This window comes from Streptomyces sp. NPDC050658 (genome assembly GCF_044457025.1).
Lineage (GTDB): Bacteria > Actinomycetota > Actinomycetes > Streptomycetales > Streptomycetaceae > Streptomyces.
Genome location: NZ_JBITGM010000018.1, coordinates 1 through 54,670 on the forward strand (window position 1 = coordinate 1; position 54,670 = coordinate 54,670).

The 54,670-nt window shown below is 69.7% G+C and carries 56 protein-coding genes and 1 pseudogene (1 of these 57 cut by a window edge); 39 read left to right on the plus strand and 18 right to left on the minus strand.

Features of this window, described 5'->3' with window-relative positions:
• Positions 1 to 107 precede the first annotated feature (107 nt).
• The 8 genes from ACIBKX_RS38970 (at position 108) to ACIBKX_RS39005 (ending at position 7,231) form a co-directional block, all read left to right on the plus strand.
• Positions 108 to 752: an HAD family hydrolase gene (locus ACIBKX_RS38970; RefSeq protein WP_363277758.1), complete on the plus strand. Its 645-nt coding sequence runs from the start codon at positions 108 to 110 to the stop codon at positions 750 to 752.
• A 141-nt stretch (positions 753 to 893) separates the two neighbouring features.
• The gene (locus tag ACIBKX_RS38975) at positions 894 to 2,117 is read left to right on the plus strand and encodes an MFS transporter (protein ID WP_363277757.1); all 1,224 of its coding nucleotides are present in this window, start codon (positions 894 to 896) and stop codon (positions 2,115 to 2,117) included.
• Positions 2,068 to 3,240: an acetoin utilization protein AcuC gene (locus ACIBKX_RS38980; RefSeq protein ID WP_363277756.1), complete on the plus strand. Its 1,173-nt coding sequence runs from the start codon at positions 2,068 to 2,070 to the stop codon at positions 3,238 to 3,240. Before ACIBKX_RS38975 ends, ACIBKX_RS38980 begins: the two co-directional genes overlap by 50 nt.
• Positions 3,241 to 3,388: 148 nt before the next feature.
• Positions 3,389 to 4,204 (plus strand): phosphatase, encoded by an 816-nt coding sequence (locus ACIBKX_RS38985; protein ID WP_363277755.1) that lies wholly within the window; start codon positions 3,389 to 3,391, stop codon positions 4,202 to 4,204.
• A gap of 132 nt (positions 4,205 to 4,336) precedes the next feature.
• Positions 4,337 to 4,546, plus strand: coding sequence for a helix-turn-helix domain-containing protein (locus ACIBKX_RS38990; RefSeq protein ID WP_266863634.1), 210 nt, complete (start codon positions 4,337 to 4,339; stop codon positions 4,544 to 4,546).
• A 147-nt stretch (positions 4,547 to 4,693) separates the two neighbouring features.
• Complete coding sequence (locus ACIBKX_RS38995) at positions 4,694 to 4,792, plus strand: 30S ribosomal protein bS22 (protein WP_003948845.1); 99 nt, start codon at positions 4,694 to 4,696, stop codon at positions 4,790 to 4,792.
• Positions 4,793 to 5,108: 316 nt separating this feature from the next.
• Positions 5,109 to 6,155, plus strand: coding sequence for an NAD-dependent epimerase/dehydratase family protein (locus ACIBKX_RS39000; RefSeq protein ID WP_363277754.1), 1,047 nt, complete (start codon positions 5,109 to 5,111; stop codon positions 6,153 to 6,155).
• Between the two features lie 14 nt (positions 6,156 to 6,169).
• Complete coding sequence (locus tag ACIBKX_RS39005) at positions 6,170 to 7,231, plus strand: lysophospholipid acyltransferase family protein (RefSeq protein ID WP_363277753.1); 1,062 nt, start codon at positions 6,170 to 6,172, stop codon at positions 7,229 to 7,231.
• A gap of 86 nt (positions 7,232 to 7,317) precedes the next feature.
• Here ACIBKX_RS39005 and ACIBKX_RS39010 read toward each other — a convergent pair whose 3' ends face one another.
• The 3 genes from ACIBKX_RS39010 to ACIBKX_RS39020 all read right to left on the minus strand — a co-directional run bounded on the left by ACIBKX_RS39010 (position 7,318) and on the right by ACIBKX_RS39020 (position 10,886).
• Complete coding sequence (locus ACIBKX_RS39010) at positions 7,318 to 8,547, minus strand: DUF5667 domain-containing protein (RefSeq protein WP_363277752.1); 1,230 nt, start codon at positions 8,545 to 8,547, stop codon at positions 7,318 to 7,320.
• A 278-nt stretch (positions 8,548 to 8,825) separates the two neighbouring features.
• Positions 8,826 to 9,614 (minus strand): ECF subfamily RNA polymerase sigma factor, BldN family, encoded by a 789-nt coding sequence (locus ACIBKX_RS39015; protein ID WP_363277751.1) that lies wholly within the window; start codon positions 9,612 to 9,614, stop codon positions 8,826 to 8,828.
• 330 nt (positions 9,615 to 9,944) lie between these two features.
• The gene (locus ACIBKX_RS39020) at positions 9,945 to 10,886 is read right to left on the minus strand and encodes an HAD-IB family hydrolase (protein ID WP_363277750.1); all 942 of its coding nucleotides are present in this window, start codon (positions 10,884 to 10,886) and stop codon (positions 9,945 to 9,947) included.
• A 125-nt stretch (positions 10,887 to 11,011) separates the two neighbouring features.
• Between ACIBKX_RS39020 and ACIBKX_RS39025 the strand changes: the two genes are divergently transcribed.
• From ACIBKX_RS39025 to ACIBKX_RS39060, 8 genes are all read left to right on the plus strand, one after another.
• Positions 11,012 to 11,290 carry a glutaredoxin family protein gene (locus ACIBKX_RS39025; RefSeq protein ID WP_363277749.1) on the plus strand — a complete coding sequence of 93 codons (279 nt, stop codon included), beginning with the start codon at positions 11,012 to 11,014 and terminating at the stop codon, positions 11,288 to 11,290.
• A gap of 315 nt (positions 11,291 to 11,605) precedes the next feature.
• Entirely contained in the window at positions 11,606 to 12,361 is a 756-nt protein-coding gene (locus tag ACIBKX_RS39030; protein ID WP_363277748.1) for a redox-sensing transcriptional repressor Rex, read from the plus strand.
• Positions 12,358 to 14,175, plus strand: a complete 1,818-nt coding sequence (locus tag ACIBKX_RS39035; protein ID WP_363277747.1) for a glutamyl-tRNA reductase — start codon at positions 12,358 to 12,360, stop codon at positions 14,173 to 14,175. Before ACIBKX_RS39030 ends, ACIBKX_RS39035 begins: the two co-directional genes overlap by 4 nt.
• Entirely contained in the window at positions 14,172 to 15,131 is a 960-nt protein-coding gene (gene hemC, locus ACIBKX_RS39040; protein WP_363277746.1) for a hydroxymethylbilane synthase, read from the plus strand. Before ACIBKX_RS39035 ends, hemC begins: the two co-directional genes overlap by 4 nt.
• Positions 15,128 to 16,786 carry a bifunctional uroporphyrinogen-III C-methyltransferase/uroporphyrinogen-III synthase gene (locus tag ACIBKX_RS39045; RefSeq protein WP_363277745.1) on the plus strand — a complete coding sequence of 553 codons (1,659 nt, stop codon included), beginning with the start codon at positions 15,128 to 15,130 and terminating at the stop codon, positions 16,784 to 16,786. Before hemC ends, ACIBKX_RS39045 begins: the two co-directional genes overlap by 4 nt.
• 150 nt (positions 16,787 to 16,936) lie before the next feature.
• Positions 16,937 to 17,926: a porphobilinogen synthase gene (hemB, locus tag ACIBKX_RS39050; RefSeq protein ID WP_363277744.1), complete on the plus strand. Its 990-nt coding sequence runs from the start codon at positions 16,937 to 16,939 to the stop codon at positions 17,924 to 17,926.
• A 112-nt stretch (positions 17,927 to 18,038) separates the two neighbouring features.
• A complete protein-coding gene (locus ACIBKX_RS39055; protein WP_363277743.1) occupies positions 18,039 to 19,016 on the plus strand; it encodes a zinc-binding dehydrogenase in 978 nt (325 codons plus the stop codon).
• A 40-nt stretch (positions 19,017 to 19,056) separates the two neighbouring features.
• The gene (locus ACIBKX_RS39060) at positions 19,057 to 19,719 is read left to right on the plus strand and encodes an ATP-dependent endonuclease (protein ID WP_363277742.1); all 663 of its coding nucleotides are present in this window, start codon (positions 19,057 to 19,059) and stop codon (positions 19,717 to 19,719) included.
• A 7-nt stretch (positions 19,720 to 19,726) separates the two neighbouring features.
• Here the strand turns inward: ACIBKX_RS39060 and ACIBKX_RS39065 are convergent, their stop codons facing one another.
• From ACIBKX_RS39065 to ACIBKX_RS39075, 3 genes are all read right to left on the minus strand, one after another.
• Complete coding sequence (locus tag ACIBKX_RS39065) at positions 19,727 to 20,611, minus strand: NAD(P)-binding domain-containing protein (RefSeq protein WP_363277741.1); 885 nt, start codon at positions 20,609 to 20,611, stop codon at positions 19,727 to 19,729.
• A gap of 103 nt (positions 20,612 to 20,714) precedes the next feature.
• Positions 20,715 to 20,957 carry a DUF397 domain-containing protein gene (locus ACIBKX_RS39070; protein WP_363277740.1) on the minus strand — a complete coding sequence of 81 codons (243 nt, stop codon included), beginning with the start codon at positions 20,955 to 20,957 and terminating at the stop codon, positions 20,715 to 20,717.
• On the minus strand, positions 20,954 to 21,739 hold the full coding sequence (locus tag ACIBKX_RS39075) for a helix-turn-helix transcriptional regulator (RefSeq protein ID WP_363277739.1): 786 nt from the start codon (positions 21,737 to 21,739) through the stop codon (positions 20,954 to 20,956). Before ACIBKX_RS39075 ends, ACIBKX_RS39070 begins: the two co-directional genes overlap by 4 nt.
• A 151-nt stretch (positions 21,740 to 21,890) precedes the next feature.
• Here ACIBKX_RS39075 and ACIBKX_RS39080 point away from each other — a divergent pair, with 151 nt between their 5' ends.
• The gene (locus tag ACIBKX_RS39080; protein WP_363277738.1) at positions 21,891 to 22,277 is read left to right on the plus strand and encodes an ATP-binding protein; all 387 of its coding nucleotides are present in this window, start codon (positions 21,891 to 21,893) and stop codon (positions 22,275 to 22,277) included.
• 99 nt (positions 22,278 to 22,376) lie between these two features.
• Positions 22,377 to 22,850 carry a carboxymuconolactone decarboxylase family protein gene (locus ACIBKX_RS39085; protein ID WP_363277737.1) on the plus strand — a complete coding sequence of 158 codons (474 nt, stop codon included), beginning with the start codon at positions 22,377 to 22,379 and terminating at the stop codon, positions 22,848 to 22,850.
• An 11-nt stretch (positions 22,851 to 22,861) separates the two neighbouring features.
• Here ACIBKX_RS39085 and ACIBKX_RS39090 read toward each other — a convergent pair whose 3' ends face one another.
• Both ACIBKX_RS39090 and ACIBKX_RS39095 read right to left on the minus strand, forming a co-directional pair.
• Positions 22,862 to 23,488 (minus strand): hypothetical protein, encoded by a 627-nt coding sequence (locus tag ACIBKX_RS39090; RefSeq protein ID WP_363277736.1) that lies wholly within the window; start codon positions 23,486 to 23,488, stop codon positions 22,862 to 22,864.
• A gap of 189 nt (positions 23,489 to 23,677) precedes the next feature.
• The gene (locus ACIBKX_RS39095) at positions 23,678 to 24,655 is read right to left on the minus strand and encodes a WYL domain-containing protein (protein WP_363277735.1); all 978 of its coding nucleotides are present in this window, start codon (positions 24,653 to 24,655) and stop codon (positions 23,678 to 23,680) included.
• Between the two features lie 97 nt (positions 24,656 to 24,752).
• On the opposite strand from ACIBKX_RS39095, the gene ACIBKX_RS39100 reads away from it, so the two are divergent.
• The 4 genes from ACIBKX_RS39100 to ACIBKX_RS39115 all read left to right on the plus strand — a co-directional run bounded on the left by ACIBKX_RS39100 (position 24,753) and on the right by ACIBKX_RS39115 (position 28,897).
• Positions 24,753 to 25,148 (plus strand): RidA family protein, encoded by a 396-nt coding sequence (locus ACIBKX_RS39100; RefSeq protein WP_363277759.1) that lies wholly within the window; start codon positions 24,753 to 24,755, stop codon positions 25,146 to 25,148.
• A gap of 144 nt (positions 25,149 to 25,292) precedes the next feature.
• The gene (locus ACIBKX_RS39105) at positions 25,293 to 26,009 is read left to right on the plus strand and encodes a TetR-like C-terminal domain-containing protein (RefSeq protein ID WP_363277734.1); all 717 of its coding nucleotides are present in this window, start codon (positions 25,293 to 25,295) and stop codon (positions 26,007 to 26,009) included.
• 205 nt (positions 26,010 to 26,214) lie between these two features.
• A complete protein-coding gene (locus ACIBKX_RS39110) occupies positions 26,215 to 27,507 on the plus strand; it encodes a helix-turn-helix domain-containing protein (protein WP_399377222.1) in 1,293 nt (430 codons plus the stop codon).
• A gap of 181 nt (positions 27,508 to 27,688) precedes the next feature.
• Positions 27,689 to 28,897 carry a PLP-dependent aminotransferase family protein gene (locus ACIBKX_RS39115; protein WP_363277732.1) on the plus strand — a complete coding sequence of 403 codons (1,209 nt, stop codon included), beginning with the start codon at positions 27,689 to 27,691 and terminating at the stop codon, positions 28,895 to 28,897.
• A 105-nt stretch (positions 28,898 to 29,002) separates the two neighbouring features.
• Here the strand turns inward: ACIBKX_RS39115 and argS are convergent, their stop codons facing one another.
• A complete protein-coding gene (gene argS / locus ACIBKX_RS39120; protein ID WP_363277731.1) occupies positions 29,003 to 30,766 on the minus strand; it encodes an arginine--tRNA ligase in 1,764 nt (587 codons plus the stop codon).
• Positions 30,767 to 30,901: 135 nt separating this feature from the next.
• Here argS and lysS point away from each other — a divergent pair, with 135 nt between their 5' ends.
• Entirely contained in the window at positions 30,902 to 32,644 is a 1,743-nt protein-coding gene (gene lysS / locus ACIBKX_RS39125) for a lysine--tRNA ligase (protein WP_363277730.1), read from the plus strand.
• Positions 32,645 to 32,782: 138 nt separating this feature from the next.
• The gene (locus tag ACIBKX_RS39130) at positions 32,783 to 32,992 is read left to right on the plus strand and encodes a hypothetical protein (RefSeq protein WP_363277729.1); all 210 of its coding nucleotides are present in this window, start codon (positions 32,783 to 32,785) and stop codon (positions 32,990 to 32,992) included.
• 7 nt (positions 32,993 to 32,999) lie between these two features.
• On the opposite strand, the gene ACIBKX_RS39135 is transcribed toward ACIBKX_RS39130, so the two are convergent.
• From ACIBKX_RS39135 to ACIBKX_RS39145, 3 genes are all read right to left on the minus strand, one after another.
• Positions 33,000 to 34,391, minus strand: coding sequence for a DUF2637 domain-containing protein (locus ACIBKX_RS39135; protein ID WP_399377225.1), 1,392 nt, complete (start codon positions 34,389 to 34,391; stop codon positions 33,000 to 33,002).
• Between the two features lie 160 nt (positions 34,392 to 34,551).
• Complete coding sequence (locus tag ACIBKX_RS39140; RefSeq protein WP_363277965.1) at positions 34,552 to 35,442, minus strand: DUF3558 domain-containing protein; 891 nt, start codon at positions 35,440 to 35,442, stop codon at positions 34,552 to 34,554.
• A gap of 116 nt (positions 35,443 to 35,558) precedes the next feature.
• Complete coding sequence (locus ACIBKX_RS39145) at positions 35,559 to 36,479, minus strand: DUF3558 domain-containing protein (RefSeq protein WP_363277966.1); 921 nt, start codon at positions 36,477 to 36,479, stop codon at positions 35,559 to 35,561.
• A 175-nt stretch (positions 36,480 to 36,654) separates the two neighbouring features.
• Between ACIBKX_RS39145 and ACIBKX_RS39150 the strand changes: the two genes are divergently transcribed.
• The gene (locus ACIBKX_RS39150; protein ID WP_363277967.1) at positions 36,655 to 37,848 is read left to right on the plus strand and encodes an RtcB family protein; all 1,194 of its coding nucleotides are present in this window, start codon (positions 36,655 to 36,657) and stop codon (positions 37,846 to 37,848) included.
• Between the two features lie 52 nt (positions 37,849 to 37,900).
• Here the strand turns inward: ACIBKX_RS39150 and ACIBKX_RS39155 are convergent.
• From ACIBKX_RS39155 to ACIBKX_RS39165, 3 genes and pseudogenes are all read right to left on the minus strand, one after another.
• Positions 37,901 to 38,344 (minus strand): annotated as a pseudogene (locus ACIBKX_RS39155) (hypothetical protein); the annotation flags it as partial.
• A gap of 116 nt (positions 38,345 to 38,460) precedes the next feature.
• Positions 38,461 to 38,613 (minus strand): hypothetical protein, encoded by a 153-nt coding sequence (locus tag ACIBKX_RS39160; RefSeq protein WP_363277969.1) that lies wholly within the window; start codon positions 38,611 to 38,613, stop codon positions 38,461 to 38,463.
• Positions 38,613 to 39,392 (minus strand): SDR family oxidoreductase, encoded by a 780-nt coding sequence (locus ACIBKX_RS39165; protein ID WP_363277970.1) that lies wholly within the window; start codon positions 39,390 to 39,392, stop codon positions 38,613 to 38,615. Before ACIBKX_RS39165 ends, ACIBKX_RS39160 begins: the two co-directional genes overlap by 1 nt.
• 228 nt (positions 39,393 to 39,620) lie before the next feature.
• Here ACIBKX_RS39165 and ACIBKX_RS39170 point away from each other — a divergent pair, with 228 nt between their 5' ends.
• From ACIBKX_RS39170 to ACIBKX_RS39185, 4 genes are all read left to right on the plus strand, one after another.
• On the plus strand, positions 39,621 to 40,076 hold the full coding sequence (locus ACIBKX_RS39170; protein WP_363277976.1) for a MarR family transcriptional regulator: 456 nt from the start codon (positions 39,621 to 39,623) through the stop codon (positions 40,074 to 40,076).
• Between the two features lie 47 nt (positions 40,077 to 40,123).
• Positions 40,124 to 40,744: a TIGR03086 family metal-binding protein gene (locus tag ACIBKX_RS39175; protein ID WP_363277971.1), complete on the plus strand. Its 621-nt coding sequence runs from the start codon at positions 40,124 to 40,126 to the stop codon at positions 40,742 to 40,744.
• A 116-nt stretch (positions 40,745 to 40,860) separates the two neighbouring features.
• Positions 40,861 to 41,958, plus strand: coding sequence for an LLM class flavin-dependent oxidoreductase (locus ACIBKX_RS39180; RefSeq protein ID WP_363277977.1), 1,098 nt, complete (start codon positions 40,861 to 40,863; stop codon positions 41,956 to 41,958).
• Positions 41,955 to 42,536 carry an FMN reductase gene (locus tag ACIBKX_RS39185; RefSeq protein WP_363277972.1) on the plus strand — a complete coding sequence of 194 codons (582 nt, stop codon included), beginning with the start codon at positions 41,955 to 41,957 and terminating at the stop codon, positions 42,534 to 42,536. The genes ACIBKX_RS39180 and ACIBKX_RS39185 overlap by 4 nt, the downstream gene beginning before the upstream one ends.
• Before the next feature lie 27 nt (positions 42,537 to 42,563).
• Here ACIBKX_RS39185 and ACIBKX_RS39190 read toward each other — a convergent pair whose 3' ends face one another.
• Positions 42,564 to 43,172, minus strand: a complete 609-nt coding sequence (locus ACIBKX_RS39190) for a hypothetical protein (protein ID WP_363277973.1) — start codon at positions 43,170 to 43,172, stop codon at positions 42,564 to 42,566.
• Positions 43,173 to 43,335: 163 nt separating this feature from the next.
• Here ACIBKX_RS39190 and hemL point away from each other — a divergent pair, with 163 nt between their 5' ends.
• From hemL to ACIBKX_RS39240, 10 genes are all read left to right on the plus strand, one after another.
• On the plus strand, positions 43,336 to 44,661 hold the full coding sequence (gene hemL, locus ACIBKX_RS39195; RefSeq protein ID WP_363277974.1) for a glutamate-1-semialdehyde 2,1-aminomutase: 1,326 nt from the start codon (positions 43,336 to 43,338) through the stop codon (positions 44,659 to 44,661).
• Positions 44,658 to 45,350 (plus strand): histidine phosphatase family protein, encoded by a 693-nt coding sequence (locus ACIBKX_RS39200; RefSeq protein ID WP_363277975.1) that lies wholly within the window; start codon positions 44,658 to 44,660, stop codon positions 45,348 to 45,350. The genes hemL and ACIBKX_RS39200 overlap by 4 nt, the downstream gene beginning before the upstream one ends.
• A 208-nt stretch (positions 45,351 to 45,558) precedes the next feature.
• A complete protein-coding gene (locus ACIBKX_RS39205; RefSeq protein ID WP_399377231.1) occupies positions 45,559 to 46,791 on the plus strand; it encodes a hypothetical protein in 1,233 nt (410 codons plus the stop codon).
• 66 nt (positions 46,792 to 46,857) lie between these two features.
• Positions 46,858 to 47,493 carry a TlpA disulfide reductase family protein gene (locus ACIBKX_RS39210; protein WP_363277832.1) on the plus strand — a complete coding sequence of 212 codons (636 nt, stop codon included), beginning with the start codon at positions 46,858 to 46,860 and terminating at the stop codon, positions 47,491 to 47,493.
• Between the two features lie 19 nt (positions 47,494 to 47,512).
• Entirely contained in the window at positions 47,513 to 48,277 is a 765-nt protein-coding gene (locus ACIBKX_RS39215) for a cytochrome c biogenesis protein CcdA (RefSeq protein WP_363277857.1), read from the plus strand.
• Between the two features lie 3 nt (positions 48,278 to 48,280).
• Positions 48,281 to 50,104: a cytochrome c biogenesis protein ResB gene (locus tag ACIBKX_RS39220; protein WP_363277833.1), complete on the plus strand. Its 1,824-nt coding sequence runs from the start codon at positions 48,281 to 48,283 to the stop codon at positions 50,102 to 50,104.
• Complete coding sequence (gene ccsB / locus ACIBKX_RS39225) at positions 50,101 to 51,210, plus strand: c-type cytochrome biogenesis protein CcsB (protein ID WP_363277834.1); 1,110 nt, start codon at positions 50,101 to 50,103, stop codon at positions 51,208 to 51,210. The genes ACIBKX_RS39220 and ccsB overlap by 4 nt, the downstream gene beginning before the upstream one ends.
• 97 nt (positions 51,211 to 51,307) lie before the next feature.
• The gene (locus tag ACIBKX_RS39230; RefSeq protein ID WP_363277835.1) at positions 51,308 to 51,937 is read left to right on the plus strand and encodes an RNA polymerase sigma factor; all 630 of its coding nucleotides are present in this window, start codon (positions 51,308 to 51,310) and stop codon (positions 51,935 to 51,937) included.
• Complete coding sequence (locus tag ACIBKX_RS39235) at positions 51,934 to 52,878, plus strand: CU044_5270 family protein (protein WP_363277836.1); 945 nt, start codon at positions 51,934 to 51,936, stop codon at positions 52,876 to 52,878. The genes ACIBKX_RS39230 and ACIBKX_RS39235 overlap by 4 nt, the downstream gene beginning before the upstream one ends.
• Before the next feature lie 74 nt (positions 52,879 to 52,952).
• Entirely contained in the window at positions 52,953 to 53,474 is a 522-nt protein-coding gene (locus ACIBKX_RS39240) for an SRPBCC domain-containing protein (RefSeq protein WP_363277837.1), read from the plus strand.
• On the opposite strand, the gene ACIBKX_RS39245 is transcribed toward ACIBKX_RS39240, so the two are convergent.
• Both ACIBKX_RS39245 and ACIBKX_RS39250 read right to left on the minus strand, forming a co-directional pair.
• Positions 53,475 to 54,482, minus strand: coding sequence for a phospholipase (locus tag ACIBKX_RS39245; protein WP_363277838.1), 1,008 nt, complete (start codon positions 54,480 to 54,482; stop codon positions 53,475 to 53,477). It lies immediately after the preceding gene.
• Between the two features lie 147 nt (positions 54,483 to 54,629).
• On the minus strand, positions 54,630 to 54,670 hold the final stretch of the coding sequence (locus ACIBKX_RS39250) for a nucleoside deaminase (protein WP_363277839.1). The gene runs 409 nt beyond the window's last position; the window shows 41 of its 450 coding nt (coding positions 410-450); its start codon lies beyond the right edge, outside the window — the gene reads right to left on this strand; it ends in the stop codon at positions 54,630 to 54,632.

Consider the following 54,670-nt stretch of genomic DNA (forward strand, 5'->3'; position numbering starts at 1 on the left):
CTGCAGGGGGGACCCTGTGGGAGAGTAGGACGCCGCCGAACTATTTTTGAATGGAGACCCCCGCACCGGGATACGGTGCGGGGGTTTTCTGCGTTTAGGGTCGCCATATGCGATACGAACTGGTCATCTTTGACAATGACGGCGTCCTCGTGGACAGCGAGCCGGTCTCCAACACCATCCTTGCCGCCTATCTGACCGAGCTCGGCCATCCCACCACGTACGAAGACTCCTTGCGCGATTACATGGGGGCCGCCGTCCATCGCGTACACGACCTTGTTCTTGAGCGGAGTGGGCAGCGGTTGCCCGAGGATTTTGACTCCGTCTTCCACTCTCGGGTCTTTGCCGCCTTTGAGCGGGATCTTGAGCCCGTCGCGGGAGCCTTCGGGGTGTTGGAGAAGTTGGAAGCCGATGGGGTGCCCTTCTGTCTTGCCTCGTCCGGGAGTCATGAGCGGATTCGGGTCGGGCATCGGCGTACCGGGCTCGACCGGTGGTTCGACGACGAGCGGATCTTCAGTTCCGAGGATGTGGGGCGGGGGAAGCCGGCGCCCGACCTCTTTCTGTATGCCGCCGAGCGGATGGGTGTCGCGCCCGAGAAGTGTGTGGTGGTCGAGGACAGTCCCCTGGGGGTGCGGGCCGCTGTCGCGGCGGGGATGGACGTGTACGGGTTCACCGCGATGACGCCCGCCGAGCGGCTATCCGGGGCGACCGAACTCTTCGGGGACATGGGGGAGTTGGCTGACCTGCTCGTATGACGTCCGTCAGTCCCGCTGGGAGTCGCTGAAGCCGCTGGTGCTGCACGCGGACCGTGGGGCGGCGGGTGAGGCTGGCCGTCGGGCAATTGGTTGGGTGATCTATCTACCCACCGGTAGTCAGGGGTCCTACGCTCTGCAGCCATGACGGACGAGCTGCGGCGCGGTAGGGCCTCTTTGGCGTTGAGCTTCCTGGTGCAGGGGGTCACCTTCGCGTTGCTGGTGACGCGGATTCCCGCCATTCAGGATCGGTACGGGATATCCGACGGCCTCCTTCCGGTCTTTCTCGCCGCGGTGCCGATCCTGGCGGGCGTCGGCAGCGTGGGCACGGAGTGGCTGGTCAAGCGGGTGCGGCCGAGCCGGGTACTGCGGTGGTCGCAACCGGTCGTGCTGCTTGCGCTGCTCGGGGTCGGTGCGGGGGACGCCCTGTGGCAAGTCGCCCTGGCGCTGGGGGCGTTCGGGCTCGCGGTGGGGGCGCTCGACGCGGCCATGAACATGCTCGGGGTGAGCCTGCAACGCGCGTACGGGCGCAGCATCATGTTGGGGTTTCATGCCGCGTACAGCCTGGGCGGGATCGCGGGGGCGTCGATCGCGTGGGCGGGGGCGCACTGGGATCTCTCGCTCTTCGTGTCGTATCTGCCGGTGGTCGTGGTGCTGTTGCCGGCCGCGTTGGTGGGGAGTCGTTGGTACGTCGATGCCGGGGGCACCGGTGTTGCAGAAGGGGCGCAGGGGGCTGCCGGTGAGGGCGGGACCGTCGTCTTCAAGCTGCTTTTCCCGCTCTGCCTGGTGATGACCTTCGCGTACATCGGGGACTCCACCGTCTCCAACTGGAGCGCCAAGTATCTGCAGGACGTGCTGGGGAGCTCTGAGGAGGTCTCCACCGTCCCGTACAACGTCTATATGGTCATGACCCTGTTGGGGCGGGGGCTCGGGGATCTGGGGGTGCGGCGGTTCGGGGCCGTGGCGGTGGTGCGGGTGGGGTCGGTGGTGGCCGCGCTCGGGTTCGCGGTCGTGGCGGCGGCGCCCGGGGCGTGGACCGGGATTCTGGGGTTCACCGTGCTGGGGCTCGGCTTGTGCGTGATCGTTCCCCAGACCTTCGCCGCTGCCGGGAGGCTCTTCCCTGGGGCCTCGGATGCCGCTGTGGCGCGGCTCAACGTCTTCAACTATGTGGGGTTCCTGATCGGTTCGCCGTTGGTGGGGGCGCTCGGGGACGCGTGGAACTATCGCGGGGCGATGCTCGTTCCGATGGTGTTGGTGCTCGTGACCTTGTTGTACGCCCGGTCCTTCGCCCCCGGAGCGGACCGATACGGTGACGGGCATGAGCGGCCGCGCACAGTTGATGTGGGACGAGGCAGTAACGGGCTATGACTTCGGTCCTGAGCACCCGATGGACCCGGTCCGGCTCGCGCTGACGAGAAGCCTGGTCGGTGCCTTCGGGCTCGACCGCGAGCTGGACGTGGTCGCGGCCAAGCCGGCCGGTGACTCCACGCTGCGGCTCGTGCATCGCGAGGACTATGTGGAGGCGGTCAAGGCCGCGTCCGCCGATCCGGCCTCGGCGGACGGGAGCCATGGGCTGGGGACGCCCGATGACCCCGCCTTCGCGGGGATGCATGAGGTGTCCGCGCTGATCGCCGGGCAGTCCGTGGGGGCTGCCGAGGCGGTGTGGCGTGGGGAAGCGCTGCATGCGGTGAACTTCGCGGGCGGGCTGCACCATGCGATGCCGGGGGCCGCTTCGGGGTTCTGTATCTACAACGACGCGTCGTTGGCGATCGCCCGGCTGCTCGAGCTGGGGGCCGAGCGGGTCGCGTACGTGGATGTGGACGTGCACCACGGGGACGGGGTGCAGGCGGCCTTCTGGGAGGACCCCCGGGTTCTGACGATCTCGCTCCATGAGCATCCGCGGACGCTGTTTCCGCAGACCGGGTGGCCCGAGGAGACGGGGGCCTCCTCGGCAGAGGGGTCCGCGGTGAATGTCGCCCTGCCCGCGGGGACCGGGGACGCGGGGTGGGTGCGGGCGTTTCACGCCGTGGTGCCGGAGCTGCTCGCGGATTTCCGGCCACAGGTGCTGGTCACTCAGCATGGGGCCGACACGCACTTCGAGGATCCGCTGGCGCATCTCGCAGTCTCGCTCGACGCGCAGCGGGCGGTGCAGGTGGCCTGTCATGAGTTGGCGCATTCGTACGCCGACGGGCGGTGGGTCGCGCTGGGCGGGGGCGGGTACGCCGTGGTGGATGTCGTGCCTCGGTCCTGGACGCATCTGGTGGGGATCGCCGCGGGGAGTCCGGTCGAGCCTGCCACGGAGATTCCCGAGGCCTGGCGGCAGGAAGTCTTCGCCCGTACAAGGCAGTTGGGGCCCCGGCGGATGACGGACGGGCGGTGGCCCGTCTCCTGGAAGGAGTGGGAGGCGGGGTATGACCCCGCGGACCGGCTCGACCAGGCCGTGCTGGCCGCTCGGCGGGCGGTATTTCCGCTGCGGGGGTTGTTGCCGTAGGCGGTTGTTGCTGGGGCGGTTGCCATGGGTCGGGCGGACGGATCGCGGGCCGGCGGGGGTGCTGGAGCGTACGTCGTGTTAGCCCAACTGTGGGGGGTTTTCGGGGTTTTGAGGGAGTGCCGGCCGGGGATGCGCCAGCATCGGCTGCGTGTTGAGCACCGGCGCCCTGCGGGCGCATCTGTTGGCGGCTCGGTTGGCCGGGCCCGTGGCCACCTCCCGGGAGGAGAGCCTGCGGAGCTATCGGCTGTTCGCGGCGCGGGATCCGCGGATACTGCTGGGGCTCGACCCTGAATGGACCTGGGAGGCGCCGGACCTGCTCGGGCTGATGGCCGACAAGTGCGGGGTGTCCGCCGACCCGCGGCACACCACGGGCTCCGATGTCATCGACCCCGAGCGGACGTTGACCGCCCTCGACGCCTTCGCCGAGCGGCTCTCCGATGCCGTGCAAAGGAAGCTTCCCGTGCTCTTCGGGACCGGTCATCCGCACCGGCTGCTCGGGTTCTACGCCGCGTTGGCGGACGCGTTGTCGGCGGCCGGGTGCACCGTCCTCACCCCCGCGCAGGGCAACAGTGTCGACATAACGACCCGGTTCGGCCTACGCACGTACAACCTTGACTACGTACAAGGAGTCGCGCTGGTGCGCGAACCCGGCGTGCGTCTCACCGGGAGTGAGACCGGCGCACACACCCACTCTCCACTCCCGGTTCGGGCCGTTCTGGCGGCCGCCGCGGAGGGCGACGGGCCCCTGCCCGAGCTGGTCGTCGGGGACCACGGATGGGTCTGCGGGGCAGGTCAGCTGGGGTTTGAGGCGATCGGTCTGGCGGATACGGATGATCCCGCGCTGTTCGTCGGAGAGGCCGAGGGGCAGGTGTCCGTCGTCGTTCCGCTTGATGACGCTGTGCGGTCTGATTACTACCGACCGCTTACTCGCTATGTACTCAATCGAGCGTGTCTGTCACAGTAGGCGGCCGATCGCTACTCCTCTTCCCCACTCGCATCATCCGCCCCTAGTCTGGGGAGTGAGCGCGCAGAGACGAAGAGTCACCGGAAGGGGAAGCCGGTGCCCGTCATGTGCGGAAGGTTCAGGTGGGGTGTCATGGCTGCAGACCAAAGGCCGCTGAACGAGGTCGCGTTTCTGACCGTGGCGGAAGTCGCCGCGGTGATGCGAGTGTCCAAGATGACCGTGTACCGCTTGGTGCACAGCGGTCATCTGCCCGCCATCCGGGTCGGAAGGTCCTTCCGGGTCCCGGAGCAGGCGGTTCACGAGTACCTCCGCGAGTCCTATGTGGGGGTCGAGGCGGGCTGACGGGCAACCGTCGATCCCTCTCGGAGGGGCCGTCGATCCCCCTCGATTACGTCCCTCACTCAGAGGCGGGTAGGCTAGGCCGACGTAGGTCGTGTGGGCCCAGTCTGCTGCCCCGCACCGAGTGAAGAGAAGTGAGCGAGGGTAGTCGTGGGCTCTGTTATCAAGAAGCGGCGTAAGCGGATGGCCAAGAAGAAGCACCGCAAGCTGCTGAAGCGCACCCGCGTTCAGCGTCGCAACAAGAAGTAAGCGACAGCTGTATTTGCGCGGTCCGAAGCCCTTCCGTCTTGTGGCGGGGGGGCTTCGGCGTTTTTTGGGGGGTGGGATGGGGGGCTGTGCGTCACGAGAGGTGTCAGACGTCAGTTGCCAGCTGGCAGACGTCAGACGACAGGTGACAGTCGACGAATGACAGATTTCACCGTCTGATATCCGTCAGGCGAGTGTCTGTAGTCACTTCCCGCAGCAGCCGGTCATCACAGCGCAACATCCACCCGCTAGCGTGTGCCAGGAGAGACATGATGGGGCGCGGCAGGACTTCGAGGGCTGGGGAAGGCAGGCGCTGATCTTGGGCAAGGTCGTGCTCGTGACCGGAGTGGCCCGGCAACTGGGCGGGCGGTTCGTCCGGCGCGTTCAGCGGGATCCGGAGGTCGACCGGGTGGTCGCCGTGGACGCGGTTCCGCCCGGGCATCATCTGGGCGGCGCCGACTTCGTCCAGGCCGACATCAGGCAGCCCGCGATCGCCAAGGTGCTCGCCGAGTTCTCCGTGGACACGGTCGTACACATGGACGTCACGGGCACCGCGCTCGCCGGCGGCAGCCGGGGCTCCCTCAAGGAGACCAACGTCATCGGCACCATGCAGCTGCTCGGTGCCTGCCAGAAGTCGCCGACGGTCAAGCGGCTCGTGGTGAAGTCGTCCACCAATGTGTACGGCTCGGCTCCGCGCGATCCCGCGGTCTTCACCGAGACGACCCCGCCGAAGTCGCTGCCGAGCGGCGGCTTCGCCAAGGACACCGTCGAGGTCGAGGGGTATGTCCGCGGGTTCGCCCGCCGGCGGCCCGATGTAGCCGTGTGCGTGCTGCGGTTCGCGAACATTCTGGGGCCCGCCGCCGACTCTCCGCTCGCCGAGTACTTCTCGCTGCCGGTTCTGCCGACCGTCTTCGGCTACGACCCGCGGCTCCAGTTCGTGCACGAGGACGACGCGATCGAGGTGCTGCGCCTGGCCGCGCACGAGCCGCGGCGCGGGACCCTCAACAGCGGCACGTTCAATGTCGCGGGCGACGGCCTGCTGCTGCTCTCGCAGTGCTCGCGGCGGCTCGGGCGGCCGACGCTGCCGTTCTTCATGCCCGCGGTCACCTGGGTCGGCCAGGCGCTGCGCACCCTCGGCGTCACGGACTTCTCGCCCGAGCAGATCAGGCTGCTCACCCACGGCCGGGTCGTCGCGACGCGGCAGATGCGCGAGACACTGGGCTTCACGCCCAAGTACACGACCGCGGAGACCTTCGCGGATTTCGTACGGAGTCGGGGTCCGGGACTTCTGCCGCCGCAGGCCGTCGCGGGAGCCCTTGACCGGATCGCCGCGCTGCCCTTCGCGGGCCACCACAGCGCCAATTGAGGAGAGCGTCAACGATGGCGGACGCCAAGGTCATTCCGTTCGACGACGACCGGTCGCGCGGGGGCGGCAAGGGCCCGGCGCGGCGCAGGGGCGCGGCCCGGCGCAAGAACGATCCGGCAGCCGTGCATGAGGTCACGGCGATGCCGGCCCAGCAGGACGGGGAGCCGCCGTGGGCGGACTCCGCCGAGCGGGCCGATCCGGAGCCGGCGGCCGTGCCGGGGCCACGTGAGGGCGGCGGGGGCCTTGAGCGGCGGATCGCGGGCGGGCTCGCGTTTCTGCGGCGACGGCTCACCGGGGAGTACGAGGTCGACGACTTCGGGTACGACGAGGAGCTCACCGACCAGGTGCTGATGTCCCTGGTGCGGCCGCTGTACGAGAAGTACTTCCGCGTCGAGGTGAAGGGCATCGAGAACATCCCGTCCGACGGCGGGGCGCTGATCGTCGCCAATCATTCGGGGACGCTGCCGCTCGACGGCGTGATGATGCAGGTCGCCGTGCACGACAACCATCCGGCCGGGCGGCATCTGCGGCTGCTCGCCGCGGATCTCGTCTTCATGTTGCCGGTGGTGAACGAGCTGGCGCGCAAGGCGGGGCACACGTTGGCGTGTGCGGAGGACGCGGAGCGGCTGCTGGAGCGGGGTGAGCTGGTCGGGGTGATGCCGGAGGGGTTCAAGGGCATCGGGAAGCCGTTCAGCGAGCGGTACAAGCTGCAGCGGTTCGGGCGGGGCGGGTTTGTGTCCACCGCCCTGCGGACGGGGTCGCCGATCGTTCCGTGCTCGATCGTGGGGGCGGAGGAGATCTACCCGATGATCGGCAACGCGAAGACGCTGGCGCGGGTGCTCGGCTTCCCCTACTTCCCGATCACGCCTACGTTTCCGTGGCTCGGGCCGCTGGGGGCGTTGCCGTTGCCGACGAAGTGGACGATTCAGTTCGGGGAGCCGATTCCCACGGACGGGTATCCGCCGGAGGCCGCGGAGGATCCGATGCTGATGTTCAACCTGACGGATCAGGTCCGTGAGCAGATCCAGCACACGTTGTACAAGCTGCTGGTGCAGCGGCGGTCGGTGTTCTTCTGAGCACAGAGAACCGGTCGGGGTTCTTCTGAGCACACGACAGGGGGCGGGGAGGCTGAATGCTCAGCCTCCCCGCCCCCTGTCGCGTACTACTTCACGTCATCCCCGTCGATCCCCAGTCCGGGCAGCAGGCCCGGCAGGATCGGTGGGACCGTGACGTCCGGTTCCGCCGACGGGGATTCCTTGCCGGAGTCGCCGTCCGACGGGGTCGGGGTCGTGTCGGACTTCGGGGGGTCCAGGAGGCCGCCCGTGTTGCCGCCGAGGAGGCCGTCGCTCTCGCTGTTGCCGTCCGAGGTCGACGGGTGGGGCTTGCTGTCCGTGCTGGAGCCGCCGCCGGGGGCCGACTCGGGGGCCGAGGGGCGGTCGGGGGTGGAGGCGCCCGAGGAGCCCTGGGTGGGCTCGTCCGCGGTGCGGCCGGTGGACGGGGTGCGGGGGAGGAGGGAGCGCAGGGGCTCGACTTCCTCGTCCATCGCGTCGAAGACCGAGTTCACCTGCTCGCCCACGTCGCCCAGCTGGACGGGCAGTCGGCTGCGCAGGTCGCTCCAGCTGCCGCGGTGGGACTCGGAGAAGGCGGACAGGGCCTGGATGGGGCCGAGTGATCCGTCCCGCTCGTATGCCTCGTGGAGGAGGCGGTGGCCTTCCGCCGCGTCGTGCTGCATGCCGGAGAGCGCGCGCCTGACCTCGCCGAGGGATTCGTGGTCGAGGTCGCCGGTGCGGCCGCGCTCCATCAGCCTGCGGGCCTCGTTGAGGCGGGTCGAGGCGTGGTCGAGGTAGATCTCGCCCTTGTCGCTGTCGCCGTCGGCCATGCCGAGCTTGAGGTCCTCCATGCCGCGCTTGAGGCCGTACAGCGAATCGCCCGGCAGGGCGTCCGAGCTGGCCGCGGCGACTCCGCTGAACGCCCCGGCTGCGACGCCGACGGTGAGCCCGCCCGCGGCGATGCCCTTCGACAGCCGGGAGCGCGGCTTCAGTTTGCGCAGTCCCGTGGCCCGGTGGGCGCCTTTGCGGGACCGCTGCTCGGGCACTGATGTGCCGGTGGTCCCGCCGCCCGCGGCCGTGCCCTCCAGGAACATGGCCTCCATGGCGGCTACGAGCTGGGCCCGCTGGACCACTTTGACCTCGGGATCAAGCTCCGGCTTCGGCAGCTCGCCGAGGCCGGTCGCCAGGGTCAACATCCGGTCCGGGGCGGCCTGTTCGGAACGCGCCGGATCGGGTGCGACGGAATCTTCGGTCTGCTCGGCCGCCGGGTCCTGGTCGGACTGCTCCTCCAGGGCCTGGGCGAAGGCGTTCGCCCGCCGGTGTGCCGATACGTTCGCGATCACTGGCGGCACCTCCTCTCGTCATGACGGTCGACTCCCCAGGGGGTCCTGAGGGTTGCACACCTTGAGCACATCCACACGAATGAGTGAGCGGAGGTGATCAGGGAGCGACCACAGGGAGCCTGCATCCCGCACAACGAGCGTCGCGGCACTTGGGTTACGGACGGAGGATGATCGGACCGCCAGAAGACGCCCGGAAGTCCGTGACGGCCATCTGGCCGCCACGGAAGGTGAGTTGATCGCCACCCACGGCTACGGAGAGCGGTCGGTGGTCCGTGGCGTCAGCGTGCGTCGTCCGGCAGGAGCCGGGCGAGGGTGCGGACCGCGCGGTACTGGAGGGTCTTGATCGCGCCCTCGTTCTTGCCCATCACCCGTGCGGTCTCGGCGACCGAGAGGCCTTGCAGGAAGCGCAGGGTCACGCACTCCTGCTGCTGTGGGTTGAGCCGGCGCACGGCGTCGAGCAGTGCGGCGTTCGAGAGGGACTCCAGGACGGAGTCCTCGGGGCTGCGCTCGACCTCGTTGGCGTCGAGCATCTCGCCGGTGGTCACCTCGAGCCGGAACCGGCTCGACTTGAAGTGGTCGGCGACCAGGTTGCGGGCGATCGTGACCAGCCAGGCGCCGAAGTCGCGGCCCTGCCAGGTGAACGTACTGATGCGGCGCAGTGCGCGCAGAAAGGTCTCGCTGGTGAGGTCCTCGGCGGTCGCCTTGCCGCCGACGCGGTAGTAGATGTAGCGGTAGACCGTGTCGCTGTACTGGTCGTAGAGGCGGCCGAAGGCGTCGGACTCGCCGGCCTGGGCGCGCTCGACGAGATCCATCATGCGGGCGCTGTCGCTGTCCGCGGCGGGACGGCGGTGGGTGGGGGTTGAGGTGGCGGAGGCAGAGCGAGCTCGTCTGCTCACCGCCGCGCCGCTGTCCGCCAGGGCGTAGAGCGGCCCGGCGGGTGTGGGGACGGCAAATGCGGGGACGGCGGGGCCGGCGTACGCGGTGGGGACGAAGCCGCGCAAGCGGTCGATGACCGTTGCGCGCAGCGTAGCCAGGCCCGAGGCGTCAACCCCGACGTGTGGGTACACGGGACTCCCAGAGGCAGAGCTTCCATCACGTGCAGTGCGGGACCGTTCACCCGTCGTAGCGACGTGTGGGGTCCGTTATGCGTCTGAGGAGAATAACGCTTCGTACAGGCGGCGCTACACCCAGTTGCTCAAATCACCGATTACGTCGCTTCTGTTACCGGTCTCTGCCCGATCAAGTAGCGGACAGTGAGCAGTTGTTGATCGGATTAGTTCGCATTCCGTCTCGGCGCGAGGCGTGTTGTGGCCGAGTGCTACCAACGGGACTGGCGGGGGGCGCGGCGGGGTAGGGGCGAGGGAATGTGACGCGGGCCCCGCGGATGTCGGCCGAGGTCAGTGGCGGCGGCGGTGCAGGGCGATCGCCGCGGCCGTGCCGCCCGCGATCGCGCCCACGCCGGCGGCGGCCGGGATGCCGACCTTCGCGGCCTTGCGGCCCGTGCGGTAGTCCCGCAGCCGCCAGTCCCGCTCGCGGGCGTGCTTGCGCAGCTTGGCGTCGGGATTGATCGCGTACGGATGCCCGACGAGCGAGAGCATCGGGATGTCGTTGTGCGAATCGCTGTACGCCGCACAGCGGGCCAGATCCAGCCCCTCCGCCGCGGCGAGCGCGCGTACCGCCTCGGCCTTCGCGGGGCCGTGCAGGGGTTCGCCGACGAGCTTGCCCGTATAGACGCCGTCCATGGACTCGGCGACCGTGCCGAGCGCGCCGGTCAGGCCGAGGCGGCGGGCGATGATCGTCGCGGTCTCCACCGGGGCGGCCGTGACCAGCCACACCTTCTGGCCCGCGTCGAGATGGGCCTGGGCCAGGGCGCGCGTACCGGGCCAGATGCGCTCGGCCATGTACTCGTCGTAGATCTCCTCGCCGATGGACATCAACTCGGCGACGCGGTGGCCCTTGACGATGGACAGGGCGCTGTCTCGGGCGTCCTGCATGTGCTCGGGGTCCTCGACGCCGGCGAGCCTGAACCACGCCTGCTGCCAGGCGAATCGGGCCAGCTCCTGGCGCTCGAAGAACTTCCGCTTGTACAGGCCGCGGCCGAAGTGGAAGATCGCGGCGCCCTGCATGACGGTGTTGTCGAGGTCGAAGAAGGCGGCGGCCTTGTCGTCGCCGACGACGGGGAACTCCGGCTCCTGCGCGGGTTCCTCCGGCGCGGCCTGCGCGAGTTCCTCCAGCTCCTGGGAGGATTTGCGCGCTGCCTCAGCCGAGGCCTCGCCTGCCAACACGCTCCGCGCCGTGGCGGAGCGCCTACGGGGGGTGAGCCATCCGAGAGCGGCCATGCCGTGAGCATAGCCAGTTTGTTCGGTGGTTCCGGAGTCGGCAGGATTCGACCCTGTGAACTCTCCGCGACCGCACCGTTAAACGGGTGGGCGGCGCGGCGCGTCGGCGGGGCGAGAATGGTGTCATGAGCCCGATTTTTCGCCGTACGGAGAAGAAGAAGCCCCAGGACCGGACGGTAACGCTGATCGGCAAGCCCGGCTGTCATCTGTGTGATGACGCACAGCTGGTGATCGAGAAGGTCTGCGGCGAGCTGGGAGTCGTATGGGAGAAGAAGGACATCACCCGGGACGAGGAGCTCAACCGGCAGTACTGGGAGCAGATTCCGGTGGTCCTGGTCGACGGTGAGCAGCACACCTTCTGGCGGGTGAACGAAGATCGGCTTCGGCGGGCGCTCGCGCCGTAGTCCGAATCGAGATGGAGCGAGACTGACCGAGGAGTCCAAACGGCCGGAAAGGTCCCTTAGGATCGTGGGCGGTTTTGGTCTCGGGGGCGATGATCGTGAGGAGAGTGTGCGGTTTTGCCCCCATCAACTGAGCGACGTCGCTCTCAGCGCGCTGGTTCCCGAAGAGTGCGCCGGGGGCGCGTGACCCCGGTCACGTTGGCCGGGCAAATCGGACACCATCTTTGTGCACGCGTTCACAAAGACATAGCCTGCATTCGACGGGGCGGTCTGGGGACATGTGACCGCCTGCAGCCCCGCTCTACCCGCAGGAGCACCGTGGCAACTGGCCGAACTCACCGACCGGCGACCCGCAGCCGAGGGATTCCCGAGGCCACCGTCGCCAGGCTTCCGCTGTACCTCCGAGCCCTCACCGCACTGTCGGAGCGCTCGGTGCCCACGGTCTCCTCCGAGGAGCTCGCGGCCGCCGCGGGGGTCAACTCCGCGAAGCTGCGCAAGGATTTCTCCTACCTCGGTTCCTATGGGACCCGCGGCGTCGGCTACGACGTCGAGTACCTCGTCTACCAGATCTCCCGCGAGCTGGGCCTGACCCAGGACTGGCCGGTTGTCATCGTCGGCATCGGTAACCTCGGCGCGGCCCTGGCCAACTACGGCGGGTTCGCGTCCCGAGGCTTCCGGGTCGCCGCGCTCATCGACGCCGACCCGAACATGGCGGGTACGCCCGTCGCGGGGATGCCGGTGCAGCACACCGACGACCTCGAGAAGATCATCAAGGACAACGGCGTCTCCATCGGCGTCATCTCCACCCCGGCCGGCGCCGCCCAGCAGGTCTGCGAGCGGCTCGTCGCCGCCGGTGTGACCTCGATCCTCAACTTCGCGCCCACCGTCCTCTCCGTCCCCGACGGTGTCGACGTACGCAAGGTGGACCTCTCCATCGAGCTGCAGATCCTCGCCTTCCACGAGCAGCGCAAGGCCGGTGAGGAGCCGGCGGCCGACGAGGCCGCGGCGCCCGCCGACGCCAAGCAGCAGCGGAAGGGACCCGACGGGGACGTCCCCGCCGTGATGCCGGCATGAGTCTCCTTGTCGTAGGGCTGAGCCACCGCAGTGCTCCCGTGAGCGTCCTGGAGCGGGCCGCGCTCGCCGCCGACGCGCAGGCCAAGCTCCTCCAGGACACGCTCGCCGCCGAGCCCGCCGCCGAGGCGGCCGTCCTCGCCACCTGCAACCGCATCGAGCTGTACGCCGACGTGGACAAGTTCCACGCGGGCGTCGCCGAGCTGTCCACGCTGCTCGCCCAGCACAGCGGGGTCGGCCTGGAAGAGCTCACTCCTTATCTGTACGTCCATTACGAGGACCGGGCCGTCCACCACCTGTTCTCGGTGGCCTGCGGGCTCGACTCGATGGTCGTCGGCGAGGGGCAGATCCTCGGCCAGATCAAGGACACCCTGGCGCGTGCGCAGGAGCTGCACACCGCCGGGAAGCTCCTCAACGACCTCTTCCAGCAGGCCCTGCGGGTCGGCAAGCGGGCGCACTCGGAGACCGGCATCGACCGGGCCGGGCAGTCGCTCGTGACCTTCGGCCTTGAGCAGCTCGCCGGACGCGAGCCGGTCGAGGCGTGGGCCAAGGGCAAGCGAGCCCTGGTCATCGGCGCCGGATCCATGTCCTCGCTGGCCGCGGCGACGCTCGCGCGCGCCGGTGTCGCCGAGGTCGTCGTCGCCAACCGCACCTTCGAGCGGGCCGAGCGGCTCGCCGAGATCCTCGCGGAAGGCGGCACCGGCACCACGGCCCGCGCCGTGGAGATGGACCAGGTCGCGGCCGAACTGACACGTGCCGATGTCGCGGTGTCCTGCACCGGCGCCACCGGGCTCGTGCTGACGTCGGACGCCGTGACGGCCGCGCTGGCGGGCCGCACGGCCTCGCCGGTGGCCACGGGGACCTCCCACGCGTCGGTGTCGGCTCCGCGCCCGGCGTCGCGCGTCGGCGGCACTGCCGACGGCTCCGCGGCGCGTGGCGCGGTGGACGCCGCAGCAGCGGCGGCGGACGAGGCCTGTCCGCTCGGCCTCTCCGCTGCGGGTGAGCCCGTGCGGGCCGGTGTGGACGCGACCACCCGCGGTGTCGGTTTCTCCGTCATGGGCGAGGAAGCCGTCGCCGGAATGGACGCCGCGACCCTGGAGCAGCACGCCGCCTGGGTCGACAACGCTCCCGCCGAGCGCCGTGACGACGAGGCCGCCGACCTGCGCGCCGAGGCCGGCACCATCACCGCGCTCGCCGCAGCCGTGACCGCCACCGGGCGCGTGCCCGAGCGCCGCGGCCCCTCGCTCGTCGAGACCGGGCACGTCCTGCTCGCCCTGCTCGACCTGGCCATGCCCCGCGACATCGACGCCGCCGCGCACCGCGTCGACGGCGTACGCCTCGTGGACATCGAGTCGCTCGCCGAGGCCTCCGCCGATGCCCCCATGGCCGACGACGTGGAGCAGGTCCGCGCGATCGTCGCCGACGAGGTCGCCGCGTTCGGTGCCGCGCAGCGGGCCGCGCACATCACGCCGACCGTGGTCGCCCTGCGCACCATGGCCGCCGACGTCGTCGCCGGCGAGATCGCACGGCTCGACGGACGGCTCCCCGGACTTGCCGAGAAGGAGCGCGCGGAGATCACCCAGACCGTCCGCCGCGTCGTCGACAAGCTGCTGCACGCACCGACCGTGCGGGTCAAGCAGCTCGCGGGCGAGCCCGGCGGCGCCGGGTACGCGGACGCGCTGCGCACCCTCTTCGACCTCGACCCGCAGACGGTCGCCGCCGTCAGCAGGGCCGATCACCTGAACAAGCAGAGCACCCAGAACGACCAGCACGACCAGCACGACAAGAACGACGACCCGAATCGAGGCCGGGCATGACCGAGAGGGCACTCAGGCTCGGGACCAGGCGCAGCAAGCTGGCCATGGCCCAGTCCGGCCAAGTGGCCGAAGCCGTACAGCAGTTGACGGGCCGGCCCGTCGAGCTCGTGGAGATCACGACGTACGGCGACACATCGCGCGAGCACCTCGCGCAGATCGGCGGCACCGGCGTCTTCGTGACCGCCCTGCGCGACGCGCTGCTCGCGGGCGAGGTCGACTTCGCCGTGCACTCGCTCAAGGACCTGCCGACCGCGCAGCCCGAGGAGCTGGCGCTGGCCGCCGTTCCGCTGCGCGAGGACCCCCGCGACGTACTGATCGCACGCGACGGCCTCACCTTCGCGGAACTGCCGAACGGCGCGCGCATCGGCACCGGTTCGCCCCGCCGCATGGCGCAGTTGAACGCGTTCGCGCGGGGCCACGGCATGACCATCGAGACCGTGCCGATCCGCGGGAACATCGACACCCGCATCGGATACGTGCGCAAGGGTGAGCTCGACGCCGTCGTGCTCGCCGCCGCGGGCCTCAGCCGCGTCGGCAGGATCGACGAGGTGACCGACTTCCTGTCGGTCGACACAGTTCTGCCCGCCCCCGGCCAGGGGGCACTGGCGATCGAATGCGTCGCGTCCAACGCGTCGCTGACCGCCGCGCTCGCCGAGCTCGACGACCCGTACACGCGGGCCGCCGTGACCGCCGAGCGATCCCTGCTCGCCGCCCTGGAAGCCGGTTGCAGCGCGCCCGTTGGCGCGTTGGCCGACTTGCTGGCCGACGGGCAGATTGTCAAGGAAATGCGCCTGCGCGGCGTCGTCGGGGCGACCGACGGCTCGACGCTGGTGCAGCTGTCCACCACCGGTCCCGTGCCCGAGACGCATGACCAAGCCATGGCGCTCGGCCGTGAACTCGCCGTCGAGATGCTTGCCAAGGGCGCGGCCGGTCTGATGGGGGAGCGAGCACTTTGAGCCCCACCTCGAACCTTCCCGGCCTTCCCGCACACGGGCACGTCACCTTCCTGGGTGCCGGACCCGGAGATCCGGGACTACTCACTCTGCGCGCTGTCGAGGCGCTGGCCCGAGCGGACGTGCTGATCGCCGAGCCGGATGTGCTCGACGTCGTGCGCGCGCATGCCCGGGGAGGTGTGGACACACCTCAGCCGCAGCAGCTTGACGACGCGTCAGCGGTCGCCGAAGCGCCGTCTGTACGGGCCGCTGCCAATCTTGTCATGGAGGCAGCGAGGGGCGGCAGGCGGGTCGTGCGTGCCGTCAGCGGCGACCCCGGCCTCGACACGGACGCCGCCGAGGAGATGCTGGCGTGCGCCGCCGAAGGCATCCCCTTCGAGGTGGTGCCCGGCATCGCCGCCGCGGTCGGCGTGCCCGCCTACGCGGGTGTTCCGCTGCGGGACGCGCAGGGCACCGACGTACGGTTCGTCGACGCCCGTACCGCGTCGGACCGCTGCTGGACCGAGGTCGGCGCCTCCGACGGGACCGTGGTCGTGTCGACCGCGCTCGACTCCGTCGCGGCCGCCGCCGGTGAGCTGGTGTCGGCCGGCCGCAAGCCCGACACCCCCATGACGGTGACCGTCGCCGGTACGACGACGCGCCAGCGCACCTGGACGGCGACGCTCGGCACCATCGCGCAGGTCCTGAAGCAGGCGAAGGTGCTGCCCTCGCCCGACGGCGGGCAGCCCGTCATAGCCGTGGTCGGTGAGCGCTCCGCAGCCGCCCAGCGCGACCAGCTGTCGTGGTTCGAGTCGAAGCCGCTCTTCGGGTGGCGCGTCCTCGTGCCGCGCACGAAGGAGCAGGCGGCCTCGCTCTCCGACCAGCTGCGGTCCTACGGCGCGGTGCCGCACGAGGTGCCGACCATCGCGGTCGAGCCGCCGCGTACGCCGCAGCAGATGGAGCGCGCGGTCAAGGGTCTGGTCACGGGCCGCTACGAGTGGATCGCCTTCACCTCCGTCAACGCCGTGAAGGCCGTGCGCGAGAAGTTCGAGGAGTACGGGCTCGATGCCCGCGCCTTCGCCGGGATCAAGGTCGCGGCGGTGGGCGAGCAGACCGCTGCCGCGCTGATCGCCTTCGGCGTGAAGCCCGACCTGGTGCCGAGCGGTGAGCAGTCGGCCGCCGGTCTCCTGGAGGACTGGCCGCCGTACGACCCGGTCTTCGACCCGATCGACCGTGTCTTCCTGCCGCGGGCCGACATCGCCACGGAGACGCTGGTCGCCGGGCTCATCGACCTCGGCTGGGAGGTGGACGACGTCACGGCCTACCGGACCGTGCGGGCGTCGCCGCCGCCGGCGGAGACGCGTGAGGCGATCAAGGGCGGCGGCTTCGACGCCGTGCTCTTCACCTCCTCGTCGACGGTGCGGAACCTGGTCGGCATCGCGGGCAAGCCGCACAACGTGACGGTGATCGCCTGTATCGGCCCCGCCACGGCGAAGACCGCCGAGGAGCACGGTCTGCGGGTGGACGTGATGGCTCCGGAGCCGTCGGTGCACAAGCTGGCCGAGGCGCTGGCGGAGTTCGGCGCGCGGCGCCGGGACGCGGCCGTGGAGGCGGGGGACCCTGTCACTCGGCCGAGTGAGCGTCGGCCCGGGTCCCGTCGCAGACGTACGGCACCGTAGCCCCGCGGCGCGAGGGCGGGGACACGGCGTACCGTGAATCACCGGCTTCGCCGAGTTCGTCCTCAAACGCCGGACGGGCTGGATAGTTCCTGGCCTCGGCTGAAGTACTTCAGCCGAGGCCAGAATCATTTCGTGAGGTGAGTGAGAACAGTGAGCACGTACGGATCCTTTCCCGGCGCGCGGCCCCGGCGGCTGCGGACGACTCCCGCCATGCGGCGCATGGTCGCCGAGACGCGGCTGCACCCGGCGGATCTGATTCTTCCCGCGTTCGTGCGCGAGGGGATCAGCGAGCCCGTGCCGATCGGTGCGATGCCGGGCGTCGTCCAGCACACCCGCGACAGCCTGAAGAAGGCCGCCGTCGAGGCGATGGAGGCCGGGGTCGCCGGGATCATGCTCTTCGGGGTTCCGGAGGAGTCGAAGAAGGACGCGGTCGGTACGGCCGGCACGGACCCGGACGGGATCCTGCAGGTCGCCCTGCGCGACGTGCGCGCGGAGGTCGGCGACGACCTCATCGTCATGTCCGACCTGTGCCTGGACGAGACCACCGACCACGGGCACTGCGGCGTGCTCGACGCCGAGGGCCGGGTCGACAACGACGCGACTCTTGAGCGGTACGCCGAGATGGCCCAGGTCCAGGCCGACGCGGGCGCCCATGTGGTGGGCCCGAGCGGCATGATGGACGGTCAAGTGGGCGTCATCCGGGACGCGTTGGACCAGACGGGCCACGAGGACGTGTCGATCCTCGCCTACACCGTCAAGTACTCCTCCGCCTTCTTCGGGCCGTTCCGCGAGGCCGTCGGCTCGTCCCTGAAGGGCGACCGCAAGACCTACCAGCAGGACCCGGCGAACACCCGTGAATCCCTGCGGGAGTTGGCCCTGGACCTGGAGGAGGGCGCCGACATGGTGATGGTCAAGCCCGCGGGTCCCTACCTCGACATCCTGGCCCGTGTGGCCGACGCGGTTGACGTGCCGGTGGCGGCGTACCAGATCAGCGGCGAGTACGCGATGATCGAGGCCGCCGCCGAGCGGGGCTGGATCGACCGGGACAAGGCGATCATGGAGTCCCTGACCGGCATCAAGCGGGCGGGCGCGAACATGATTCTCACCTATTGGGCCACAGAGGTGGCTCGGCAGCTGTGAGGGCTGACTGGACGGCCGGTTGACCGGTTGACCAGTCGACCGGTTGACCGGTTGACCTCAAGTTTGGTTGAGGTTGCAGGGTGGTGTGCATCAGCTTCCTGAGGAGGAACGTATGCACGCCGTCGTCCTGCACGAGTTCGGGCCCGCCGAGAATCTGACGTACGAGACCGTGCCCGACCCCGTCGCGGGGCCGGGCCAGGTGCGGATCTCCGTACGGGCGGCGGGAGTTCACTTCGTCGAGACCGTGCTGCGGGCCGGTGAGGCGGGTGACATGGCGCCGCCCGCGCCCGAGCTGCCCTCCGTGTTCGGCGGGGAGGTCGCCGGTGTCGTCGATGCCGTGGGGCCCGGCGTCGATCCCGAGTGGCTGGGGCGGGACGTGGTGACGCCCCGCAGCGAGCCGGGCGGGTACGCCGAGCTGGCCGTCGCGGATGTGGCGCGGCTGCACGAGGTGCCGGACGGGCTCGGCTTCGAGGCCGCCGTGACCATGGTGATGACCGGGGCCACGACCATGGGACTCCTTGACGTCGCCCGACTCACCGCAGATGACGTGGTGTTGGTGACATCCGCCGCCGGTGGGGTCGGGCGTCTCGTCGTGCAGTACGCGAGTGAGCTCGGGGCCGTGGTGATCGGGGCCGCCGGAGGGGCCGACAAGGTCGAGGCCGTCCGGGAGCTGGGCGCCGATCTCGCCGTCGACTACAACCAGTCCGGCTGGACAGACCTTGTGCGGGAGCGGCTCGACGGGCGGAGTGTCACTGCCGTACTCGACGGTGTGGGCGGTGAGAAGTCCGCCGCCGCCTTCGATCTGATCGGTGCGGGCGGGCGGTACGTCGTCATCGGGTGGTCGTCGCAGGAGGGGTTCGAGCCGGACGCGGGGCGGGTCGAGGAGCGGGGGATCAGCGTCCGCAACGCCCTCGTCGAGCTGATCGAGCACCCCGAGCGCGGCCCCGAGCACGAGCGCCGGGCCCTGGAGGCCGCCGCCAAGGGGCGGCTGGTGCCCGCGGTGCAGACGTTCCCGCTGGCGGAAGCGGCGCGGGCGCACGCGGCCATGGAGCGGCGGGAGACCACCGGGAAGGTGGTGCTGGTTCCGTAATTGCCTGTCGTGATGGTCGGAAAGGGCTCAGACTCGTGTCATGGCTGACATGGGGGAGTTCCAGGAGGCGGTCACCGCGTGGGCGGCGGGTGGACCGGACGACCCCGACGACCCCAGTGATGCCGGTGCGCTCGCGCGTGATCTTGCGGCGCGGCTGCCCGTCCGCGCGGTCGTCCTGCTCGAAGGCCCGAGCGACGAGGCCGCGGTCAACGCCCTGGCCGAGGCCCGCGGGCGGGACCTCGCGGCCGAGGGGGTCTGCGTCCTTCCGATGGGCGGTGCGATGAGCGTCGGCCGTTTCGCCCGGCTTCTGGGGCCGCCCGGTCTCGATCTCCGCCTCACCGGCCTGTGCGACGAGGCGGAGCGCCGCTATTACGTACGTGCCCTGGAGCGGGCGGGTGTGGCGGAGCCGGAGTTCTTCGTCTGCGCGGCCGACCTGGAGGATGAACTCATCCGCGCGCTCGGCGTGCCGCGCGTGCAGGAGCTGGTGCGGGCGGAGGGCGAGCTGCGCTCCCTGCAGATCTTCCTGGGCCAGCCCGCGCAGCAGGGGCGCGCGGCACAGCAGCAGATGCGGCGCTTCTTCGGCACGAAGGGCGGGCGCAAGATCCACTATGGGCGGGTCCTGGTGGAGGCGCTGGCCCCCGAACAAGTCCCGGCCCCGCTGGATGACTTGCTGACCAGTCTGCTTGGGATCAGCGCCTCTTAGCCCTTCCTCAGTCCTTCTTGAGCAGCGTCGCGAGGCGGGACAGGCCGTCCGCCGCGTGGCCCTCCTCGATCGAGCGGTCCAGGAGGCCCTGGAGCGGCCTGAACAGCTCGTCGCTGATCCCCGCATCCGCGTACGCCGCGAGGAAGTTGGGCAGCGCGGCCTGGTTGATCTCCAGGGACGACACGTCCGTGAGGTGCTGCCCGGAGTCCAGCGCGTCGGCCATGCGCAGCACCAGACCGTCTGTCATCGCGTCGACCCAGTCCTTGAGCATCGGCGCGAACTCCCGCGCCGATACGCCGCCGGTGCCGATCAGGGCGTACGCCTGCACGACGCCCATCACCATGCCGTACATCCCCGTGAGCAGGGACAGGTCGTACAGCGCCGCGCTGCCCGGGTCCTTGCCGACCCACTTGGGCTCGGCGAGGGCCGTGAGTGTCGCGCGGTGCGTGGTGAAGGCGGTCTCGTCGGTGCCGCTGTAGAAGATGTACGCGCCGGGGGTCGCGATCATCTGGGGTACGGCCATGATGCCGCCGTCGATGTACGTGATGCCGTTCGCTTCCGCCCACTCCGCCAACTCCCTTGCCTGCTGCGGAGTTCCGTTTGTGAGGTTCACCAGGGTGCGGCCCGCCAGGGCTTCCGCCTGCGGGGCGAGGAGGGCACGGACGCTGTCGTTCGTCGTCAGGCAGGCGATGACCAGGCGGCCGGCGGTGATGGCCTCCGTCACTGATTCCGCTGGGCTCGCGCCCTGGGCCACGAGTGGGCCCGTCTTCGAGGTGGTGCGGTTCCAGACGGTGACGTCGTGGCCCGCCTTCAACAGGGCGGCGGCGAGGGCGGAGCCCATCATGCCGAGGCCGAGGACGGTTACGGCGGTGGGGTTCTGGTCGGCGGGCATGGGGGCTCCTTCGAGGTGGTTCTGGCGTGCCTTTGGGGTACGCGTTTGATCCTCGTTGGGCCCTGCGAGCCGGACAAGTACCGACTAATTAGTGCGGTACTTACTAAAAGGTTGGTGTCCTGGTCAGGAAGGTGGACCAGGTCTCGGGCGTGACGGTGAGGGTCGGGCCCGTGGGGTTCTTTGAGTCGCGGATGTGGATGGCGGTGGGGTGGGCGGCGATCTCGACGCAGGCGCCGCCTTGCTCGCTGCTGTAGCTCGACTTCCGCCAGTCGTAGGCGACTTCGAGGCATTCGCCGCCCTGGTCGTTGCTGTAGCTGGACTTGAACCACGTCGGTGCGGTGCTCATTGCTCTCCTAGCAGGCGGTCCAACAGGCCCTTGGTCTCCTGGGTGTTGAGGGCCTGTGTCCGCAGCATCGCATATTTGCGCTCCAGTACCGACACTTCGTCCGGGTCTGCGATCAGTTGGCTTCCCCGCTGTGCCTCGACGTAGGCGATGCGCTGATGATCCGGCGTCTCAAGGAGGATGAAGGCGCCAGCGAGGCCTGCATGGAGGTCGCAGCCGATCGGCATGATCTGCAGGGTGACTCCCGGCAGCCCGGCCCACTCGCGCAGGCGCTGCAACTCCTCATGGCGCACTTGATCTCCACCAAGGCGGTCCTTCACCGTCACCTCGGAGATGATGAAGCTGGCGGTCGGCGGATCCTTGCGATGGAGGATCTCCTGGCGCTCAATACGCGCGGCAACGCGTAGCGCGATCTCGTCCTCGCTAAGGGTGGGGACTTCGTTACTGAAGACCGCGCGGGCGTACGCCTCGGTCTGGAGGAGGCCTGGCAGCACCTGGTTGTCGTACCAGGAAAGTGCGATCGCCTCACGCTCCAGGTCCATGTACTCCGAGGCCCACCTCGGGAACAGGTCGACCTCCGGCATGTTCTCGATGGCAGCCGTCAACACGCCCTTGGCGTCGAGGATTTCATCCAGCGCCGACGCGAAGTCCTCCTTCAGCGGCCGCCGCCCCTGCTCGATCGACGCGATCGTCTCCTCGTCCACGACAAGCCGCTCGGCCAGTTGGCGCTGGGTCAGGCCCGCCGCACGGCGCAGCGCGGCGACCTGCGCGCCCAGCATCTTCATCGCGGAGGCGTTCTTCTTGCGGCGGGACCTGGGAGGCATGGCGGTCAACTCCCCTTGTGCGGAGGGATTTTCACCCGTGCCGACCCGTACAGATTTCCCGCACGGGTTCGCTCACTGCTCCATCATGACCACGTAGCGTGACCATCGTCCCGTGAATCAAGAAACCCGAGAGCACTTCTATCGCCGGGAGCGTCAATCCGTCCCGGCTGCCCGGCAGTTCACGCACGACGCCCTGGAGTACTGGGGTCTGCTCGCCCGCGTGGACGACGTGACGCTCTGCGTGAGCGAGGTCGCGACGAACGCCCTGCTGCACGGCGTTCCGCCCGGACGGGGGTTCCAGCTCTTCCTCCGGTACGACGGTGACGTACTCCGTGTCGAAGTGCATGACAGCGGTGACGGGAAACCGCAGGTCGTCGAGCCCGAGGGGGAGTCCGGGCGGGGGCTGCTGCTGGTCGCGGTGCTGGCGGACAGATGGGGGGTGGGGGAGCGGACGCCCGGCAAGGTCGTGTGGTGCGAGTGGGCGGGACCGGGCGGGTGAAGGGGGAGAGACGCGCGTCACATGGAGGCGTGTCACAACTGGCGGGGCCGGTCCGTCGTACGTGTGTAACCGCAAAGATGCGACGCAGAGGAGATGGCCATGGAAGCCAGGCTGAACCTGTTCGAGAGCCCGGTCGTAGGAAAGATCATCCGGCACCTCAACGCGGCGAACAAGGTCATCGCGGACTCGACCCTGCCGGCCGCGACCCAGGAACTGGTGAAGATCCGTGCCAGCCAGATCAACGGCTGCGGGTTCTGCACCGACATGCACACCAAGGACGCCGCCGCCGCCGGTGAGGACGTGCAGCGCCTCCACCTGATCGCGGCCTGGCGTGAGGCGAAGGTCTTCAGCGACGCCGAGCGCGCCGCGCTGGAGCTGGCCGAGCAGGGCACCCGTATCGCGGACGCCGCCGGTGGTGTGACGGACGAGGCGTGGGCGAACGCGGCCAAGCACTACGACGAGGAGCAGCTCGCCGCGCTTACGGGGCTGATCGCGCTGATCAACGCGTACAACCGGGCGAACGTGATCGTCCAGCAGCCGGCGGGGGACTACCAGCCGGGGATGTTCGGCTGAGCCGAACTGCCTTACTCCTCACGTGCCTTGAGGTGATATCCGCCGTCGATGACTGCCGCGTCGGCGGCGGGGGCCATGCACTTGGTGAGGAGAGGTTCGTTCTCGGCGGTCGCGCCGGAGAGGCCGATGCGGGCGGGGCCGCCGCCGGTCGACTTCTCCGGTACGTAGAAGCTGACGCCCATGCGGACGCCTTCGGGGCGGTCCAGGAACTGCTCCCAGGCGCCGCCGGGCGCGGCCTTCACGAGCTTGCCGGTGACGGTGGCGGTGGGGCCGCCGGTGGTGAGGCAGTCGACCTTGAAGTCGCCCCAATTGACCGTGCCGGGACGGTCATTGGTGGGGTCGATGCGGTGGTAGATACGGAAGGTGCCCCAGGAGCGGGTGGGGAGCGAGGCGCCGTTGGGATCGAAGACGGCGCGGGCGTCGACCGTGACGCGGATGTCGTGCCCTCCCGCGGGGTCGGGGAAGTCCATGCGGGACTGGCCTTTGAGGCTGGCGGTGGGGGGCTTGGGCGTGGGCCGGGGCGTGGCCTCGGCCGTGGCCCGGGTGTCGGCTGACGCCGTGACGGCCGCGGTGGTGGTCGCCAGGGCGGCGAGGGCGAGGAGGGCGGCGATGCGAGGGGTCGTGCGCCTGATCGGCATGAGAGGCTCCGCTGTTTCGGCTCGGGCGTGCGGGTGGATGGTCGATCCGTGCGGTACGCCTTGAGCTTGGCGGGGCCGGGGGGACGGGCGCGTCGGCCCGCGGGGTGACGTCTGAGGGCGGGGGGCTCCGCACGGCGGGGGAGGACAGGGGGCTTGAGCTGGGGGTTCCGGGGCGATGCGGGACCTGGTTCACCGGTGGGACGGATGCTCGTAGCGGAGGGCGATCGCGGTGGCGCGGTCGTGCAGGACGGTGCGCAACGACTCCGGGGCGAGGGCTTCCGCGTCCGTGCCGAGCTGCCACAGGGCCCACTCGGCGTGGCGCAGATCCTGGTACGTCACCTCCAGGCGCAGTCGGCCGTCCTCCTCGGGCTCCTCCGCGCGTACGGCGAGCGCGGTGCCCAGCAGGTCATCGCGGCGCGCCGGGTTCACCCGTACCAGCACAGCGAGATGGCCGTCGGACAGGAACCGGGCGCAGCGTTCGCGCCAGGCGCGTTCCAGGTCGACGCGGTTCGGCCGCTGGGCCGGTTCGGGCAGTTCCTCGGCGACCAGGATCCGCGAGAGCCGGTAGGTGCGGTCGGCGCCGGATCTCGTGGCCAGCAGATAGCTCCGGTCGCGCACGGTGACCAGGCCGATCGGGTCGACCGTACGCCACCGCGGGGACTGGTCCGTGGCCGCGTAATGGATGCGCAGCCGGTGCCCGGCAAGGACTGCGCGCCGGACCTCGGCCATGGTCGTGCCGGGCACTTCCTCGGAGACGGGCCGCCGGGACAACAGGTCGGTCTCCGGCTCGACGAGAAGCCGCTGGACCGCGTCGTTCGCGGTGGCCCGATTGCTTTCGGGCAGCGCGTCGACCACCTTGCGCATGGCCGAGGCGAGCGCGGAGCCGAGGCCGAACGCCTGCTCTCCGTGGGCTGATCCGGCGGTCAGCAGGGCGAGGGCCTCGTCGTGGTTCAGCCCGGTGAGTTCGGTGCGGAAGCCGGGCAGCAGGGCGAAGCCGCCGTGGCGGCCGCGCTCGGCGTAGACGGGGACACCGGCCGCGGAGAGCGCCTCGATGTCGCGCAGGACCGTACGGGTCGACACCTCCAGCTCGCGGGCGAGCGTGTCCGCGGTCAGCCGACCGCGCTGACGGAGCAGCAGGACCAGCGAGACCAGCCGATCGGCGCGCAAGCGGGAACCGTATCGAATACATGACGGGAGGTGTCGTGAATTGCGGCGAGGCTCGTCAGCACCAACTTCCGGTGACGCGAGTGGAGATGATGTGGCAGTGGAACGTACGGCGGTCAACCCGGTGACGTGGTCGGTGGAGATGGGCTTCAACCAGGGGGAGCTCGTCTCCGGGCACACCCGGACCCTGTACTGCTCCGGGCAGACCGCGATGAGCGACGAGGGCAAGCCCCTGCACGAGGGCGACATGGGGGCGCAGTTGGCGCTGAGCCTGGCCAACCTGGAGGCCGTGCTGGGCGAGGCGGGAATGTCTCTCGCGAACCTGGTCCGGCTCAACGTCTATACGACCGACGTCGATCTCCTCTTCCCGCACTACGGCGTGCTGGCGTTGCGGCTGGGGGCGTCCGGCGTGGCTCCGGTGACGACGATGCTCGGGGTGACGCGGCTGGCGATTCCCGGGCAGATGGTGGAGCTGGAGGGGACCGCTGTGGGGTGAGAGCGGGCTTCGCGGGCCGGGCTCGGGCGGACATGGGCTGGGCACGGGCCGGGCTCGAAGCGGACTTGAGGCGTGCTTGAGCGCGGCGGGGGCTTACCCCGGAGGTAATCGACAGTGGGGGTGGGGTCTGGAAAAGTCCAGATCATGACTTCTACTGAGGGACAGCACGAAGCGGACGCCCTGGTTGAGCGCTTGAAGCCGGCGGCCTTGGAGCGGCTTGCGGAGCGGGCCAAGGTCGACCTGGAGCCCGGCGTGGTGGCCCGTGCGGCGGGCGTCGACGTGGAGGATGTCCGGCGGCACTTCCCGGACCAGGAGGCGCTGCTGTCCGCGCTGGTGATGGGCGGCTACAACGCCATCGGCGCGAGCGCGGAGGTCGCCGGGGAGGCGGCTGTGGCGGCGGACCTGGACCCGATGGGGCGCTGGGCCGCCGTCTGGCAGGGGGCGCGGGAGTGGGCCGTGACCCACCCCGAGGAGTACGTCCTGCTGTGGGGGCGTCCGGTGCCGGGCTATGTCGCCCCGGAGGAATCGGTGGTGGCGGCCGCGCGCCTCGTGCTGGTGATGGCGGCGATTCTGCGTGACGCGCAGAAGGCCGGTGAGCTGACCGGGGACCGGCCCGGCGAGGGGCCGCTGAGCGAGGGCATGCAGCAGAACGCCGATTCGCTTTCCTCGGGCCTTCTGGCGGGGCTGCCGGACAGCGTCATCGCCCGCATGTTCGTCGTGTGGACGCAGCTCCACGGGCTGCTGACGCTTGAGGTCAACAATCACCTGGCGGCGGTGGCGGTGGCGCCTACGTCCGTCTTCGAGTACGCGACCGAGGCGATGGGCGAATACATCGGGCTGTCCCGTAAGGCCGCCGGCTGAGGCTTTGCCTCTTGCCGTCCCTTGTCCCGCCCCTTGTCCCGCCCCTTGTCCCGCCCCTTGTCCCGCCCCTGCCCCGTCCCTGTCCCCACGTCCCCACCCGTCGACCACAGCCGCGCGGTGACTGGAAGCCCCCTCGGGGTAGTTGAGGGCCCGTGCTTGGATGGTCCTGGTTGTGTCGGTGGGGGCAGGGAAGGGTGGGGGCTCGGTGGGCGGCGCGGACTTCTCGGAGTTGTTGCGGGAGTTGAAGGGGCGGTCCGGGCTCAGCTACGGAGTGCTGGCCAAGCGGCTTCATGTGAGTACGTCCACGTTGCATCGGTACTGCAACGGGGATGCGGTGCCTACGGCGTTCGCGACCGTGGAGAAGCTGGCCCGCCTCTGCAAGGCGTCGCCCGAGGAGCTCGTCGAGCTTCATCGGCGGTGGATTCTCGCGGATGCCGCGCGCGGGCGTAAGGCGGAGGGGCCGGCCGGGGGTGGTCTCGGTGGGCCCGCGCCCGAGCCCGAGCTTGACCCGACGCCCCTTGACCCGACGCCTGGGGACGGGGAGGTGGGCGGGGGCCCGCAGGACGGAGGCGCCGCGCCGCGGCGCCGGCGCACCATTCTCCTGGCTGCCGCCGCCGGGCTCGGCCTGATCCTCGGGTCAACCGCCCTCGCCCTCAACGGAGTTCCCGGTAGCGGCGACAGCAAGGCGAAGGCGGATCGAGTCGTCGCCTCCGGTGACGGCAAGGCTTCCGTGGGCCCCAGTGCCGACGGGGCCCGTAACCCCAAGAGCAGTCCCTCCGCCTCCAGGAAGGCGCGGGACGAAGACGCCACCGGCGGGTCCAAGCGGCCCGGCAGCGGCCGCGGTGGCGCCAAGTCGCCCTCCCCCAACGGGCAGCCGCAGGGCGACGGTGCCCCCTCCGTGCCGCTCGCGACCCGTACTCGGCCGTACGTCTACGAAAGTCCCTGCAGCCAGAACTTCCTCGTCGACCGGAAGCCGAACCAGGTGCCCCAGCCGCCCGCCGTCGAGCAGGACGCCCCCGGCTGGGCCGCCGACCTCGGCGCGGTCTCGTCCGGGGAGCAGCTCGTCGAGGTCACCGTGCAGGGGATGGGCGAGGACACCGTCGTACTCCAGGACATGAACGTCCGCGTGCAGAGCACCGGTTCGCCCCTGGACTGGAACAACTACGAGATGGGCGTCGGCTGCGGCGGCAACGTCTCCACCAAGTCCTTCGGCGTCGACCTCGACGACGGGCAACCGGACCTCACCCCCAAGGCGGGGCAGCGCGACTTCCCGTACAAGGTGAGCGAGAGCGACCCCGAGGTCTTCTACGTGAAGGCCAACGTCGAGGCCCACGACGTCCGTTGGTACCTGGAGCTGAAGTGGTCCAGCGGCAAGCGCCACGGCGTACTCCGCGTCGACGACCAGGGCAAGCCGTTCCGCACCAGCGGCCGCGAAGGGCGGCCGACGTACGGCTGGCCCCTGGGCGGCTCGAAATGGGAGGCGCCGCTCGACGGTTGAGCCCCGGCCCCCGCAAATCTCACGGCCCCCGCAAATCTCACGGGCCCCGTTCTCACGGGCCCCGTCCGTATCCCGGAATGGCACCTGTAGACCGCACCTACATGCCTAGGGTGCGGGAACAACGCGGGCGCACACCGCCCCGACGGGAGCAACACCGCCCCGAGCCGAAGGAGCCGTCGCCGTGACCATCACCGAGCCCGCCCCCGCCGCAGTTCCCACGCCGCCGCTCGCCGCGCGTGCCGCATCGGTCGGGGGCTCTCCGGTACGCGACATCCTCGCGGTCACCGCGCGGCCCGAGGTCATCAACTTCGCGGGCGGGCTCCCCGCCCCCGGGCTCTTCGACAAGGCCGCCATCGCCGCTGCCTTCGGTGCCGTACTGACAGAACAGCCCGAGCGGGCCCTGCAGTACGCCACCACCGAGGGCGAGCCCGCGCTGCGTGCCGCCGTCGCCGCACGCTTCTCCGCCCGCGGCCTCGACACCGGCGTCGACGACCTCATCGTCACCACCGGGTCCCAGCAGGCGCTCTCGCTGCTCGCCACCGCCCTCATCGAGCCCGGCGAGACCATCCTCGTCGAGAGCCCCTGCTATCTGGCGGCGCTCCAGGCCTTCGGCTTCGCGGGCGCGCGCATCGTCCCCGTGCCCTGCGACGAGGCCGGCATCGACCCGGCCGCCCTCGACGAACTCGTCGCCCTGCACCGCCCCAAACTGCTCTACACCGTCCCCACCTTCCAGAACCCCACCGGCCGCACCATGCCGGCCGAGCGTCGCGCCGCCATCGCGGAGACCGCCGCGCGCCGCGGACTGTGGATCATCGAGGACGACCCGTACGGAGAGCTGCGCTTCGAGGGCGAACGCGTGCCGTGGATCGCCTCGTACCCGGGGGCCGAGGACCGTACCGTCCTGCTCGGCAGCTTCTCCAAGGTCATGGCGCCGGGCCTGCGCCTCGGCTGGCTGCGCGGTCCCGCGGCGCTGCTGCGGGCCTGCGCCATCGCCAAGCAGTCCGCCGATCTGCATACGCCGACCGTCAACCAGCTTGCCGCGGCACGGTACTTGGCGGACAACGACCTCGACGCCCACGTCGCCCGCGTCGCGGGGGAGTACCGGGTGCATCGGGACGCCATGCTGGCGGGGCTGGGAGAGGCGTTGCCCTCCGGGTCGACCTGGATTCGGCCTGAGGGCGGGATGTTCGTGTGGGCCAAGCTGCCTGAGGGGTACGACACCGCGGCGCTGCTGCCGGAGGTCGTCAAGCATGATGTGGCTTACGTTCCGGGGGCGCCGTTCTATGCCGGGGAGCCGGACCCCACGACCCTGCGGATGTGCTTTGTCACGCAGACGCCGGATGAGATCGCCGAGGGGCTGCGGCGCTTGGGGAGTGCGCTTCGTCGTTAGCTGCGGGTGCGTTGTGGCTGGTCGCGCAGTTCCCCGCGCCCCTAAGGGGCGCTGTGGCCCGCGCCCCTTCAAGGGCGCGGGCCACACCGCCCTTCAGCCAGAGACTCAGAGGCGCTCAGGGGTCCTGATGCCGAGCAGGGCCATCCCCTGGTGCAGCGTCCGCGCCGTCAGGTCGCAGAGGAACAGGCGGTTCTCGACCTGGGCCGGAGTGTCCGCCTTCAGGACCGGGCACTGGTCGTAGAACGTCGTGTACAGCGACGCCAGCTGGTACAGGTACGCCGCCAGCTTGTGCGGTGCGTACTCCGCCGTCGCGTCCGCGAGGAGCTCGCCGAACCCGTCCAGGTGCAGGCCCAACGCCCGCTCCGCCGGGGCGAGTTCGAGCTCGGGGTGGGCGACGGGGCCCGCTCCCTCGGCCTTGCGCAGGATCGACTTGATCCGGGCGTACGCGTACTGGAGATAGACCGACGTGTCGCCGTTGAGCGAGACCATCTGGTCCAGGTCGAACTTGTAGTCGCGGTTCGCCGACGTCGACAGGTCCGCGTACTTGACGGCGCCGATGCCGACGTACCGGCCGTTCTCGACGATCTCCTCTTCGGTCAGGCCGACCTTCTCGGCCTTCTCGCGGACGACCGCCGTGGCCCGCTCGACGGCCTCGTCGAGGAGGTCCTCCAGCTTCACCGTCTCGCCCTCACGCGTCTTGAACGGCTTGCCGTCCGCGCCGAGGACCGTGCCGTAGCCCATGTTGTGCGCCGTGACGTCGTCGTTGAGCCAGCCCATCCGGCGGGCGGCCTCGAAGACCATCTTGAAGTGCAGCGACTGGCGTACGTCCACCACGTAGAGGAGCGTCGAGGCGTTCAGGTCGAGGACGCGGTTACGGATCGCGGAGAGGTCGGACGCCGCGTAACCGAAGCCGCCGTCGGCCTTCTGGACGATCAGCGGCACCGGCTGGTCGTCCTTGCCGCGGATCTCGTCGAAGAAGACGACGAGCGCGCCCTCGGAGCGGACGGCCACGCCCGACTCCTCCAGGAGGCGGGCGGTCTCCGGCATCAGGTCGTTGTACGCGGACTCGCCGACGATCTCCTCGTCGCGGACCTCCATGTCCAGCTTCTCGAAGACCGAGTAGAAGTAGACCTTCGACTCGTCCACGAACCGCTGCCACAGGTCGAGGGTCTCCTTGTCGCCGGACTGCAGGGCGACGACCCGCTTGCGGGCCCGCTCCTTGAACTGCTCGTCCGCGTCGAAGACCGCGCGCGACGCCTTGTACACGCGGTTCAGGTTGCTCATCGCCTGCTCGCCGTCGACGTCGGCCGCCGGGGCCAGCTGGTCGGGGTTCTCGATCAGGTACTGGATGAGCATGCCGAACTGGGTGCCCCAGTCGCCGATGTGGTGCCGGCCGATCGTCTTCTCGCCGGTGAAGTCCAGCATCTGGCGCAGGGCGTCGCCGATCACCGCGGAGCGCAGGTGGCCGACGTGCATCTCCTTCGCCACGTTCGGCTGGGCGTAGTCGATGACCGTCGTGCCCGCGTCCGGGTTCAGCGGAACGCCGAGCCGGTCGCCGTCGGCGGCGCGCGCCGCGAGGGTCTCGATGATCGCCTTGTCGGTGACCGTGATGTTCAGGAAGCCGGGGCCCGACACCTCGACGTCGGCGAGCAGGTCGCCGTTGGTGATCCGCTCGACGACCTGGGTCGCCAGCTCCCGCGGGTTCGCCTTCGCCTTCTTGGCGAGGGCCAGGATCCCGTTGGCCTGGTAGTCGGCCCGGTCGCTTCGTCGCAGCAGCGGGTCGGCGGCGCCGGCCTCCGGCAGGGCAGCCGAGAGAGCGTCCGCGAGACGCTGGTGGACGGAGGCGGTGAGGGACGTGACCGAGGCCATGGAGTGGATGCCGTTCTCCTCGAGGTTCAGATAGACCCGGCAAGTATCCCACGCGATGAAAAGCTGTTTTCGCGCTCGACCGGGTACCTGGGAGAATGGCTCCGACAAGCGGTACTCACGTAGAAGAAGAAAGGCGTGCCGATCGTGGCTCAGAGCACCGATACCACCGACTGGGTCTCCCGCTACGCGGACGAGGTCATCGCCGAGTCGGAGCGTCGTGCCCCGGGCAAACCGGTCGTCGTCGCCTCCGGACTCTCCCCGTCCGGCCCCATCCACCTGGGCAATCTCCGCGAGGTCATGACCCCGCACCTGGTCGCGGACGAGATCCGGCGGCGCGGGCACGAGGTCAGGCACCTGATCTCCTGGGACGACTACGACCGGTACCGCAAGGTGCCGGCCGGCGTCACCGGCATCGACGAGTCCTGGGCCCAGCACATCGGCAAGCCCCTCACCTCCGTGCCCGCCCCGACCGGCTCCGCGTACCCGAACTGGGCCGAGCACTTCAAGGCGGCCATGACCGAGGCGCTCGCCGAGCTCGGCGTCGAGTACGACGGGATCAGCCAGACCGAGCAGTACACGGCGGGGACGTACCGCGAGCAGATCCTGCACGCGATGAAGCACCGCGGCGACATCGACGCGATCCTCGACCAGTACCGCACCAAGAAGGCCCCGGCGAAGAAGTCGCAGAAGCCCGTCGACGAGGCCGAGCTGGAGGCCGCCGAGGGCTCCGGCGCCGCCAGCGAGGACGACGGCAGCGGCGGCACGTCCGGATACTTCCCGTACAAGCCGTACTGCGGCGCCTGCGAGAAGGACCTGACGACCGTCACCTCGTACGACGACGAGAGCACCGAGCTCGCGTACGTCTGCGCGGACTGCGGCCACACCGAGACGGTGCGGCTGAGCGAGTTCAACCGCGGCAAGCTGGTCTGGAAGGTCGACTGGCCCATGCGCTGGGCGTACGAGGGCGTCATCTTCGAGCCGAGCGGCGTGGACCACTCGTCTCCGGGGTCGTCCTTCGTGGTCGGCGGGCAGATCGTGCGCGAGATCTTCGGGGGCGTACAGCCGATCGGCCCCATGTACGCCTTCGTGGGCATCAGCGGCATGGCGAAGATGTCGTCCTCCAAGGGCGGCGTGCCCACCCCGGCCGACGCGCTGAAGATCATGGAGGCGCCGCTGCTGCGCTGGCTGTACGCGCGCCGCAAGCCCAACCAGTCCTTCAAGATCGCCTTCGACCAGGAGATCCAGCGGCTCTACGACGAGTGGGACAAGCTCGACGCGAAGGTCGCGGACGGCACGGTGCTGCCCGCCGACGCCGCCGCGCACACCCGCGCGGTGCGCACCGCCGCCGGTGACCTGCCCCGCACGCCGCGCCCGCTGCCGTACCGGACGCTCGCGTCCGTCGCGGACATCACCGCGGGCGCCGAGGACCAGACGCTCCGCATCCTGCGGGACCTGGACCCGTCCGACCCGATCTCGTCCCTGGACGAGGCGCGGCCGCGGCTCGACCGCGCGGAGAACTGGATCACCACCCAGGTCCCCGCCGACGCCCGCACCATCGTCCGCGCCGAGCCGGACGCCGAGCTGCTCGGCTCGCTCGACGACCAGGGCCGCGAGTCCCTGCGGCTGCTCCTGGAGGGACTGGACTCCCACTGGTCCCTGGACGGTCTGACACACCTCGTGTACGGCGTCCCGAAGGTCCAGGCAGGCTTCTCCGCCGACGCCACGGCGAAGGAACTGCCCCCGGAGATCAAGGTCGCCCAGCGGTCCTTCTTCGCCCTCCTGTACCGCCTCCTGGTGACCCGGGAGACGGGGCCGCGACTGCCCACGCTGCTGCTGGCCGTGGGTGCGGACCGGGTGCGGAAGCTCCTGGGCGCATAGCCGCCACATGATCGGGGGCGTCGTCCAGGACTTGGGCGGCGCCCCCTTCGCATGCCCCGTGGCCTGCATCCTTCGGACTACCCGGAGATCGCTCCCGCGCACGACGAACGGCGCTCTCGGGCGGGGGATCGTCGACGTATGAAGGAAATCATCGCCATCGTCGGATGGGTCGTCGGAATCCAGGGCGCTCTCGGCGCCGCCGGACGCATCTTCGGGGACAACCCGTGGGGCCTCGTCCAAAAGTGGTGGGACGTGCCGACGCCCGGATACCTCGCGCTGCTCGTCGTCGGCGCCGCCCTCGCCTTCTGGGGCGAGACCAGCAAGAGCCGCGCCAAGAGCCGGGGTTGAGCCCCGGTTACGCGATGTGCTCCGCCCCCGCGTCCAGCTCCTGCTGGTAGCGGCCGCGGAAGTCGCGGAGGTAGGGGCGCAGGGTGCTCTCCGCCGGCGGGCCGCCCGCCTGGCCCGTGACGCCGTACAGGTCCATCAGGTACAGGCCGAACTGGCGGGCGTTGGGATAGTCCCCGATCTCGCTCACGTACTTGCGGAACGCCGCGAAGTACGCGTCCTCGCGCGATACGTCCTCCGGAAGGCCCGGCGCCTCACCCAACGGCTCCTCGGCCGTCTCCGCCGGCTCCGGGGCCGGCTCGGCCTCCTCGCGCGGGCCCGGGATCAGATGCTGGCCGCCCAGCGGGCGCGTCCGGCCGGGGCCCGCGGGCACCGGGAACCCCGACTCGGGGGCCGGCGCACCGCCGCCCTGCTGCCCGTCGAAGTACGCCTGCTGCTGCTCCAGATACGCCTGCTGCTCCGCATAGGCCTGCTGATCCGCGTACGCCTGCTGCTCCGCGTACCACTGGTCGTGCGGCTCTTCAGGGACGTACGAAGGCTGCTGGGCCGCGAACCACGGGCTCTCGTGCGCCCCCGGCTGCTCCTCCCCCGGCTGCTGCTCCCCCGGCTGCTGCTCCTCCACCGGCTCGGCCTCCCGCACCGGCTCCGGAGCCATGAGCTCCGGCTGCTGCTTCGCCTCCACCTCGGGCTTCGGGGCCGGCGGGATCAGCGCGGGCTCGATGCCCGCGGCGGCGAGTCCCGCGGGTGCGGTCTCCGCGAGCGGCACGCCGAAGCGGGCCAGGCGCAGGGGCATGAGGGATTCGACGGGGGCCTTGCGGCGCCAGGAGCGGCCGAAGCGGGCCTGGAGGCGGGCCTGGTAGATGAGGCGGTCCTGTTCGAGCTTGATGACCTGCTCGTAGGAGCGCAGTTCCCACAGCTTCATGCGGCGCCACAGCTTGAAGGTGGGGATCGGGGAGAGGATCCAGCGGGTGAGGCGGACGCCCTCCATGTGCTTGTCCGCGGTGATGTCCGCGATCCGGCCCACCGCGTGCCGCGCCGCCTCCACGGCCACCACGAACAGCACCGGGATGACGGCGTGCATGCCCACGCCCAGCGGGTCGGGCCAGGCCGCGGCCCCGTTGAACGCGATCGTCGCCGCGGTCAGCAGCCACGCCGTCTGGCGCAGCAGCGGGAAGGGGATACGGATCCACGTCAACAGCAGGTCCAGGGCCAGCAGGACGCAGATGCCCGCGTCGATGCCGATCGGGAAGACCACCGAGAAGTCGCCGAAGCCCTTCTTCTCGGCCAGCTCGCGCACGGCCGCGTACGACCCCGCGAAACCGATGCCGGCGATGACGACCGCACCGGCGACGACCACGCCGATGAGTATCCGGTGCGTGCGTGTCAGCTGCATCGCGGCCACCCGCGAACCCCTCCCTGTTCGGTTTGTTGCGAGCGACAGCCTGGCACACGCATCCGGAAGACGGTGTGCCGGTACGGCAGGAGCCCGGCCACCAGGGGGCCGGGCTCCACAACTGCCTTGACTCTTCCGCGAGTTGCCCGCAGGTCGGGCCGCGGATGCGTTAGCTCTTGCGCTTCTTCGGGCTGGACGAGTCGTCCGAGTCGCCGCCCGAACCGTCACCGGAGCCGCTGCCGGAACCCGACCCCGAGTCGGAGCCCGCGCTCGAACCGGAGCCACTGCCCGATCCCGAGCCACTGCCCGAACCGGAGCCCGAACCAGCCGACTTGTTCGCGGCGACGACCGCCGCGGCGGCCTCCTTCGCGGCCTTCTGCGCGTCCTTCGTCAGGTCCGCAGCACTCGGCGCCTTGTCGCCCGCGAGGCCCGCACCGTTGTAGTCGATCGTGATGACCGCGTTCTCCACGCGCGTCACGACCGTCTGCTGCTTGAAGCTTTCCTTGTCCTTCTTCAGGTCGTACCGGACGGTCGTCGTCTGGTCGCCCACACCCGGCACCGGCTCGGTCTTGACGTCCTTCGCGTCCTGCGTCTTCTGCGCGTCCGCGACCTGGTTGGCGAAGCTCTCCTGCGCGCGCTTCTCGCCGCTGCCCAGCGACGCGTCCGAGTCGAAACGCATCAGCGAGACACGGAGCCAGCGGAACTGCGAGCCGTCGACGCCGTTGTTCTCCAGGCTGTCCCAGGTGCAGGTGCCACGCGTCGACGTGTCGTCGGAGTCACCGGCCTTGCCCGACTTGTCCTTCGCCTTCGGGACGAGGTCCTCGAGCGTCTTCTTCGTGAGGACGTCACACGGCTCGGGCAGCTTGCCGAACGCCGCCTTCTCCACGGCCGCGGGCTTGTCGCCCGCCTTGGCCGGAGAAGAGGCCTTCGAGCCCGAGTCCTTCTTGGCCCCGTCCGAGCCCGAGTCGGAGTCGGAGGAGCAGCCGGAGGCAACGAGGATCACCGGTACGGCGGCTGCGCAGGTGAGTATGCGGGTGAGTCGCTGTGCAGGTCGGTGCATGGTTCCTTCACTCAAGTCACTCAAGACGGCTGTCGTCGGTTCGATGGGCCACGGTACGCCGTGCTCGCGTCGGCCGACTCCGCTTCCGCCGAGCCGGTCGCCGGTCGAAACGGCCGCTACTCGGCGAAACCGTCGGCCAGCGACGAGGCCAGTTCCTGCGCCTTGTCCTGCATTTCCTTGCTGTCGGGGATGTCGGTGCGGCGCCCCGGCTGCTCGTCGTACTCGATGGTCACAATGACGTTCGACGTGCGGAACACCACAGTCACGGTGCGGTGCCGGGAGGCCGAGGCGGAGGTGGCGAGGGCGTCGTCGAGGAAGGCCTCGTCGCCGAGGTCGTCGAGGACGCGGGGCTGGAGGCCGGCGGGCGTGACGGCTTCGGCGGGGGACTGGCCGGAGGACGAGTCGGAGGACTCTTCGGAGGAGCTGTCGCCCTTCTCCCCGTCCTTCTCTCCGTCCTCCTTCTTGCCGTCGTCGCCCTTCTTGCCGCTGTCCTTCTCGTCGCCCTTGTCGGAAGGCTTGGCGTCACCGGAGTCGCCGCCATCCGCGTCCGCGTCCGCATCCGCGTCGGTCGACGGGCTGTCGGACGGCTCCGGAAGATCGGCCTGCTGCACCTTCGACGCGTACACCTCGGTGGCACGGGTGTCGTCGCTCACGGAGTTGTCGTACGAGACGACCCGCTCGAAGTCGACGAGCAGATGGTGCGTGGCGTCCGCGGACTCCACCTTCCAGCGGCAGCCGACATGCCGGTCGGTGTCGTACGTGACGGTCGGCGCACCCTCGTACGCCTTCGCGCGCTGCTCCTCGTCCGGCATCTCCGCGAGGCCGGGCAGCATCGCGTCGAGCGTGTCGGTGTCGACCTCGCCGCAGGGCTCGGGGAGCGTGCGGTACTTGCCGGGCTCGGCGGCAGCGGTGGAGCTGCCGGGCTCGCCGGGCTTGGAGTCGTCGGGCTCGCCGCCGAGCCCGCCGCCGCCGGTGCAGCCGGCGAGCAGCGCCGCGATGAGAGCTGCGACGCCCGGTACGTAGGCCTTCCGCTGCACCGTGTGGGCTCCTTCTCGCCGGGGGATATTCGGTTGCCGCTGGTGGGCGACCGGTGGACACAATGTGTATCGCACGCACTGCCGTGGACGCCGGTCCGTCATCCCTTTCGTTGACCTTGGCTCCGGTATTTGCGTTTCGAGACTTTTGTTGAAGCACGGGGGGAATGAGGACGTTATGTCGTACGTAGAGGTTCCGGGGGCAAAGGTACCGATCCGGATGTGGACGGACCCGGCCTCGGTGGAGGACGTGGCCCTGCGCCAGCTCCAGAACGTGGCGACCCTGCCGTGGATCAAGGGCCTGGCGGTCATGCCGGACGTCCACTACGGCAAGGGCGCGACGGTCGGTTCGGTGATCGCGATGCAGGGCGCGGTGTGCCCGGCGGCGGTGGGCGTGGACATCGGCTGCGGAATGTCGGCGGTCAAGACGTCCCTGACGGCGAACGACCTGCCGGGGGATCTGTCGCGGCTTCGGTCGAAGATCGAGCAGGCGATTCCGGTGGGGCGGGGGATGCATGCGGAGGCGGTGGATCCGGGGCGGCTGCATGGGTTCGTCACCTCCGGGTGGGAGGACTTTTGGGGGCGGTTTGATGGGGTTGCCGATTCGGTCAAATTCCGTCAAGAGCGGGCAACGAAGCAGATGGGAACGCTCGGAAGCGGCAACCACTTTGCGGAAGTTTGTGTTGATATGTCCGATTCGGTGTGGCTCATGCTCCACTCCGGATCCAGGAACATCGGGAAGGAACTCGCCGACCACCACATCGGTGTCGCCCAGAAACTCCCGCACAACCAGGGCCTGGTGGACCGCGATCTTGCCGTGTTCGTGTCGGACACCCCGCAGATGGCGGCATACCGGAACGACCTCTACTGGGCGCAGGAGTACGCGAAGTACAACCGCTCGATCATGATGGGGCTCCTGAAGGATGTGATCCGCAAGGAGTTCAAGAAGGCGAAGCCGACCTTCGAGCAGGAGATCAGCGCTCACCACAACTACGTGGCGGAGGAGCGGTATGAGGGCATGGACCTGCTGGTCACCCGCAAGGGCGCGATCCGTGCGGGCTCGGGTGAGTACGGGATCATCCCGGGTTCGATGGGCGCGGGCTCGTACATCGTGAAGGGCCTCGGCAACGCGAAGGCCTTCAACTCGGCGTCGCACGGCGCCGGTCGGCGGATGAGCCGTAACGCGGCGAAGAAGCGCTTCTCGGTGAAGGACCTGGAAGAGCAGACGCAGGGCGTGGAGTGCCGTAAGGACTCGGGCGTCGTGGATGAGATTCCGGGTGCGTACAAGCCGATCGAGCAGGTCATGGAGCATCAGCGCGACCTCGTCGAGGTCGTGGCGAAGCTGAAGCAGGTCGTCTGCGTCAAGGGTTGAACTGGGTGTGGAGCCCGGGGCGTTGATGCTCCGGGCTCCACTGGTCAGTGCGTCACTGATCGTCTGGCATCGGAACCTGGCCGGTCCGGAGTCGCCAGAGGCGGAGGCGGCAGCTCATCTCCGTCCGTCCGAGCTCATTGGCTGAGGTCGCGTCGTCGTTGATCCCGTCCCGTGCGTTCCGCTTGATGAGGCGTTCAGCGCCGGTCAGCATCCGTGCGTATCGGCAGAGGTAGACGCCGACGGCGGTGCTGGCCGTGGTCAGCGAGATGAACGGGAAACCTTGCCCCGTCGTGTAGCCGACAGCTCCGTCCGCGTCGATCACGCCGCGCAGGTAGTCCCGTCGCGAGAACTCGACGCGTGGCGGCGCGATCTTCTTGGACTTGCGGCCGTACGGCAAGCCGAGCTGATTGATCGTCGTCCTGGCCTCCAAAGAGCACAGCGACCAGGTCGCCGAGTGGTGTTCCTCGACGAAGTTCGTGGCGCGGGTGCGCTCGCTGTTCGGTTGTCAGTGCGAGCCTAGGTAGCGCGTACGGCGATTGGCGTGGCGATACGACGCGTTCACCGATGTGGGTGACGCGCGTTCGGTGATGCTGATGCTCCGAGGCGGGACGCCTACTTTGCGTTCTTGATCGCGAAGATCATCACGAACGCGATGACGTGGATGCCGAAGAGGAAGTACGCCAGGTACCACCACATCAGCTTCTCGTTCTTGGTTTCCTGGGCCAGGCGCTTCTGTTCGGCCGACGCCTCTTCGGGCTCCGGCATCACAGTTCCCTGTGGACCTTCGTGTTGGAGGCCTGGGCGCGGGGGCGGACCACCAGGAGGTCGATGTTGACGTGGGGCGGGCGGGTGACCGCCCAGGTGATCGTGTCCGCCACGTCGTCCGCCGTCAGCGGGGCCGCCACGCCCGCGTAGACCTTCGCCGCCTTCTCGGTGTCGCCGCCGAAGCGGGTCGTGGCGAACTCCTCCGTCTTGACCATGCCGGGGGCGACCTCGACGACGCGGACCGGGGTGCCGACGATCTCCAGGCGGAGGGTCTCGGCGAGTACGTGCTCGGCGTGCTTGGCGGCCACGTACCCGCCGCCGCCCTCGTATGTGCCGTGGCCCGCCGTGGAGGAGAGGACCACGACCGTGCCGTCGCCGCTCGCGGTGAGGGCGGGGAGCAGGGCCTGGGTCACGTTCAGCGTGCCGATGACGTTCGTCTCGTACATCTGGCGCCAGTCGGCCGGGTCGCCGGTGGCGATGGTGTCGGCGCCGAGCGCGCCGCCCGCGTTGTTGACCAGGACCGCGACCTTGCGGAAGGCGGTCGCGAACTCGTCCACGGCCGCGCGGTCGGTGATGTCGAGGACGTACGCCATCGCGTCCTGGCCCGCCGCCGTGATCTCGGCGGCGAGGGCCTCGATGCGGTCCTTGCGGCGGGCGGTGAGGACGACGCGGTAGCCGGCGGCCGCCAGCTGCCGGGCGGTGGCGGCGCCGATGCCGCTGCTCGCGCCGGTGACGATCGCGATGCGGGAGGCGGGCACGGCGTTCGCGGCGGCGGTCATGGCTGCTCCTTGGGCGTACGTACGTTCCTGTCTGGTCCGTCGCCAAGGATAGGCGGGGCCGACCGCACGCTCGGCGTCCTCTCGGCGCGTACATGGGCGGTACCCCGTCGGTTCTCTGCGTCGTACGATTTCTGTCCGACGCAGGTTTCTGGCTGGAGCCGGAGCTGGAGGAAGGTGGTCGGTGTGGGCGGGAAGGCGAAGGGCGCCGGGGTGCGGCGCGAGGGGCTGATGGGCGAGCTGTCCGTCGCCTCCCGGCGTTACATGGCCTCGTACGCCCTCTTCAATCAGGCCGTCGCCGATCATCTGAAGCTGCACCCCACCGATCTGCAGTGCGTGAACCTGCTGAGTCTGGAGGAAGGGCCCGTCACCACGGGCCGCATCGCCGAGCTGACCGGCCTGACGACCGGTTCGGCGACGCGGCTCGTCGACCGTCTGGAGAAGGCGGGCTATGTCGTGCGCGAGCGGGACGCCGTCGACCGGCGCAGGGTGCTGGTGTCGACGGTGCCGGAGAAGGTGGCGGAGTTCGGGCGGATGTGGGACCGGCTGGGCGGCGGCTGGTTCGAGCTCTTCGAGCGGTACGACGACGATGAGCTGGCCCTGCTGATCGGCCATATGCGGCGTACGCAGGAGTTCAGCGCGGCGCAGGTGGCGCGGTTGCGGGCCGGGGAGCTGGACGCGCCCTAGCCGCGCTTCTTCGGGACTGCGGGCCCGGTCCCTTCTACGGTCGGACCATGACCGACACCTCAGTGAGCAAGAGCCGGGGCGGCGACAGGATCAGTGATCTGCTCGCCGTCGCCGTCGAGCGCGCCGTCCCCGTCGTCCGTGGGATCCCGGACGAGGCCCTCGCCGCGCCCACGCCTTGTGCCGAGTACGACGTGAAGGCCCTGGTCAATCACCTGCTCCAGGTGATCGTGCAGTTCCAGGAGCTGGCCGCCAAGCGGGACTCCGACTTCGGGCAGACCCCTGATTACGTGGGGGAGGGCCCCGCGTGGCGTGAGCGCTTCGTGGACGAGGCGGGGAAGCTGGTCGCGGCCTGGTCCGCGCCCGGCGCCGACGAGGGCACCACGGGCGCGATGGACATGCCGGCGCGGACGGTCGGCAGCATGGCGTTGCTCGACCTCACCGTGCACGCGTGGGATCTGGCCCGCGCGACGGGGCAGCGGTATGAGCCCTTCCCGGACGGCAGCGGCGTACTGGAGACGCTGCGTGAGGCGGTCGCGGGTCTGGCGCCGACGGCCCGGAGGATGGGTGTCTTCGAAGAGCCGGTGGCGGCTTCGGAGGGCGCGTCGGAGCTGGAGCTGCTGCTGTCCGAGACGGGCCGTGACCCGCGCTGGACGCCTTCCGGGGTCTGACGGGCAGGGCCTGGCCGCGTGCCCCGGGAATACCCCTCGGCGGGCCACTGTTCCGAAGATGTAGTTGAACAGTCAACAATGTGGAGAGTGAGTCAGCCATGCAGTCCGGATCCGGCATGCAGTTCGGGATCTTCAGCGTCGGCGACGTGACGCCGGACCCCACCACGGGCCGCACCCCCACCGAGCACGAGCGCATCAAGGCCATGGTCGCGATCGCGCTGAAGGCGGAGGAGGTCGGGCTCGACGTCTTCGCGACCGGCGAGCACCACAACCCGCCGTTCGTCCCCTCCTCGCCCACCACGATGCTCGGCTACATCGCCGCCCGCACCGAGAACCTGATCCTCTCCACCTCCACCACCCTCATCACCACGAACGACCCGGTGAAGATCGCCGAGGACTTCGCGATGCTCCAGCACCTGGCGGGTGGCCGGGCCGACGTGATGATGGGGCGCGGCAACACCGGCCCGGTCTATCCGTGGTTCGGCAAGGACATCCGTCAGGGCATCAACCTCGCCGTCGAGAACTACGCCCTCCTGCACCGCCTGTGGCGCGAGGACGTGGTCACCTGGGAGGGCAAGTTCCGTACGCCGCTCCAGTCGTTCACGTCGACGCCCCGCCCGCTGGACGGTGTCGCGCCGTTCGTCTGGCACGGCTCGATCCGCTCCCCGGAGATCGCCGAGCAGGCGGCGTACTACGGAGACGGCTTCTTCCACAACAACATCTTCTGGCCGCAGGAGCACACCAAGAAGATGGTCGAGCTGTACCGCGACCGGTACGCGCACTACGGACACGGCACTCCGGAGCAGGCGATCGTCGGGCTCGGCGGCCAGGTGTTCATGCGGAAGAACTCCCAGGACGCGGTGAAGGAGTTCCGCCCGTACTTCGACAACGCACCGGTCTACGGACACGGTCCATCGCTGGAGGAGTTCACGTCCCAGACCCCGCTGACCGTCGGCTCCCCGCAGGAGGTCATCGAGCGGACGCTGTCCTTCCGGGACACCGTCGGCGACTACCAGCGCCAGCTGTTCCTGATGGACCACGCGGGCCTGCCCCTCAAGACGGTCCTGGAGCAGCTGGACATCCTCGGCGAGGAGGTCGTACCGGTGCTGCGCGAGGAGTTCGCGAAGAACCGCCCGGCGGACGTCCCGCACGCCCCGACGCACGCGGCCCGGGTGACGGCCGCGCAGAACCAGAGCTTGGAGGCCACCGCATGAAGCTCACAGTCGTCTCCGCGGGCCTGAGCGTCCCGTCCTCGACGCGCCTCCTGGCCGACCGTCTCGCGGCGGCCACGGCCCGGCACGCGGACGTGGAGATCGAGATCGTCGAACTCCGCGACCTGGCCGTCGAGATCGCGCACAACTACGTCACCGGATTCCCCGGCCCGGCGCTGAGCGCGGCGGCGGACGCGGTGAAGGGCGCGGACGGCCTGATCGTCGTCACGCCGGTCTTCTCCGCCTCGTACAGCGGTCTGTTCAAGTCGTTCTTCGACGTACTGACCGTCATGGACAAGGACGCGCTCGCCGGTACGCCGGTGCTGCTCGCCGCGACGGGCGGCACCGCCCGCCATTCGCTGGTCCTGGAACACGCGCTGCGCCCGCTGTTCGCCTACCTGCGGGCCATGACCGTACCGACGGCCGTGTACGCGGCGTCCGAGGACTGGGGCGCGGACGGCCTGGACGAGCGCGTGGAGCGGGCCGGCAAGGAACTGGCCGGAATCATGCGCCCGGCAGCGGTCGAGGAGGACGAACTGATCCCCTTCGAGCGGCAGTTGGCGGCGCTGCGGCCGGAGTAGGCCGGTGAAGCGCCGGGGACGCGGGGCTCAGGGCCAGACCAGGCAGTACGCCTGATGCCCCGCGTCATGCAGGCGGTGGCTGAAGTCCTGCCATTCGTGCAGGAGTTGGTAGACGTTGAACGCGTCGCGCGGGCCGCCGCGGTCGGGGACCGTGGACCAGATGAAGGCTGCGGCTCCCACCGACTCCTCGCCGATGCCGCGCAGCGGGTCGACGACCGTCATGGGGAGTTTCACCACGGCGTAGTCGGGGTGCAGGACGACCAGTTCCAGCGGGGGGACCTTGTGCAGGGGTATGCCCTCGATGCCGGTCAGGACCATCGCGGCCACCGTCTCCGGCTTGATCTTCGTGAACATGCCGCCCATGCCGAGCTCGTCGCCGCCGAGCTCCTCGGGGCGCATGGAGATGGGCACACGAGCCGCCGTCGCGCCGTCCGGGGCGCCGAAATATTTGTACGTCACCCCGCCCACCCGGCCACTCCTGGTTGCCGCCCGGTCATGCTCGGTCTCGCCCGGTCCGGGCTGTCGTGGTGGCTGCGTCTCGGCCGCTTCCGCCTCGCGCCGGTGCCTGCCGATCCGCCGGGCACGCCGGGGGCCCAGGTCGTCGGTCCCCTCGCCCAGTCCGCCACCGCGATGCATATCTCCACCCGACTGCTTTTCCAGGGCGCCCCGCCCCTGCATTTCTAGGCCTCGCGGCCCCCGCCACGCAACCCGATCATCGTGTCAGTGACCTCCCCCACGGTCACTCGCTAAAACGTGGAGTGAAACACCTGTCCGCAGGATGTCCGAAGGCTCTGACACCATGGTTCATGTGAGCTTCCCGTATAGCGCCCCAGTTTCGCAGACTCTCTTCGACCGTGCGGCGGCCGTGACGCCCGGCGGTGTGAACTCTCCCGTGCGCGCGTTCCGCGCTGTGGGTGGTACGCCCCGCTTCATGGTGTCCGGTACCGGTCCGTACCTGACGGATGCCGACGGCCGGGAGTACGTCGACCTCGTGTGTTCGTGGGGTCCGATGATCCTCGGCCACTCCCACCCCGATGTGATCGCCGCCGTCCAGGAGGCCGTCGCGCGCGGCACGTCGTTCGGTACGCCCGGCGAGGGCGAGGTCGCGCTCGCCGAGGAGATCGTCGCCCGGATCGAGCCGGTCGAGCAGGTGCGCCTCGTGTCCAGCGGGACCGAGGCGACCATGTCGGCCATCCGGCTGGCCCGCGGTTTCACCGGCCGCGCCAAGGTGATCAAGTTCGCCGGGTGCTATCACGGGCACGTGGACGCGCTGCTGGCCGCCGCCGGTTCGGGCGTGGCGACCTTCGGGCTTCCCGACACCCCGGGCGTCACCGGCGCCCAGGCGGGCGACACGATCGTCGTTCCGTACAACGACCTGGAGGCCGTCCGCGCCGCGTTCGCGGCGAACGCCGGTGAGATCGCCTGCGTGATCACCGAGGCCTCGCCGGGCAACATGGGCGTCGTGCCGCCGCTGCCGGGCTTCAACCAGGGCCTCGCGGACCTGTGCCGGGAGAACGGCGCGCTGTACATCTCGGACGAGGTGATGACCGGCTTCCGTACGTCGAAGGCGGGCTGGTTCGGCGTCGACGGTGTGCGGCCCGACCTGATGACCTTCGGCAAGGTCATGGGCGGCGGCTTCCCGGCCGCCGCTTTCGGTGGCCGCGCCGACGTCATGGCGCACCTCGCGCCGGTCGGGCCGGTCTACCAGGCGGGCACCCTGTCCGGTAACCCGATCGCGACGGCCGCGGGCCTGGCGCAGCTGCGCCTCCTGGACGACGCGGCGTACGCGAAGGTGGACGCCGTCTCCGAGGAGCTGCGCGGACTGGTGACGGCGTCGCTCGCCAAGGAGGGCGTCGCGCACCGGCTGCAGAACGCGTCGAACATGTTCTCCGTGTTCTTCACCGAAGGCGAGGTGCGCAACTACGACGACGCGAAGGCGCAGGAGTCGTTCCGCTTCACCGCCTTCTTCCACTCGATGCTGTCGCAGGGCGTGTATCTGCCGCCCTCCGCCTTCGAGTCCTGGTTCGTGTCCACCGCCCATGACGAGCGGGCGATCGAGCGGATCGCCGCCGCCCTGCCGGGTGCCGCGCGCGCGGCCGCGGAAGCTACGGAGGCCACCGCATGACCGGTTCGGCAGCGGGCGAGGAGTTGACCGTCGTCCACGTGATGCGCCACGGCGAGGTGCACAACCCGGAGGGGATTCTGTACGGGCGGCTGCCCGACTACCACCTCTCCGAGCTGGGGCGGCAGATGGCCGACCGGGTCGCCGAGCATCTCGCGCAGCGCGACATCACGCATGTCGTGGCCTCGCCGCTCGACCGTGCGCAGGAGACGGCGACGCCCATCGCCAAGGTGCACGGCCTGGACCTGGCGACGGACGGCCGGCTCATCGAGGCGGGCAATGTCTTCGAGGGCAAGACCTTCGGCGTCGGCGACGGCGCGCTGAAGAACCCGGAGAACTGGAAGCACCTGGTCAATCCCTTCAAGCCGTCCTGGGGCGAGCCGTACGTCGAGCAGGTCGTGCGGATGATGGGTGCGCTGGACGCCGCGAAGGACGCGGCGCGCGGGCATGAGGCCGTGTGCGTCAGCCATCAGCTGCCGATCTGGATCGTGCGCAGCTTTGTGGAGAAGCGGCGGCTTTGGCATGACCCGCGTAAGCGGCAGTGCACGCTGGCTTCGCTGACCACGTTCACGTACCGCGGCGACAAGATCGTTTCCGTGGGGTACACGGAGCCTGCCCGGGACTTGGTCCCGGCGCATTTGCTGGCGGGTGCCAAGCCGGTGAAGGGAAAGGCGAAGGCCTTCGGGGCGTAGAGCCGCATATGGAACAGCCCCGCGCCCCTTACGGGGCGCGGTTGTCCACGCCGGGTAATCACTCGGCGACTGAATGTCCGATCTCGGTAAAAGGCACTCAATATGTGCCACTTGTCGGAACCCCTGTGTTTGTTGAGCCCTCTAACGAGTCGTCCGTCCTGCATGACCGGCAGGGGCGGGCGACGGCGCGACGAACAGGGGAATGGGAATGCGCGACTTCAGTCGCAGGGGAATGCTGGGCCTCGGAGCCGGTGCCGCGGCCGCGTTGGGGATCGCGGGCTGCGGTACGGGTGGTGGCGGCAGCGAGAGTCACTCCGCGGGGCCCGCGAAGGACGGCAAGGGCGACGGGGCCAAGCGTCCGGCGAAGCCGATCGGGGACGGTTCGACGGCGTACACCGGGCAGCAGCCGCGTCAGCCCGCGAAGCCGGTGCCGCTGGAGCCGGGGCAGACGCCGCCGCAGTTCGTCGTGTTCTCCTGGGACGGGGCCGGCGAGGTCGGCAATGGCCTTTTCCCGCGTTTCCTCAAGCTGGCCGAGGAGCATGACGCGCGGATGACGTTCTTCCTCTCGGGGCTTTATCTGCTGCCCGAGTCGAAGAAGCGGATGTACCGGCCGCCGAACAACGGCGTGGGTGCCTCGGACATCGGTTATCTGACCGACGGGCACATCAAGGAGACCCTCAAGTACGTGCGTCAGGCCTGGCTGGAGGGCCATGAGATCGGCACGCACTTCAACGGGCACTTCTGCGCCGGCACCGGCTCGGTGGCCAACTGGACGTCCGCGCAGTGGCAGAGCGAGATCGACCAGGCCGTCTCCTTCGTCAAGGAATGGCGGACCAACACCGGCTGGAGCGATCTGCCGCCGCTGCCCTTCGACTACGACAAGGAACTCGTCGGCGGCCGCACCCCCTGCCTCCTCGGCCAGGACAATCTGCTGCCGACGGCGAAGAAGCTCGGCTGGCGCTACGACGCCTCGTCGCCCGGCGGCCGGCAGCGCTGGCCCGAGAAGAAGCTGGGGATCTGGGACCTGCCGCTGCAGGCCATGCCGTTCCCCGGGCACTCCTTCGAGGTCCTGTCGATGGACTACAACATCCTCGCCAACCAGTCGCAGAACTCCACGAAGGCGCCCTCCCACAACTACCCGGGCTGGCGCAAGCAGGCCACCGAGGCCTACATCAAGGGCTTCGAGCGGGCCTACGACACCAACCGCGCCCCGTTCTTCGTCGGCAACCACTTCGAGGAATGGAACGGCGGCATCTACATGGACGCCGTCGAAGCGGCCCTCAAGCACATCGCGGGCAAGAAGGACGTACGCCTCGTCTCCTTCCGGCAGTTCGTCGACTGGCTCGACGTCCAGGACCCGAAGGTCCTCGCCGACCTCCAGGGCCTTGAGGTCGGGCAGCGGCCCGCAGGTGGCTGGAAGGGGCTGGGAAAGGCCGCCTGAAATGGGACTTTCCGCAACCGCGGGGGGTGCGGAAGATCCCCGAAACAGACATGCGAAACTTTTCACATGAGTGCCGCCTGCCGCGCCCCCCACCGCATGAACCGCAGCCGTAGTCGCAGCCGCAGCCGCGCCGCCCTGCTGGGCGCTGGGGCCGCGGTCGCGGCGCTGACGCTCTCGGCGTGCGGCTCCGGCGGCACGTCGGGCGGCTCGGGCAACACGAACTTCATCACCGGCAAGGACGGCATCTCCACCGTCGACAAGGGCGACCGCAAGGACGGCCCGGAGATCGACGGCAAGACCCTGGAGGGCAAGGAGCTCAGCCTCGACGACTACAAGGGCAAGGTCGTCGTCCTCAACGTCTGGGGCTCCTGGTGCCCGCCCTGCCGGGCCGAGGCGCCGAACTTCGTGAAGGTCGCCGAGGACACCAAGGACCAGGGCGTCCAGTTCGTCGGGATCAACACCCGCGACAACGACAAGGGTCCCGCGCTCGCGTTCGAGGAGAACTACAAGGTTCCCTACCCGAGCCTGCACGACCCGATGGGCAAGCTGATGCTGCGCTTCCCCAAGGGCACGCTGAACCCGAACTACATTCCCTCCACGATCGTGCTCGACCGGGACGGGAAGGTCGCCGCGCGCTCGCAGCAGCCGCTGAACGAGAAGAAGCTGCGCAAGATGATCGACCCGCTGATCGCGGAGAAGTGATCTCCCCGTGATGCCCGTGATGTCCACCCTCGCCGCGGTCGGCGAACCCAACCAGACCGTCATGAACGGGGCCCTGCTGCTGGCCCTGCCGGTCGCCCTGCTCGGCGGCCTCGTCTCCTTCTTCTCGCCGTGCGTCCTGCCGCTGGTGCCGGGCTATCTGTCGTATGTCACCGGGGTCGGCGGCACGGATCTCGCGGACGCCAGGCGGGGGCGGATGGCCGCGGGGGCCGGGCTCTTCGTGCTCGGCTTCACCGCCGTGTTCGTCTCCACCGGCGCGCTCTTCGGCTACGCCGGACAGAACCTTCAGGACTATCAGGACGTCATCACCAAGATCCTCGGCGCCGTGATGATCCTGCTCGGCATCTTCTTCATGGGGCTCATGCCGTGGCTGTCCCAGCGGGAGTTCCGCTTCCACAAGAAGCCCGCCGCCGGGCTCGCGGGCGCCCCGGTGCTCGGCGCGCTGTTCGCCGTCGGCTGGGCGCCCTGCGTCGGGCCGACGCTCACCTCCGTCAACACCCTGGCCCTGGACCAGGCGAGCGCGGGGCGCGGGGCCATACTGAGCGTCGCGTACTGCCTGGGGCTCGGGGTGCCGTTCATCCTCGCGGCCGTCGCCTTCCGCAAGGCGCTCGGCGCCTTCAGCTGGGTGAAGAAGCACTACGTCTGGGTGATGCGCATCGGCGGCATCATGATGATCGCGACCGGCCTGCTGCTCGTCACCGGCGTCTGGGACGGCATCGTGCAGCAGATGCAGGTCTGGTCCAACGGCTACACGGTGGGGATCTGATCCATGAGCAAGACCGAAGCCCCGGAAGAGTCCACGGGCGAGACCGAGGCCCCGGAAGAGTCCACGGGCAAGACCGAGGCGCCTGAGGAGCAGAGCGATCTGGGCGCCGCCGGCTCCCAGCTGTCGACCGCGCCGGTCGACCGGGCGATGCCCGGCTCCTTCGGCGGAAGCCGCGCCCCTGGCGTCACCGGCTGGCTCCGCTGGACCGGCCGCGAGATCGTCGGCTGGGTGCGGTGGATGTGGCGCCAGCTGACCTCGATGCGGGTCGCGCTGCTGCTGCTCCTGCTGCTCTCGCTCGGCGCGATCCCCGGTTCGCTGATCCCGCAGACCAGCATCGACGAGCTGAAGGTCGCGGACTTCAAGAAGACCCACACGACGCTCGGGCCGATCTACGAGAAGCTCCAGCTGTTCGACGTCTACAGCTCCGTGTGGTTCTCGGCGATCTACATCCTGCTGTTCGTCTCCCTCATCGGCTGCATCGTGCCCCGCACCTGGCAGTTCATCGGCCAGCTCCGCGGCCGCCCGCCGGGCGCGCCCAAGCGGCTCGACCGACTGCCCGCGTACACCACCTGGCGCACCGAGGCCGAGCCCGAGCAGGTCCACGAGGCGGCGCTCACGCTGCTGAAGGGGCGCCGCTTCCGGGTGCACACCACGGACGGCCAGGGCGCGTCCGGCGCCTCGGTCGCCGCGGAGAAGGGCTATCTGCGGGAGGCGGGCAACCTCTTCTTCCACATCTCGCTGATCGTGCTCCTGATCGCCTTCGCGGTCGGCGCGCTGTTCAAGTCCGAGGGCGGCAAGCTCGTCGTCCAGGGCGACGGGTTCTCCAACACTCTCACCCAGTACGACAACTTCAAGTCCGGCAGCCTCTTCGACACCGAGGAGCTGGCGCCGTTCAGCTTCCGCCTCGACAGCTTCGAGTCGTCCTTCGAGCGGAAGGGCCCCGAGAAGGGGACGGCCCGCACCTACCGGGCGAACGTCACCTACAGCGAGGGTGTCGACGGTCCGGAGAAGAAGAAGGCGATCGAGGTCAACAAGCCGCTCGAGGTCGACGGCTCGAAGGTCTACCTCATCGGCCAGGGCTACGCCCCGACCGTCACCGTCCGCGACGGCAAGGGCAAGGTCGTCTACAAGGCGTCCGTGCCGCTGCTTCCGATCGACTCGAACGGCACGGCCACCGGCGCGATCAAGGTGCTCGACGGCTACCGCGACAAGAACGGGAAGAAGGAGCAGCTCGGCTTCAACGCCTTCTTCGTGCCGACGTTCGCGGGCTCCGGCCAGGGCAACATGTTCTCCCAGTTCCCGGCGCTCGACTATCCCGTGCTCGCGCTGTCCGCGTACCACGGAAGCCTCGGTGTGGACTCGGGTCTGCCGCAGAACGTGTACCAGCTCGACACCAGCAAGATGACGAAGTTCGAGGACTCCAAGGGCGAGCTGCTGAAGCAGCGGATCCGGCCCGGCGAGACCATGAAGCTGCCGAACGGCGCGGGCTCGATCACCTTCGAGAAGGACATCAAGCGCTGGGCCACCTTCCAGATCTCGCAGCAGCCCGGCAGCATGTGGGCGCTGATCGGCGCGGTGTGCGCCATCGTGGGGCTCGCCGGCTCGCTGTTCATCCAGCGCCGCCGCGTGTGGGTGCGGGCCGTGCCGGGCGCCGACGGTGTCACCGTCGTCGAGATGGCCGGGCTCGGCCGCAGCGAGTCCGCGAAGCTGCCCGAAGAACTGGCCGATCTGGCCGCGAACCTTCATGAGCAGGCGCCCAGCGCGCCCGACCCTGACCATGCAGACCCCACCCCCGATGTTGTTCCTGCCGAAGGGGCTGAGAAGTGAATCTCGCCACCACCCTCGCCGCTGAACCGAACGAGAACCTCGCACAGATCAGCAATGTGCTGATCTACTCCGCGATGGCCGTCTACCTCCTGGCGTTCTTCGCGCACATGGCGGAGTGGATCTTCGGCAGCCGCAGCAAGGTCGGCCGCACGGCCGCCGCGCTCACCCCCAAGACCGAGGCCGCCGCTGCCAAGGCGCCCGCGGTCACCGTCAACGCCAAGGGCGGCACCGCCGTCCTCGACCGGCCGAAGCCGGCCCCCAAGGTCGTCACCCGCTCCGCGAGCGGATCCCGTGATGTGCCGGACGGTCCCGGTGCCGCGGCAGGTGACGAGAAGGGGGACCTCTACGGCCGTATCGCCGTGTCCCTCACCGTGCTCGGCTTTCTCGTCGAGTTCGGCGGTGTGCTGACGCGTGCGCTGTCGGTGCAGCGGGCCCCCTGGGGCAATATGTACGAGTTCAACATCACCTTCTCCACGATGGCCGTCGGTGTGTACCTCGCACTGCTCGTGCTGAAGAAGAACGTGGGCTGGCTCGGGCTTCCGCTGATCACCACGGTCCTCCTCGATCTCGGTCTCGCCGTCACTGTCTTGTACACCGCCAGCGACCAGTTGGTTCCCGCCCTTCACTCGTACTGGTTGTGGATCCACGTCTCCACGGCGATCTTCTGCGGTGCGGTGTTCTACGTCGGCGCGGTCTCGACGATCCTGTACCTCTTCCGCGACTCGTACGAGAACAAGCTGGCGGGCGGCGGAACGCCGGGGCGCTTCGCCACCTCCGTCCTGGAGCGGCTGCCCGCGGCGGCCTCGCTCGACAAGTTCACCTACCGCGTGAACGCCGCGGTCTTCCCGCTGTGGACGTTCACGATCATCGCGGGCGCGATCTGGGCGGGCGACGCGTGGGGCCGCTACTGGGGCTGGGACCCCAAGGAGGTCTGGTCCTTCATCACCTGGGTCGCCTACGCCTGCTACCTGCACGCGCGAGCGACGGCGGGATGGAAGGGCCGCAAGGCCGCCTACCTGGCCCTGATCGCCTTCGGCTGCTGGCTGTTCAACTACTACGGCGTGAACATCTTCGTCACCGGCAAGCACTCGTACGCGGGCGTCTGAGCCCCTCCCGTACGGCTTTCGAGGCCGGTTCCCGTGACCTGTGACCCAGGCCATGGGAACCGGCCTCCGTCGTACGGACAGGTAGGAGGGCGTGGAGATGAATCAGGGGGAACACCAGGCCCGGCAGAGAGCCTTGCGCGTCCGCATCCGGGACGGTGACGCCGATGCCTTCGGCGAGCTCTTCGACGCGTACGCGCGCTCCGTCTACAGCCACGCCTACCGCCTGACCGGCGACTGGTCGACCGCCGAGGACACCGTCTCGCTGACCTTCCTGGAGGCGTGGCGGCTGCGCGGCAAGGTCGACGAGGAGGGCGGTTCGCTGCGGCCGTGGCTGCTGGGCGTCGCCACGAACGTGACCCGCAACGCCCGGCGTGCCGCCCGGCGGCACGCGGCCGCGGTGGCCCGGCTGCCCCGCGACGAGTCCGTCGCCGACTTCGCCGACGAGGTCGCCGGGCGCATCGACGACAAGGAGCAACTGGCCCTCGTACGCAAGGCGCTGGAGGCCCTGCGCCGTCCCGAGCGCGAGGTGCTCGCCCTGTGCGTATGGGCGGGCCTGGACTATGCGTCGGCGGCCGCCGCGCTCGGCATCCCGGTGGGCACGGTCCGCTCGCGGCTCTCCAGAGCCCGTACAAAACTCGCGAAACATATGGAACTGCCCTACGCGCGTGGACAGATGAGAGATGGCCGCACCACCGCGGTCAGGCCCATCAGGGAGGGAAACCGATGAACGAATTTCCCGAGCGCGACCTTCCGCCGGGCCGTCATCACCTGCTCAGGGAGCACCTGTTGACCGAGATCCGGCAGAGCGAGAAGAAGTCGCAGAGCAAGTCGCAGAGCAAGTCACAGAGCAAGTCGCAGAAGAAGTGGTTCCGGCCCGCGCTGATCGCGGGCGCGGTGGCCGCCGCCGTCGCGGCGGGCGTGCTCGTCGCATCGCCGTTCGGCGGCCAGTCGGCGCAGGCCGCGCCGCCCTCGAAGGAGACCGTGCAGCTTCTGAAGGAGATCGCCGCCGCGGCGAAGAAGCAGCCGTTGCCCAAGGACATCCGCGACGACCAGTTCGTCTACATCAAGAGCAGGGTCGGCTACACGTCGCAGGAGGGGGACAAGCCCGCCGAGCTCGATCCCGTGCACCAGCGGGAGTTCTGGCTCTCGGTGGACGGCAGGCACGACGAGATTCTGCACGAGCCCGACCACGGCTTCCAGAACGAGATCATGAAGCCGGATCTGCCGCTCATGCCGTCCGACACCAACTACAAGAACCTGCTGAAGCTGCCGACCGACCCGGTCAACATGCTGGACTGGCTGCACAACGAGAGCGAGGGCAGCTCCAGCGAGGACCAGGCCACCTTCGTACTCGTCGGCGATCTTCTGTACGAGTCGCTGATGCCGCCGAAGCAGGCCGCGGCCCTCTATCTCGCCGCGGCGAAGATCCCCGGCGTCAAGCTGATCGACGACGCGGTGGACGCGGAGGGGCGGCACGGCGTGGCGATCGCCCGCGAGGACCAGGGGGAGCGACAGGAGCTGATCTTCGACAAGAAGACCAAGGAATTCCTTGGCGAGCGTCAGGTCGCCGTCGAGGATCTGCCGACCGGCTTCAAGAAGGGCACCGTCACCGGCCGCAGCGCGGTCCTTGAGCGCACGATCGTCGACAAGGCGGGTCAGCGCCCGTAAGCCTGCCCCGTAAAGCCTGCCCGTAAGCAGTCACCGAGGGTGCGGAACGGGACGTACCGGGCCAGGCTTGTGCCATGAACGCGACGATCGGGCAGGGGACGAGCCGGACGGAGGCCACCACCGGCACCGCGGGGCCGACCCAGCACCTCCACTACGAGCTGCACCTTCCCCACCCTGTGGAAAAGGTCTGGACGGCGGTCGCCACCCCGGAGGGTCTTCCGGGGTGGCTGGCCGCCGCCGACGTGTTCGAGCCGAGGCTTGGCGGCGCGGTCACGCTGCGCTGGCTCAACGGGGGAGAGGCGGCGACGCACTCCGGGCACATCACGGCCTGGGACGTCGAGCACGTCGCCGAGTACACGATCGACCTGCACGGACGCTGCCGGTTCCACCTGGAGCCGGCCGACGGGAAGGCCAGCACGACCCTCCGCTTCACCAACGAGTTCCCGGGCGACGACGCCCTGCGCCTCGACTGCCTGGCCGGCTGGCACAACCACTTCGAGTTCCTCGCCGACGCGCTCGACGGGCGCCCGAAGGACTGGTCGACGTGGAGCCTGGACCGGTGGCGTGAGCTGCGCGAGTGGTACGCGCAGGCGTGATCAGCTGCCGAAGGGAATGTCCTTCGGGGTCGCCATCCGGCGGGTCTCCGGGTGGGCCTTCACGTAATCCGTGATGTACGAGAGCGACTCCCGCACCCCGCTGTCGTTCGTGCCGCAGCCCTTCACGCCGCTGACGCCGTCCGGGTAGCACGACATCCGCTTGCCGTAGATCAGGCCGTCCACGGCGGCGCTCCCGCCGGACGAGTCGAGCAGCGTGGCGGCGCGCTTCCCGTCGCCCTTGCCCACCGTCCAGCCGACGGTCATCGCGAGCTGTCCGGCGTCCCTGGGCTTCCTGGCGGCCTCCAGCTCCTCCCGGATGCCGCCGAACTTCAGCGCCATGCTGAACAGGCCGTTGTCCATCACGCGCCGGCTGCCGGGGACGTCGGGACCGTGTTCGGCGAAGCCGTCGCGCACCTGCGCGTAGCCGCCGCTGTAGCTGACGGCCTCCTTGGGGTTCAGGTCGCCGAGGGCGGTCTTCCAGCCGCTGCCGCCCTCCGTGCCGTAGAAGCCGTAGAGCACCCGGATGCCCCGGCTCTCCAGCTTCTCGCGCGCGAGGTCCCGCAGCGCTGCCACGGAGCAGTGCCGCCACTCGGGGTCGTCGCTGTCGCACCAGTCGGGGTTCTTCATGTCCAGCCAGACGAACGAGACGTGACGCCCGCCGTCGTGTTCCTTCGCCACCTGGTCGAACATGTCCGCCATGGTGTCGCCGGCGCTGGTGAGGGTGCCGTCGTGGTCCGCCCACCAGCCCTTGCGCCAGGCCGTGGCGTCGATCTCCACCGCGTTGGCCCCGTTCGCGAGCGCCCTGGTCACCCCGCCCGTGGTCAGCACCCGGTGGGCGATGGCCCAGGTGGGGCGCTGCCCGTCGGTGCTCGGCGCGGCTTCCGAGGAGGCGGCTTCGGAGGGCGCGGCCTCCGGCGCGGCCGTGGCGGCTCCGGTGCCGAGAGCGGCCGCGGAGGCGACCAGGGCGAGCGGAAGCAGTGCGGAACGGAGGCGGCGTGGGGCGGCCATAGGGGCGGGTCCTAACGGTCGGTGCCAGGTTTTGGTTCAGCACTGTACGTTAAGTTACCCACGGGTAACCGATGGCTGCGCTCCGTGCGCGGATCGCCCTCCGGATCAGCCACGCCCCCCCCGGGAGCGGCTACGCCCCCGGAGCCGCTAAGCCCCGATGTCCTCGTGCCACAGCTCCGGGCGGGCCG

Excerpts from the sequence above, each read along its gene's own strand:
- ACIBKX_RS39105 (WP_363277734.1), top strand. The coding sequence starts at position 25,293 with ATGACTTCTACTGAGGGACAGCACGAAGCGGACGCCCTGGTTGAGCGC.
- ACIBKX_RS39245 (WP_363277838.1), bottom strand. The coding sequence starts at position 54,482 with ATGGCCGCCCCACGCCGCCTCCGTTCCGCACTGCTTCCGCTCGCCCTG.
- ACIBKX_RS39210 (WP_363277832.1), top strand. The coding sequence starts at position 46,858 with ATGAGTGCCGCCTGCCGCGCCCCCCACCGCATGAACCGCAGCCGTAGT.
- ACIBKX_RS39075 (WP_363277739.1), bottom strand. The coding sequence starts at position 21,739 with ATGAAGATGCTGGGCGCGCAGGTCGCCGCGCTGCGCCGTGCGGCGGGC.
- ACIBKX_RS39070 (WP_363277740.1), bottom strand. The coding sequence starts at position 20,957 with ATGAGCACCGCACCGACGTGGTTCAAGTCCAGCTACAGCAACGACCAG.
- ACIBKX_RS39170 (WP_363277976.1), top strand. The coding sequence starts at position 39,621 with ATGGGCGAGCTGTCCGTCGCCTCCCGGCGTTACATGGCCTCGTACGCC.
- ACIBKX_RS39240 (WP_363277837.1), top strand. The coding sequence starts at position 52,953 with ATGAACGCGACGATCGGGCAGGGGACGAGCCGGACGGAGGCCACCACC.
- ACIBKX_RS39165 (WP_363277970.1), bottom strand. The coding sequence starts at position 39,392 with ATGACCGCCGCCGCGAACGCCGTGCCCGCCTCCCGCATCGCGATCGTC.
- ACIBKX_RS38980 (WP_363277756.1), top strand. The coding sequence starts at position 2,068 with ATGAGCGGCCGCGCACAGTTGATGTGGGACGAGGCAGTAACGGGCTAT.
- ACIBKX_RS39055 (WP_363277743.1), top strand. The coding sequence starts at position 18,039 with ATGCACGCCGTCGTCCTGCACGAGTTCGGGCCCGCCGAGAATCTGACG.
- ACIBKX_RS38975 (WP_363277757.1), top strand. The coding sequence starts at position 894 with ATGACGGACGAGCTGCGGCGCGGTAGGGCCTCTTTGGCGTTGAGCTTC.
- ACIBKX_RS39190 (WP_363277973.1), bottom strand. The coding sequence starts at position 43,172 with ATGCATCGCGGTGGCGGACTGGGCGAGGGGACCGACGACCTGGGCCCC.
- ACIBKX_RS39200 (WP_363277975.1), top strand. The coding sequence starts at position 44,658 with ATGACCGGTTCGGCAGCGGGCGAGGAGTTGACCGTCGTCCACGTGATG.
- ACIBKX_RS38970 (WP_363277758.1), top strand. The coding sequence starts at position 108 with ATGCGATACGAACTGGTCATCTTTGACAATGACGGCGTCCTCGTGGAC.
- ACIBKX_RS39090 (WP_363277736.1), bottom strand. The coding sequence starts at position 23,488 with ATGCCGATCAGGCGCACGACCCCTCGCATCGCCGCCCTCCTCGCCCTC.
- ACIBKX_RS39005 (WP_363277753.1), top strand. The coding sequence starts at position 6,170 with ATGGCGGACGCCAAGGTCATTCCGTTCGACGACGACCGGTCGCGCGGG.
- ACIBKX_RS39085 (WP_363277737.1), top strand. The coding sequence starts at position 22,377 with ATGGAAGCCAGGCTGAACCTGTTCGAGAGCCCGGTCGTAGGAAAGATC.
- ACIBKX_RS39215 (WP_363277857.1), top strand. The coding sequence starts at position 47,513 with ATGTCCACCCTCGCCGCGGTCGGCGAACCCAACCAGACCGTCATGAAC.
- ACIBKX_RS39160 (WP_363277969.1), bottom strand. The coding sequence starts at position 38,613 with ATGCCGGAGCCCGAAGAGGCGTCGGCCGAACAGAAGCGCCTGGCCCAG.
- ACIBKX_RS39130 (WP_363277729.1), top strand. The coding sequence starts at position 32,783 with ATGAAGGAAATCATCGCCATCGTCGGATGGGTCGTCGGAATCCAGGGC.
- ACIBKX_RS39180 (WP_363277977.1), top strand. The coding sequence starts at position 40,861 with ATGCAGTTCGGGATCTTCAGCGTCGGCGACGTGACGCCGGACCCCACC.
- ACIBKX_RS39175 (WP_363277971.1), top strand. The coding sequence starts at position 40,124 with ATGACCGACACCTCAGTGAGCAAGAGCCGGGGCGGCGACAGGATCAGT.
- ACIBKX_RS39185 (WP_363277972.1), top strand. The coding sequence starts at position 41,955 with ATGAAGCTCACAGTCGTCTCCGCGGGCCTGAGCGTCCCGTCCTCGACG.
- ACIBKX_RS39025 (WP_363277749.1), top strand. The coding sequence starts at position 11,012 with ATGAGCCCGATTTTTCGCCGTACGGAGAAGAAGAAGCCCCAGGACCGG.
- ACIBKX_RS39230 (WP_363277835.1), top strand. The coding sequence starts at position 51,308 with ATGAATCAGGGGGAACACCAGGCCCGGCAGAGAGCCTTGCGCGTCCGC.
- ACIBKX_RS39060 (WP_363277742.1), top strand. The coding sequence starts at position 19,057 with ATGGCTGACATGGGGGAGTTCCAGGAGGCGGTCACCGCGTGGGCGGCG.
- ACIBKX_RS38990 (WP_266863634.1), top strand. The coding sequence starts at position 4,337 with ATGGCTGCAGACCAAAGGCCGCTGAACGAGGTCGCGTTTCTGACCGTG.
- hemC (WP_363277746.1), top strand. The coding sequence starts at position 14,172 with ATGACCGAGAGGGCACTCAGGCTCGGGACCAGGCGCAGCAAGCTGGCC.
- ACIBKX_RS39150 (WP_363277967.1), top strand. The coding sequence starts at position 36,655 with ATGTCGTACGTAGAGGTTCCGGGGGCAAAGGTACCGATCCGGATGTGG.
- ACIBKX_RS39035 (WP_363277747.1), top strand. The coding sequence starts at position 12,358 with ATGAGTCTCCTTGTCGTAGGGCTGAGCCACCGCAGTGCTCCCGTGAGC.
- ACIBKX_RS39220 (WP_363277833.1), top strand. The coding sequence starts at position 48,281 with ATGAGCAAGACCGAAGCCCCGGAAGAGTCCACGGGCGAGACCGAGGCC.
- ACIBKX_RS39065 (WP_363277741.1), bottom strand. The coding sequence starts at position 20,611 with ATGCCCGCCGACCAGAACCCCACCGCCGTAACCGTCCTCGGCCTCGGC.
- ACIBKX_RS39205 (WP_399377231.1), top strand. The coding sequence starts at position 45,559 with ATGCGCGACTTCAGTCGCAGGGGAATGCTGGGCCTCGGAGCCGGTGCC.
- argS (WP_363277731.1), bottom strand. The coding sequence starts at position 30,766 with ATGGCCTCGGTCACGTCCCTCACCGCCTCCGTCCACCAGCGTCTCGCG.
- ACIBKX_RS39140 (WP_363277965.1), bottom strand. The coding sequence starts at position 35,442 with ATGCACCGACCTGCACAGCGACTCACCCGCATACTCACCTGCGCAGCC.
- ACIBKX_RS39020 (WP_363277750.1), bottom strand. The coding sequence starts at position 10,886 with ATGGCCGCTCTCGGATGGCTCACCCCCCGTAGGCGCTCCGCCACGGCG.
- ACIBKX_RS39235 (WP_363277836.1), top strand. The coding sequence starts at position 51,934 with ATGAACGAATTTCCCGAGCGCGACCTTCCGCCGGGCCGTCATCACCTG.
- hemL (WP_363277974.1), top strand. The coding sequence starts at position 43,336 with ATGGTTCATGTGAGCTTCCCGTATAGCGCCCCAGTTTCGCAGACTCTC.